Here is a 57671-nt window from a genome sequence, read left to right as displayed (position 1 = left end):
CGACTCGTCCACGTCTCTGGGACGGGGTATCCGGCGCTCTACCTGCTCGACCTCGCGTCCTACGACCAGTTGCGACTCCTGCTCGTCGCGAGTTCGGTCGGCGCGCTGGTTCTGGAGGCGGTTCGGCTGTTCGTCGGTCTCGACTGGCGCATCTTCGACGAACTCACCCGCGAGTACGAGCAGGAGAATCTGGCCGGGTACGCCCTCTACATGTTCGGGATGACCGCGGCGACGCTGGCGTTCGGTCCCCGGGTGGCGATTCCCGCCATGCTGATGCTCACCATCGCCGACCCCATCAGCGGACTGGCCGGGTCGGGCGAGTTGGGCGTGAAGGCGACCCACACCCTCCTGCTCACCTTCGGGGTCTGTCTGCTCATCACGAGTCTGTCGGGGCTTCCGCTGGTGACCGCCACGCTCGGTGCGCTGGCCGCGACGCTGGCCGACGGGATGAAACCCATCGTCGCGGGATACGTCATCGACGACAACCTCACGATTCCGGTCGGGTCGGCGGTCGTGATGTACCTCACGCTGCGGTACCTGCCGACGGTCTCGGTCTGAGACCGACCCTCCGAGACGACCGGTCGCGCACGGCCGAACCCCATTTCCGGACGAGTCACGGTAGGTACCGGTATGGACGGGGAACGGGGAGAGGAGGTGACCGGACCGACCGTGAGTTCCGACCGTCCCGAACCGCGGGAGAAATTGACCCAGATACACGAACTGGTCTTCCTGACCGGGAACCGACTGCTACTGGCGGCCGTTCTCCTCGTCGCGTTTCTGCTCGTCGTCCTCGCCATCGAACTCCGGACCAGCGCGGCCAGTCAGCACCTAGTGCCGTTGTTCTACATGTCGAGCGCCATCGTCGGCGGGAACTTCACCCTGCTCACCATCGTCATCTCCATCAACCAACTCGTCATCTCTCGACAATTGAGCGCGCCCGGCGAGTTACGAGAGCAAATCGAGGACACGACCGACTACCGCGAGGCGTCGGTCGAGTTGGTCGAGGAGCGGGTTCTACCGCCGACCCCGGCGAAGTTCCTCGACGTGCTTCTCGGCGGTGTGCAGGACTCCGTACGCGAACTGGAGGGGCATCGGTCGAAGGTCGTCAGCGACGACGCCGTCGATGCCATCGACGGGGTTCTCGAACCGCTCGAAGAGCAGATCGGGCGGGCGAAACTGGAACTCGAAGCGGAGGACACGACCACCTTCGAGGCGTTGGTCGTCAGCCTGAACACCAACTACTCCGACGACATCTACCACCTTCAGCGCTTGAAGACGGCGTACGACGACGAGTTCACGTCGGACATCGACGACTGTCTCGACGAACTGGTGACCGGTCTCAAGCAAATCGACGTGGCGCGGCAGTATCTGAAGACGGTCTACATTCAGGCGGAACTGTCTCGACTGTCGCGCAACCTCATGTACATCGGCGTCCCCGTGATTCTCGTCGCGCTAGCGCTGATGGTGCTGTTCGTCAGTACGCGACAGTCGGCCCTCACTCCGAGGCAACTGTCCATCGTCTCCCCGGTGTTCGCGACAGTCGGCGCGACTCCCCTCGCGGTGTTATTCGCGTACGTCCTTCGCCTCTCGGTCGTCTCCGAGCGCACGGCGGCCATCACGCCGTTCACGACGCCGACGCAGGAAGCGACGCCGTTCGGGGCGATAACCGAAGAGACCGAGGACTGACGGATTTCACTTTCACCCCGATAGCCGAACCCTTTAATCGGAGCACGACCAACCTGCCCACGAATGGCGACGACCGGGGACCAGCAGTACGTGGACCACGAACTCCTCGCGCCGGAGTTCATCGAGCGCCGGATGTACCAGTTGCAACTCGCGGGGTCGGCGAAGGACCGCCACACGCTGGTCTGCCTGCCGACCGGACTGGGGAAGACGACGGTGAGTCTGCTGGTCACCGCCGAGCGACTGGCCGACGTCGGGGGAAAGAGTCTGCTGCTCGCGCCGACGAAACCGCTCGTCCAGCAGCACGCCGACTTCTACCGGGAGGCCCTCGAAATTCCGGACGACGACATCGTGGTGTTCACCGGTGAGGTCCGACCCGACGAGCGCACGGAACTCTGGCAGAGCGCGCAGGTGGTCATCGCGACCCCGCAGGTCGTGGAGAACGACCTCGTCGGAAGCCGAATCGACCTGCGCGACGTGACCCACGTCACCTTCGACGAGTGTCACCGCGCGACCGGCGACTACGCCTACAACTACATCGCCGAGCGCTACCATCAGGACGCCGAGAAGCCGCTCGTGACGGGGATGAGCGCCTCGCCCGGTGGCGACGAGGAGGAGATTCTGGAGGTCTGCGAGAACCTCGGCATCGAGAACGTGGAGGTGATGACCGAGGAGGATTCCGACGTGGACGACTACACCCACGACACCGAGGTGGAGTGGGAGCGCGTCGAACTGCCCGACGAGGTGCTGGAGATTCGGGACGCGCTCAACGACGTCGTGGAAGACCGACTGGGGAAACTGAAGGAACTCGGCATCACCCGCAAGACCAGCGCCGACCTCTCGGAGACCGACATCAAGAAGATGCGGGCCGAACTCCAGCAACTCATCGACAACGACCAGTCGGAGGGGTACAAGGGGATGTCGGCGCTCGCCGAGATTCGGAAACTGCGGACCGCGGTGACCTACGTCGAGACCCAGAGCGTCGAGGCGCTCCGGCGGTACTTCGAGCGCCAGCGCAACGCCGCCAAGTCCTCGGGCGCGTCGAAGGCGAGCCAGCGGTTCGTCTCCGAACCCAAAGTGCAGGAGGCGATGCGGAGGGCCGAGGAGTACGACGGTCTCCACCCGAAGTACTCCCGTGCCCGGATGCGAATCGCCGAGACGCTCGGCATCGAGAACGGCGAGCGCGTCATCGTGTTCACGGAGTCCCGCGACACCGCGGAGGCCCTGACCGAGTTCTTGGGCGAGCACTTCGACACCCAGCGGTTCGTCGGACAGGGCGACAAGGAGGGCAGCGACGGGATGACCCAGAACGAACAACAGGAGGTGTTAGACCGGTTCAAGGCCAACGAGTTCGAGGTGCTGGTCTCGACGTCGGTCGCCGAGGAGGGACTGGACGTGCCGGAAGTGGACCTCGTGATGTTCTACGAACCGGTCCCCACCGCGATTCGGTCCATCCAGCGCAAGGGCCGGACCGGACGACAGGCCGAGGGCCGGGTCGCGGTTCTGCTCGCCGAGGACACCCGCGACGAGGCTTACTTCTGGATTTCCAAGCGCCGCGAGGACGAGATGGAAGACGAACTCCGGAAACTGAAGGGAGTCGCCGACGAGGTCGAAGAGGAGTTAGACGACTCCCAGCGCCAACTCGCCGATTTCGACAGCGGCGGGTCCAGCAGCGAGGACGGGGACTCCCGGACCGACGTGGAACCCGGTTTACAGGCGTTCGAGGCGAGCGAGGAAGACCGCGACGACGGAGCGGAAGACGACAACGCTACGGAGACCGACCGCGACGGGTCGGAGGAAACTACGGACGCCGAAGCAATCGAGGACGAGACGGAGGGCGTCGTCGCCACCGCCGAACCCGACGACGAGACGGTCGAAATCGTCGCCGACCAGCGCGAACTCGACTCCACCATCGCACGCGACCTCTCGACCCGAGAGGGAATCGAGACGCGCCTCGAAACCCTCTCGGTCGGCGACTACGTGCTGAGCGACCGCGTGGTGGTCGAGCGCAAGTCGGTCACCGACTTCCTCGACACCCTGACCGGCGGCGACCGGTCGATGTTCGAGCAGTTGGGCGACGCGACGCGCCACTACGCCCGCCCGGTTCTGGTTCTGGAGGGCGAGGGCCTCTACGAGGAGCGAAACGTCCACCCCAACGCGGTCCGCGGAGCGTTGGCGTCGTTGGCGGTCGATTTCGGCACGAGCGTTCTCCGGACGACCGGCGAGGACGACACCGCCGACCTGCTGGAGGTCATCGCCACTCGCGAGCAGGAAAAGGACGACCGCGAAGTGTCGGTCCACGGCGAGAAGGCGAGCAAGACGCTGGCCGAACAGCAGGAGTACGTCGTCTCGTCCATCGCCGACATCGGTCCCGTGACCGCCCGGTCGCTCTTGGAGGAGTTCAAGACCGTGGAAGCGGTCATGACTGCCCGGGAGGACGATTTACTGGACGTTCAAGGCGTCGGTGAAGTGACCGCCGAACGCGTCCGCGAAGTCGTCGGCAGCGAGTACGACCGGTAGTGGTACCACTCGGTCGTAAACAGTCGCGAACGATTCGGTAAAATCCGCCGTTACCTCCTCGCGTTTCGAGCGTTCCACCGTGCGAAACCGTGGCTTACTCCCGGGAGAAACGGTGTAATACCGCGTTTTCCGGCGAAACTGTATAGAACAGCCACGGCGACTTAAGCCAGCTAAGAATGTTTGTTTGGGTACCGAGTAAATGAAATACGAACAGCCTTCCACCGAGGACACGACGGGAAGTGCAGGTTCGCTCTACGGGGAGTCGGAGAGTACCGAAGAGCACGACGAGCGCGCTCTCTACGGTGAACCGTGCCACGAGATCAGTTCCGACGACGACCTCCAGCGACTGTACGGCGAACCGCAACACGAGATTCGCGACGAACCTCGTGACTTTCCGGACGTCGAACTCCTCTTCGTACGACTGCAGGTCGAGTCCGCCGCCGGACCGACCGTGCTACCGCCCCGTTCGGAGTCCTCGACCGTGAGCCCTACGGAACAATAGTTACCGGCACTGCTTCTTCCTGAACGACCGTGTGTGCGGCGCTTCCGAGTATGGCCCTGTCGATAGCGTTGCCGCCGTGATGACCCATCACGACGTGGTCGTAACTTCGCTCGTCCACGAGTTCGAGGATGTCTTTCCCCACCCGCTCGGCCGGTCGGAACGACAGGTCCACGTCGGTCGATACCTCCGGTTCGTCGATGACGCCCGCTTCGTCGAGACGCTCGCGCGCACGGTCGAGAATGTCGTCGGTCGCGTCCGTCTCGACGTCGGTGATGTGGACGACGTGCAGCGAGGCCTCGAATCGGCGGGCGAACTCGATGGCGAAGTCGAGGGCGCGGAAACTACACTCCGAACCGTCGATCGGGACGAGGATGTTCATACGTTCAAGAAGAGTTGCGACCTGTTAACGGTTCGCCCGGTCGAGCGCCGCGAGGGCTTCGGCGGCCTCTCGGGTGGCCGCGAGCAGGTCACGGGCGCGGGCCACGTCGTCGGTCGTCTCGGCCTCGTGCGCGAGCGACGAGAGCTTTCGGACGAGCGCTTCGCGGGCGGTACCGAGGTCGTCGCGGTGGGCCGACGTCGCGCCGTGCGCGTGCCGGTGCCCGGAGGCGTTCGCAGAACTGCGGTCCCGGGCTGAACGTCTCTCGTCGGCCCGACGCTGACTAACGGGATTCTCAGTCGGTGCGTCGCGGGACTGGCCGTCGCGGCGGTCGGCGTCGGTCTGTGACGGCGGGCGGCGCAGGTCCGACCGGTCGGCGTGCTGGTCGGCGACTCGCACGTCGTTGATTTCGACGTAGGGTTCGTCGTCGGCGTCGTCTGACTCGTCGGCCGTCGATCGGTCGGCAGTTTCCGCAGTGGACTGGTCTCGGTCGGCGTTCGCCTCTGCCTGCGCGGGCGTCTCTGCGGGCTGTTGGGACTGCTCGCTCGGGTCACCGTTCTGACTCTCGGCCTGCGCGCGCGCCTCGTGCTGGCAGGTCGGGCAGAACTCCTGTCCGTCGTATCGGAAGATTGGGTCGCCGCAGTTGTCGCAGTGCTTGCCCGTCATGGTCGCGCCCTGCAGGAGGAGTTCGCTCATCCGGCGCGTGTTCTCGCGGTCCTGCCCCTCGTCGCCGTACTTCTCTCGAAGTTTCTCGCGCTCGGCCTCCTTGTCGAACTCCGAGTCGTCGCTGCTCATGTCCGTCAAGAGGAACGCCAGCGTTTTCCGGTTTTCGCAACCCGCCGGGTCAGTACCGACCGGCGGGTCACAGGTCACCGACGCGTTCCCAGACGCAACGCGGTCGCACCGAGGAGCGCCGCGGCGGCGACGACCGGGCCGAAGCCCGGTGTCCCCACGCCCGTCGCGTCGGAGGGTGTGGTGGAGCCAGCGTCGGCCGTGGTCGGGGTCGTTCCAGTGGACTCAGCGGTTCCGATGGTTGCAGAGGACCCGACGGTGGAACCGATAGTGTCGGGGTCGGTCGTCGTGGTGTCGGGGTCGGCGGTCGGTGTTTCCGTCGGCGGCGTCACGGCTCGGTCGGCGTCGAACGTCGCCGACGGTTCGTCTCCAGTCGGTTCGACCCCGTCGACGGTGACGCCGAGCCAGTCGCTCACTACTCGGTCGTCGACCCGGTACGGCGAGTCGGTCGCCGGGCCGTCGAACGCTCGGTTCCCGTTGGCGTCTCGGTGTGCGACGACGAGGAGGTAGCCCGGCTCGGTTCGGGAGTCCACCACGAGGTCGTCGTCGCTCGGGGTCGCCGAGCCGACCGGTCGGAATCGGTCGGCCGAGGAGTCGTACTCGTAGGCGACGAGGAAACCGCCCTCGGGGAGCGTGAGTTGGCGAACGTTCAGGTCGGTGACTCGTTGGCGGTGTCCGTATTCGGATAGCTTCCAGTAGACGCCCGGCGACTCGCCGGTTTCTCCGGGGAACTGGTCGGGGCCGACGTGGACCGCGAACAGACCGGGAACCGAGGCGTTCGCGAGGTCCACCGTCGCGGTGAACGTGCCGTTGTCCGTGACCGTTGCGGTCGTCCGTCGCTCGAACGTCGAATCGACCCGCGACTCCACCCGGACGGGGACGCGCGAATCGGCGAGCAGGTTCGTTTCACCGGATATCGTCGCTCGGTCGTCGGCGGTCAGCCGAACGGTATCGGCTCCTGACGGTCGAACCGCGGTCTGGCGGGTAGCGATTCGGAACGAGGTGGTCAGTTCCCGCCCGGCATCTCCGAGACGGCTCTCCGGAGAGACCTCGACGTAGACGGTCTGTCCTCCGGCGTGCGTCCCTTCGAGGGTTGTCGTATCGAGCAGGACGTAGGCCGCGCCAGCGCGGTAGTCGAGTAGGACGCGAGCGCCACCCTCGGTGGCGGTCTCGCGGAACAGGATGCCACCGCACGGACCGCTGATTTCGAACGTCTCGTCGGTCTCCGGTTCCGTTTCCTCGTGAAGCGCGAGGAACCGATCGGTCGTCGTGTTTCCGGACCGGGCGGCGATTGCGCCGAGGAGGCTCGGCGCGTCGATGCGGACGAGGAGCGTCTCGCCCTCGACGGCTTCGGGGTCGTACTCGCCGGGTTCCAGTGGGGCGGTCAGTCCACTCCTGTTCGCCGCTCGAATCGCACTGGCGTTGGACGCGTCGAACAGCCGAGGGACGGCGCGACGGGCGGTGATGGACTCGAACGAAGGCTCGGTCACGGTCAACTCGCGCTCCGCGACGACGGTTCCGTTTCGAGTGGCCGTCACGGGGTACGTCCCGGGTTCTAGCGGGTCTGTCGGGGTTCCGCCAGTGACGACCACGGCGTCGGTGCCTGCGGTCCGGTACGTGCCGGGTGCGACGGTCGTCCGGTTCCCCGCGAGGTAGGTGTTGACGAGGAGTCGGACTCGTCCGTCACCATCGTCTCGGACGTCGAGTCTGGTGCTGTACCCGTCGTCGGACCCGACCCTGACCGTGACGTTCACGCCCGCTGGAACCGACAGCGGGACGGTCGCGATATCGCCGCGGGCGACGGAGCGGTCCGCGGACTCGTTCGGCGTCGGAGGCGACGTGGCGTTCTCTGGAAGTCCTTTTTCGCCGGTCGGTTCGAGGAGTTGCGGACAGGTCTTCCGGTCGGCGGTGACGCCGGACGTGGTTGCAGATTCGACATCGGTGACGGCAGTTGCCGGGAACGACGCGGCGAGGACTGCCAAGACTGCGAGGGCGACGGCCGCTCTGGAGGTGGAACCGTCTGATGACGGGGGAGAGGGCATCAGCCGAACGACGTGTCGCCGGGCGTATCAGTTTTCCGGGGGGTCGGACCAGTAACGGACCGACGACGAGCGAGCGGGACCGAACTGTCACGTCGTTCGTCGAACCAATCAAACGTCGTACGACGACCACGCGGGCGGTTTTTCGGTGTTTCCGAAGCGCTTAACCGAATAGCGGGAGGCGTTTTACGTGGTATGACGAAAATCAGCGTGGTCGGCGCGGCCGGAACCGTCGGGGCCGCGGCGGCGTACAACATCGCGCTTCGGGACATCGCGGACGAACTGGTGCTCGTAGACATCCCGGACAAGGAGGAGGACACCGTCGGGCAGGCCGCCGACGTGAACCACGGGGCCGCCTACGACTCGAACACCACGGTCCGTCAGGGCGGTTACGAGGCGACCGAAGGGTCCGACGTGGTCGTCATCACGGCCGGGATTCCGCGTCAACCCGGCCAGACCCGCATCGACCTCGCGGGCGACAACGCGCCAATCATGGAGGACATCGGTTCCTCCATCGCGGAGTACAACGACGACTTCGTCACGATTACGACCTCGAACCCGGTGGACCTGCTGAACCGCCACCTCTACGAGGTCGGCGAGCGGTCGCGCGAGAAGGTCATCGGCTTCGGCGGCCGCCTCGACTCCGCGCGATTCCGCTACGTCCTGAGCCAGCGCTTCGACGAACCCGTCCAGAACGTCGAGGCGACGATTCTGGGCGAACACGGCGACGCACAGGTCCCGGTGTTCTCGAAGGTCCGCGCCAACGGCAAGGACCCCGAGTTCAGCGACGACGAGAAGGAGGAGATTCTGGAGGAACTCAAGCAGAGCGCGATGAACGTCATCGAGAAGAAGGGCGCGACCCAGTGGGGTCCCGCCACCGGCGTCGGCCACATGGTCGAAGCCGTGGTCCGGGACACCGGCGAGGTCCTGCCCGGTTCCGTCAAACTCGAAGGCGAGTACGGCCACGACGACGTGGCGCTCGGCGTCCCCGTCAAACTCGGCGAGGGCGGCGTGCAGGAAGTCGTGGAGTGGGACCTGACCGAGTTCGAGCGCGAGCAACTCGGCGAGGCCGCGGACAAGCTCTCCGAGCAGTACGACGAAATCGCGTAGTCGGCCGAATCCGCGCCGTCAAATCGGATTTTTCTTCGGAACGTCCGCCGGGAGCCGTCGGTCCGAACCGCGCGACGTGACGACCCGACAGTTTAAACCAGAAGACGCGCCTAAGACGGAGTAATGGCTACTTTCGTCTCTCCGCGGAGGTGGACGGCGTGACCGTCGAGATCTCCGACATCCCCGACCTCCCCGAGGGGGTCCCGGAACACTTCCGCGAACAGGGCATCGAGGAGTTGTACCCGCCGCAGGGCGAGGCCGTCGAAGCGGGCGTCGCCGACGGCGAGAGCGTGGTGGCGAGCGTCCCGACCGCCAGCGGGAAGACGCTCGTCGCCGAGTTAGCGATGTTGACGAGCGTCGCCCGCGGCGGGAAGGCCCTCTACATCGTTCCGCTCCGCGCGCTGGCGAGCGAGAAGAAGGCCGAGTTCGAGGAGTTCGAGCAGTACGGCGTCGAGGTGGGCGTCTCGACCGGCAACTACGACAGCGACGGCGACTGGTTGGCCCAGAAGGACATCATCGTCGCCACCAGCGAGAAGGTGGACTCGCTGGTCCGGAACGGCGCGCAGTGGGTGGACGACCTGACCTGCGTGGTCGCCGACGAGGTCCACCTCGTGGACTCGAAGAACCGCGGCCCGACGCTCGAAGTCACCCTCGCCAAACTCCGGAAACTCAACGAGAACCTCCAGACTGTCGCGCTCTCGGCTACAGTCGGCAACGCCGACGAGATTGCCGACTGGCTCGACGCGACCCTCGTGGACTCGTCGTGGCGTCCCATCGACCTCCAGAAAGGCGTCCTCTACGGGCAGGCACTCCACCTCGACGACGGGTCGAAGAAACAGATTTCGCGAGGCAACGAGAAGGCCACCGCCGCGCTGGTCGAGGACACGCTCAGCGACGAGGGGTCAAGTCTGGTGTTCGTCAACTCCCGGCGGAACGCCGAGGCCGCCGCGCGACGGCTCGGCGACGTGACCCGGGACTACCTCACGTCGGAGGAGCGCACCGAACTCCACGACATCGCCGACGAGATTCGGGACGCCAGCGACACCCAGACCAGCGACGACCTCGCCGACGCCGTCGAGAAGGGGTCGGCGTTCCACCACGCGGGTCTCTCCAGCGAGAGCCGCGAACTCGTCGAGGACGCCTTCCGGGACCGACTCGTCAAGGTCATCTCGGCGACGCCGACGCTGGCGGCGGGGGTCAACACGCCCTCCCGCCGGGTCATCGTGAGGGACTGGCGGCGCTACGACGGCGACGTCGGCGGGATGGCCCCGCTCGACGTGCTGGAGGTCCACCAGATGTTCGGCCGGGCCGGACGCCCCGGACTGGACCCCTACGGCGAGGCGGTGCTCATCGCCAACAGCCACGACGAGTTGGACGAACTGTTCGACCGCTACGTCTGGGCCGACCCCGAACCGGTCCGGTCGAAACTCGCGGCCGAACCCGCGCTCCGGACCCACGTCCTCGCCACCGTCGCTTCCGGGTTCGCCGACACCGAAGACGAACTCGTCTCGTTCCTCGAACGCACGCTCTACGCGACTCAGACCGACGAAACCGGCCGCCTCGAAACCGTGAGCCAGAACGTCCTCGAGTATCTGGAGCGCAACGAGTTCCTCGAACGCGAGGACGGCGGCCTGCGCGCGACCGGACTGGGTCACCGCGTCTCGCAACTCTACATCGACCCGATGAGCGCCGCCGAAATCATCGACGGCCTGCGGGCGGCCGAGGGCCGCCCGACCGCGCTCGGTCTGTTCCACCTCGTCTCGCGCACCCCCGACATGTACGAACTCTACCTCCGGTCGGGCGACCGCGAGGAGTACACCGAACTCGCCTACGAGCGCGAGTCGGAGTTCCTCGGGTCGATGCCCTCGGAGTTCGAGGACAACGCCTTCGAGGACTGGCTGTCGGCGCTCAAGACCGCCCGTCTGCTCGAAGACTGGGCCTCCGAGTTGGACGAGGACGACATGGCCGAGCGCTACGGCGTCGGACCGGGCGACATCCGCGGCAAGGTCGAGACCGCCGAGTGGTTGCTCAACGCGGCCGAGCGACTCGCGGGCGAACTCGGTCTCGACTCGGGCGCGGCCATCCGGGAGGCCAAGAAGCGCGTCGAGTACGGCGTCGAGGAGGAACTGCTCGACCTCGCTGGCGTCCGCAACGTCGGGCGCAAGCGCGCTCGGCGACTCTACGACGCGGGCATCGAGTCTCGGGCCGACCTCCGTGAGGCCGACAAGTCGGTCGTCCTCGGCGCGCTCCGGGGTCGGCGAAAGACCGCCGAGACCATCTTCGAGAACGTCGGGCGCAAGGACCCCGACTTGGAGGGCGTCGAGGCCGACGGCGACGCCGAAACCGAGGTCGGCGGAACCGGCGACGACGGAAGCGGCCAGCAGAGTCTGGGTGATTTCGAATGAGCGACGCCGACGGAGCGAACCGACGATGAGAGTCGTCGCGGGACGCGCCGACATCGAGAATCTCGACGACTTCCTCGAAGATATCGGGGAGATAGCCGACGAGTTCGACTGCGCGGTTCAGGCGTTCGACGCCGACTACGTCCTCGGCCGCGACCACCTCCGGACGGCCGTCGAACGCGCCGACCGCGCGTTCGACCGCGGCGAGAACGTCGCCCGGGAGCGCGCCGTCGAGATTCTGCTCTACGCCGCGGGCCGGAGACAGATAGACCGCGCGTTCGAGATGGGCGTCTCGGAGGGCGAGTCCGACGTCGTGGTCGTCGTCCACTCGCCGGACGGCGAGGGGGAGCGCGAACGGGCGGCCGCGGAGGCGGTCGGCGACCTACTCGCGCCCGCGACCGGAGACGCAGGCGCATCCGGAACTGCGGGCGAGGGTGCGAGCGCGGGCACAGTCGCGCCAGACCGCATCGACCGCGAGGCCGTCCGGGAGTTCTTCGACGTTACCGAGACCGAACTGGACGCGACCGACGCGGAACTCGCCGATGTCGTACGCGAGCGTGTGGCCCTGCTAGACGTGGAGAAATAGCGCGAAACGAGGAACGCGCTTCTCGTCGCAGTCAGCGTCGGACGCTCGAAGTAAGCGGAGTCGAGACACTGAAAGACGTCTCTCCGGGATCTGGTCTTCGAAAAAGGCACCGGTGCGTACGGAGACGCAGCGATGCCACGTCTTACCCGTTACCCGATTCGAATTACTGTCTGGCAACACATACGTCTTCCGCCCGAAACGAGACGGGAGGATAAACCCCCCAGCCAGCAGGGTTACGGATATCACGACCCAACCTCGAGACATGGCCGACGAACCCGACGCCGAACGCGAACAGCGACACGCCCGTGAACGCCAGCGTGAACGGACCGAGCGCGTCGAGGACGTGCTGGGCGAGGCCGGGAAGATGCTCGGCGAACACAAGTATCCCGCGACGAGCGAGGAACTCGCCACCGAGTACGGCGACCAACCGCTCGACCTGCAAAATGAGACCGAGAGTCTCGGGAGCGTCTTCGACCGCCTCGTGGACGAGCGATTCGAGTCGTCCGAAGAGGCCCGGGAAGCGGTGTACAACGAGATAACGGGAGAGGCCGCCGGTCCGGAGGAGTACAACGACGAGCGCGAAATCGCAGAGTTGGACGAGAGCGTCTCCGACGAGACTTCCGACGTGAACTCGAACTGATTCCCACGCTCCCGGCCAGCGTTCCAGTCGAAACGAAGGGGTTAAATGGGAAGACGGCGGCGAGGCTGATCGAGTAGTTTAAGACGGCGGTTTCGTCCGAACCACGCTCTCCCAGATTCCGGGGGGCGAGACTTTGTTCTTGCGGTCCTGAATCGGTCGCCGGGTCGAGTAACCAGTGTTTACGGCTCGGCCGAGTGCGGCGGTTCTCCTTTCGAGTCGATTCGGCAGCGTGTCCACCGGACCAATTTCGGTAACGACCGTCGCGTCACGGTCTCGAGTCGAAACGACGACCGGTCGAACCTGTCGGGAGTGAAACGGTTGCAACAGTGTCGGGGAGTTTAACAGACGGAACGCTTCCCCGGAGGCGTGGTGGTCTATCAGTTGGAATGCGCAGACTGCGGAGAGTTGCGCGTCGGCAGGGAAACCGACGAGGGAATCCGCCCCGTCAGGGACGACTGCCCGGAGTGCGGTACCTCCGAGTTCGACGTGTTGGCCCACGACTCCGAGGACTGACCTGCGAGAAAACGACACAGTTCACCACGTCGTTCTCTTATCGAGGGCGCTCTCCGCTCGGAGGGTGAGGACGAGGCTATCGAGGATGGAAGCGATGAAAGTGGAGATTTCACGGCGATGGGTACGACCGAGGGGCGTCGTTCAGAATCGTCGTCTGTCGGGTGAAACGGCGTGAAAATCGGGAGTAGTCCCACCAGGATTCGAACCTGGGTCGAAGCCCCCAGAAGGCTTCAGGATTGGCCACTACCCCATGGGACTCTACATCTTCCGGTAGTCGCCGGGGGAATGTAAGCGTTGCGCGTTCGCCGTCGAGTGGCACTAGTTCGCACATGCCATCGAGTGCGTTCGACAGGAGTGCATAAACCAACACCTACTTGCCGACCAAGTACACACGTTCGTGTATGTACGTCGGACGATTCCTGATCGTCGGCCCCCAGATTGCGGCGTATCGCGTCTCGTCGCGGTCGTTCCCGAACCGGAAGATAATCGAGCGCGACGCCGCGTTGACCGTCGCACCGACCGAGGACGCACCCGAGACGGAGAACCCGTACATCTCGTACAACTGCGTGCGTCGCGTCGAACCCCGCTCGGCGGAGAGCGCGGACGAACGACCGCGAACGCCGACCGCTGGCGGGTCGGTAGTCGTCGGAAACGGGTCGCACGTGGACCCCATCGCCGAGAAACTCGAACTCGGCTATCCCGCACGGGACGCACTCGCCGAGAGTCTGCTCGCGCTCGACTACGAGAAAGACGACTACGACACGCCGCGAATCGCGGGAACCGTGGGCGAGGAGTCGGCGTTCGTCGGCATCGTGCGCGAGGACGCGCTGTTGGTCCGGGAGGTGACGACGCCGACGCTCGTCGCGACCTACGAGAGAGACGCGCCCGAGTCGTTCGACTTCGCGGCCGAGACCGCGGAGGAGGCGGCCGCGGAGGCCTACGAACTCGACTTCGAGCATCCGGTCTGTGCCGCGGGCGTCGCGCGGACGGACGAGGGGTTCGAGTTCGCCGTCGAGAACGGGGAGTAAATCTCGCTGACGGGAGCCGGAATTAAGTCGCGGGCCTTCGAAGCTGTCGGTATGCGAATCGGTGTTCTCTCAGACGTCCACTCGAACCGAGTCGCGTTCGAGTCGGTCCTCGACGACATGCCCGACGTGGACGGACTCGTCTGCGCCGGCGACGTCGTCGGCTACAACCCGTGGCCAGCGGAGTGTGTCGAGATGGTGCGCGAGCGGGAGATTCCGACAGTGATGGGCAATCACGACCGCGCCGTCGCCTCCGGTACCGCGTTCCGGTTCAACCAGATGGCGAAGGCTGGCGTCGAACACGCCCGCGAGCGACTTTCGGAGAACCAGCGAGACTGGTTAGCCGACCTGCCCGACGAGCGCCACGAGTTCGACGGCCGAGTCAAAATCGTCCACGGTCATCCCGACGACCCGGACCACTACACCATGCCCGAGGAGTTCTCGGCCGACCTGCTGGACGGCGAGGACGTGCTCGTGATGGGCCACACGCACGTCCAGTACGCCGAGGAGTACGCCGACGGCGTGGTGATGAACCCCGGAAGCGTGGGCCAACCCCGCGACGGCGACCCGAGAGCGGCGTACGCGGTTCTGGACCTCGACGACCTGTCGGTCGAGCAGCGTCGCGTGGAGTACGACATCGAGGCTGTCCGCCGAGAGGTCGAGGCGGTCGGACTGCCGAGCAAAATCGGGGCGCGACTCGAACGAGGTCAGTGAGTAACTCCGCGTCGGACGACGAGTTCTGAATCGGACGGCGAGCGGGTTCGACTCGGACGGTAAACGACTCGAACTCGGCCAACGAGCGACTCGAACGTAGACGACGGGACCTCGGCAATCGGGGGTCGTTCGCACACTACCTGAAAGTTTTTACGAACAGTCGGACACCCTCTCGTATGCCGATTCCTAACTTCGGTGATAAGTACGACGCCGAGGCGCTGTTCTCACCCGCGGAGGCCGTCGCCGAGCAGGACGACGGTCTCCCGGACGTCCCTCCGGCCGTGATTCTCGGGTTTCAGGACGTGCTCTACGAGGAAGTAGCGGACCGGGCCGACGACGCGGTGAACGTCGTCAGGGGCCAGTCAGTCCACCTCTTGAACGACGATGTCGGATTCATCGGGGACTTCGGTATCGGTGCCCCCGTGACCGCCATCGTCACGGAGAACCTGCTCGCAGCGGGTGCCGAAGTCGTCTGCATCCTCGGCGGCTGTGGCTGTCTCCAGCGGTCGATTCCGTCCAACGACGCCATCCTGCCGACGCGAGCGATTCGCGACGAGGGAGTCTCGTACCACTACCTTCCGCCGGACGAGGAGGTTCGGGCGACGCCCGAACTCGTGGACGCGCTGGACGCCTCGCTCTCGGACGCGGGCGTCGACACCCACCGCGGGCCGACGTGGACGACGAGCGCCTACTACCGCGAGACGGTGCCCGAAATCGAGCGATACGCCGAGGAAGGCGTCGTCTCGCTCGGGATGGAGACCGCGGCGATGTTCGCGGTGGCCGAGTACCGCGACGCCGACGCGGCCGTCGTGCACGAAATCGGCGACCACCTGACGCCCGACGAGTGGGAGTCCGGCGTCGAACGCGAGGAGAACCTCACCGAGTTCCTCGACCCGACCGTCGAGGCGCTTCGACGGTACGTGGACTCGAATTGAAGGAGCAAGCGCATACTCTCGAGACGAAGTCACCGGTTTCCGGGACACCGCCGACTCCGGCAGGGATTAGGACGTGCCCGTTCAATGCCGGACCATGCGAGTCGAGTTCGACCGCGACACCTGCACCGGGATGTTCCAGTGTACCGCCGAGTGGGACGCCTTCGACGAGAATCGCGACGACGGCAAGGCAGACTTACGCGACGCCGAGGAGGACGAGGAGGACCTGTTCGTCCGCGAGATACCCGAAGACGCCGAGTTCGACGCCAAGATGGCCGCGCGGGTCTGCCCTGTGGACGCCATCCGCGTGTACGACGACGACGGCGAGCAGATAATCCCCTGAATCCGTCCGAAGAGTTGCGGTCAGTAACTATCAGTACTTCCAGACGAAGCGGAGGGGTGACGTACTGTCACGGTGGGTGATGGCGCGCAAGGATGCTCGGTATTACAGCAGTAACGTAGTCGGTGCTACGATGGTGACACGGCGGTGCGGGAATAGTCGCACTGATGGAAGACGTATCGAACGCGAGCGTGGGTCGCTCACTCGGTCGTCGAATCCTCGACGCGCTCTTCTTCGTCGGCGTCGGGATATAGCTGTTCCTCCTAGCTGTGTGCGTCGCGGCGCACATCCCAGTAGTCGCTCATGGTTCGACCAATTCAACGCTAGCTGTCGATTACTAAAATCGTTGCGGGAATTTGAAATCCTTCGAGAGATCCGCTCACTGGTATTATCTCGGAACTTGAGCGTGTGGGAACCAACTCGCCCGTCCGAGGCCCGTCACTCGACCGCCCCGAGACTCACTCGAACGTCTTCTCCGCCCACTTCACGGCGTACTCCGCACCGTGACTGCGGTAGGCTTGCGTGTCGAGCGCCGCGAACGGCGCGGGGAGTTCGAGTTCGTGTTTGACCGCGGCGCAGGCGAACTCCGCCGCGTCCGCGAAGTCGGTCTCGTCGCGGGCCATCGACGACGGGAGTCCGTCGAGTCGAGGCTCGATGCGTTCGCCCGCGTCCTGCCACGCCGCGAACAGACGGGGGAAGCCGTCGTCCCACTCCGCGAAGACCTCCCTAGTGTGGAGTCCGACGTACGCGTCGTACAGCGCGGTCGCGATCTGGTAGACGCTGCCGCCGTCGAAGGGGAGCGCGGCGTCGAGTTCGAGGTACCGGTCCTCGAAGAACCCGAGGAAGTGTTCGGGCAGTTGCGTGCCGATCTCCACCAGCGCCTCCGCGAGAAGGAAGTCCACGAAGTCGTCGGGTGAACCTTGCACGCGAGCCTTCACGAACGCGACCGGCGGGTCGGTCTGGCGCGTCCACGCGACGCTCCCGTCACCGGGCATCCCCACCGTGAAGTCCGTGGAGGCGAACCGGCGGAGGAGTTCGGGCGTGTCCTCGGGGAGCCACTCGTTCGGGTACGCGAGCGGGTCGAGCGCGTCCACGAGCAGGCCGAGGTCCTCGGCCCGCGCGGGGTCGAGCGTCTCGAAGTCCGTCCCCGAGTCCAGCACCAGCGCGTCGGGCGCGTGGGCGTCCCGAACTGCGGCCATCTCCCCGGACAGCGACCGTTCTTCGAACATCAGGCGGCGAGCCAGAGGTTCGCGAGAAGTGCGACTGACAGAACCGCGGTGATACCGACCGTTGCGACGACGATCTTGGTTGCCTTGCTCATACCGATTCGTTCGGACGCGAGCGCTTAAAACTGTCAGGTTTAGTCCGCGAGTCCGGTCCCGACGTGCCGCGACGAATCGTCAGTCCGCACCGGTTCCGGCCCCGATGTCGGACTCGCGGGCGACCTGCTTCCACTTGCCGGTCCAGAACCGGAAGACGTTGACACCCGCCCGGAGATACATATCGCCGAGGATGGAGGCGTACACCGCCACGAGACCGAATCCGAGACCCGGCGTGAACTGCCAGCCAGCGATCTCGAACAGGGCGACCCCGGGCGCGACCGCGAGTAAGGCCACCGGAAGCTTGAACAGGTAGGTCCCGGCGAACGCCCCGTAGAAGGGCCACCGCGTGTCGCCCGCGCCGCGCAGGCCCCCGCGCATCGTCCGCGAGACGCTGAACGCCGCGACGCCCAGACCGAACACGCGAACGAAGGTGACCGTGAGGTCGACGTGACTGGTGCCGAACGCCACCGCGATCGGCCGGGCCACCGCGAACAGCGCCGCGCCGATGAGCAGTTGCGTCACGAGCGCGATTCGCAGGGTCTGCCAGCCGTACTCGGTGGCCTCGCGGTCGTTCCCCGCCCCGATGGACTGACCGACCAGCGTCGACGAGGCCGTGGAGTACCCCCACGCGGGCATCAGTGCGAGCAGCATGACCCGCCGACCGATGGCGTAGGCCGCGACCACCGGCGTCCCGAGCGTGGTGAGGACCAGCAGGAAGGGGAACCGACCGAGCGTCCGGGAGAGTCGGGTCCCCGCGAGCGGCAGGCCGACGCGGACGATTTCGGTCGCTATCGACCAGTCCCACTGCTTACCGCCGAGCGGCAGACGGACCGAATACCGTCCCGAGAGGAGCGCGCCCGTGAAGATTGTCGCCGCGAGAACGTTCGCGAGGGCAGTGCCCCACGCCGCGCCCGCGACGCCCAGTTCGGGGAACGGACCGAACCCGAAGATGAGGACCGCGTTGAGGAAGATGTTCGTCGGCAGCGTGAGCAGGCGGACGTACATCGGGGTCCGGGTGTCACCGACCCCTGCCAGCGCGCGGGCGGCTATCATGCTCCAGAACCGGAACGAGACCGAGAGCATGATGATTTTGAGGTAGATAGCGCCGAGTCGGATGGTCTCGGGGTCGTCGGTAAGCACGTCTATCATCGGTTCGGCGTACACCCACGTCGCCGCGGTGATGGGCACTGCGAGCAGGAGCGCCAACCAGAGCGACTGCTTGATGGTGAAGTTGGCCTTCTCGTGTTCGCCCGCGCCCTCGAACCGCGAGACGACGCTGATGGTCCCGCTGGTCAGCGCCAGCGAGAGACCGAAGGGGATGAAGAAGTACTGGAAGCCGAGTTCGAGCGCGGCGACCGCCTCGTCGCCGAGCGCGCGTCCGACCATGAAGAAGTCGGCGACCCGGAGCAGCGTTCGCATCCCGCCGGTGACCATCACCGGGACCGCGAGGTCGAACGCCTCCTCGCCCTTCTCTCGGTCGAGGAGGCCGAGACGGGCCAGCGCGGCCGGGAAGAGGAACGCGACGCTCTGGAGTCGTCGCTTGGCGTCGTCGAGCATTCGGATACCGAAGTTTGAGAAGCACGGGCTAAACAGTTTTGCGAAGCCCTCGCAGCGTGGTCGTTTCGGAGGTCTCGCGGCGTCGTAGTTCGGGCGAGCCTTTCAGTAGGGTGGTCTGGGGATGGGACGGGAGTCTCTGGGCGTGGTAGTCTTCGGGATGTGGGGAGTCGTTCGCTCGAGTAGGTTGTGAGGTGCCTCAGTGACAGAGAGTCAGCGCTCGGTCGCGTCCCACGCGTCCGGGACCTCGATGACGTACTTACCGTCCTCCTTCAGCGAGATGATGTACTCCTCGCGCTCGTACAGTTCCATCAGGTTGAGTTCGTACTGGCCGGGTTCGACGATGCGGATGCTCTCGAACTGGCTGTTGAGTTCCTCCCGGAGTTCTTCGAGACCGGGATTCTCGTCGTCGGGGGTATCGACGACGTTCGCTCCCGTGTCCGAATCGCCCTTCGGTACCGTGTCCGGACCGGCGTTCGCCGGTTCGTCGGGGAGTTCCGACTCGTTGACGACGTCCCGGCGAGCGTCGGCCTGCGCCGAATCCTCGGCGACGGGAGCGGCACTTCCGGTCGAGGAGGTCGAGGTCCGAGGGCCGGGGTTCCCGGAACGGTCTGTCTGAGTAGTTGCTCGGGGGTTCTGCGTCTCGGTGTCGTCCCCCGTACCGACCCAGTCACGAACCGTGGCGGCCGCCCTGTCGACGGCGCTGCCACGGTCTCCGCCCCCGGTTTCGGGTGCACCGTCGGCGTCCGAACCGACGTTTTCTGGCGTCTTCTTCGGTTGGGTCGCCTGCGACGCCGTTCTCGACCCGGTCTCACCAGTGTTCCGCTCTGCGGCCCCCGCGGGCTGAAACTGGAACTTGTTGCCGCCGCAGTCGGGACAGCCCGAGAGCATCTGCTTCGAACCGTCCTGAAACGACCGGCCGCAGTTGGTACACTGGTGAGGCATTATTTACGAGAGACGAGGGCGCTGATGAGGTTCTCGTCCTTGTGGAGCGTCTCTATCTGGTTCGCCGGACCGATGACGGTGAGCTTCTGCGTGGACTCCTTGCCCATCAATCGGTCGAGGAAGCTCTGGTCGGCGGTCTCCGAGCGCGGGTAGGTTTCGATTTCGATGCCGTTGAACTCGTCGGGACTGATTTCTGTCATCGTCACCTCGATGAGTTTGCTCTCCTCGTCGGGCGAGAGTCCCGTTTCGAGGATGACGATGTTGCCGTCGCGCACCCCGTCCAGAATCATCCGTATCTTCTCCATCGAAGCCATCTCGGCCATGCGGTCGGCACCGATGAGGTCGATCTGGACGCCGCCGTTCGGGTCGTCCTCTGTCACTTCCGGCATGGTATCACCCGAAGTACTCCGCGATTTTGGCGTACACTTCGTCCATGTTGTCGCCTTCGAGCGCGGAGAGCGGAATCGTCTCGTGTTGCGGGAAGGCGTTGCGGATGCGCTGGACGCTCGAGTCCTCGAGGTCGGTCTTGTTGGCGAGAATGAGAACCGGGAGGTCCTGACTCTCGATGATACCGATGAGCATGGTGTTGACCTGCGTGAAGGGGTCGGTGGTGCTGTCGAGCACGTAGATGACCCCGTCGACGTCCTCGCGGAGCCAGTGCATCGCCTCTGCGACGCCCTCCGTAGCCTCACGAGAACGACGCACGGCGTCGTCTTTCTCCATGTCGTGGTCGAGGAACTCCTCGTAGTCCACTTTGGTCGTCACGCCCGGCGTGTCGACGATGTCGATGGACACCGTCTTGCCGTCGCGCTCGATTTCGACGTTTTCTTTTCGACGTGCCCGGCGAGTCTCGTGCGGAATGTGACTCTCGGGACCGACCGCGTCGCCGGTCCAGTCGCGTGCGATGCGATTCGCGAGGGTCGTTTTTCCGGCATTCGGCGGGCCGTAGATACCAATACGCTTCGGCTCCTGCGCGGAGAAGAGCTTGTCCGTAACGCGGGAAATGCTGTCTTTCAGGTCCGTAAACAATCCCATCCTTTCCTCCCAGACCCCACTATCGGCGAACGGAACCGTCACGGGGCTGTTGCGCGAACAACTATATCCCACCTACTTAAACCTATGTCAGACACCACTCTGGAAGATGTCTATTCGGTAGCACTGATCGGTCGGATCGCGGTGAGTATATCGGGCGATAGCTCGAGAATCGCTGAGTCACGAACACCGATGACTCAGTAACGCCTATGTGTAAAATGTCTCAGTAACGTCCATATATAAAATCTAATACATCATTTGGGTCGGTGGTTTGATTTCACCCGACGACCGAGACAGACGGACGAAAACGATAGAGGAGACGGGAACAGAGTAGACGGGAACAGAGTAGACGAGAAGGATAGAGCAAACGAGGCAGGTAGAGAAGTCGAGGAAACAGAGGAAACGTGAGGGAGAGCAGATGAAAGACCGCAATTCGAACGAGGGAACCGGCGGAGGCGTGGTTCCAGTTGAAACGGTGGGGTATAGAGGACAGAAATCAAGCGACGTGGCGGGTGGACCCGCTTTAGACTCCGGACTGCGGCAACCAAACAGTCGAACCTGAAGTCGAAGTGGACGGGAGACGAACCGTAGTCGAGAGTCGGAAGACCGGGGCAGTTCGACGGCGGATATCGGTCGGTCGGAGGTTCACCCACCCCCACCCCTTCGTTTCAGGTGGAGTTGGCGGAGGGAGGGTCGTGGGGTCGGCGGTAGTCACGTTTCGCTGGAAAAGTCCGTTAAACAAACAGCGACCTCACTCAACTTCCAGAAGAAAGATTGGTTTGTGGGTATTGTTTTCCAGCTATTGTAATAAAGGTTTCTACTATCTAGGCAGTTTCTCTGACCACCCCTCCCCGCCTCTATGGCGTTCCACCCGAAACGAAGGGGTGGGGGAGGTGCCCGCTGATACAGAACCCTCTCTTCGCCCCTCGACATCCAACTCAGCCTTCTCCAACAGTGGCTTTCGATAACAATACACAGGCTGGCGTGAGACTCCCGACGAGAAATCCGTTCCCTCCTAAGAGATCCGTTCCCTCGTACCCGATTATCCGCGTTCGGACACCTGCTCTCGAATCGAAACGTCACCCGTCTCGAAAACTGCAGTGGCAGTCGTGGATGGTCTCTACGTGAAACGGTGGGGACGGGTGGTGATGCAGACGATACGACTCCATCACTGGTCACCCGAAACGAAGGTGTTCGACACGGGAACTACTCTCTCGTGGCTCTCCGGTCTCCCGTTGCCACTCCGTGTGCCTGGAAATTCAAGCACTTGTGGGCTCACCCTCTCGTAGCCCCGATACTCTTCCCCATCTTGCTACCTTTGCCTTCACTCCCCTCGTCTTCCGCCACCTCCTCGACGACTTCTCGTCCAACAAACCTGGCTCACTGATTACTCACTCCCTGACCGCCCACACCCAGACTTCCATTTTCTAATCCCCATTCCTCGACCCCTTACTTTCTGACTCCCCGTTCTCTGACTCCTCGCTCTCTAACCGCTACCTTTCCGGTAAGTCGCTGTGAGCGTCCGTCGCTTCCGATACTTCACGTCTGATTTTGTCCGAATCGAGCCAAAGAAGAGTTCGAATCGAGCCCAAAGAAGAAAGAGTTTAATACCCTGCTGGACCTTTGGTTCTCCTGCATCAACTGGACGCGTTCGCGACTTCTCAGATTCGGCATCCCGGTTCCTTCGGTCGGTTCTGCCGAAATCTCGCCGCGCGACGCGCGTCTTCCACCTGAAACAGAGGGGTCGAAACGTACGCATGACAGACGAAAACACGCAACCGACGGACGACGGGGTCGACGTGAGTCCCGACCGAAACTTCGACAACGTCGATCTCGACGACGTGGTCTTCGACGACGACGAGGACGACGACCAGGGACTCTTCGACGACCTGTTGTCCGGCGAACCGATATTCGAGAACAAGGAGGTCCTGCGACCGTCGTACACGCCGCACGAACTCCCCCACCGGAAGGACCAGATCAACAACATGGCGACGATTCTCGTCGCCGCGCTTCGCGGGGAGACGCCCTCGAACATCCTCATCTACGGCAAGACGGGGACTGGCAAGACCGCCAGTGCGAAGTTCGTCAGCAAGGAACTCGAAAGCACGTCCCAGAAGTACGACGTCCCCTGTAACGTCGAGTACATCAACTGCGAGGTGACCGACACGCAGTATCGCGTCCTCGCACAACTCGCCAACAAGTTCATCGAGAACAACCAGGAGTTCGTGGACGACCGCCTCGAAGAACTGACGACGCTCCGTGAGGGCGCGAGTTCCGACCCCTCTCGACTCGCCGACACCGCGTTCGAGTCCACCGAGGCCATCGACGCGCGCATAGAAGAACTAGAAGACGACCGCGAGGAGATGGAATCGGTCCCCATGACCGGATGGCCGACAGACCGGGTCTACAACACGTTCTTCGAGGCCGTCGATTACGAGGAACGAGTGGTCGTCATCATGCTGGACGAGATCGACAAACTGGTCGAGAAGTCGGGCGACGACACGCTCTACAACCTCTCGCGGATGAACTCCGAACTGGAGAACTCGCGGGTCTCCATCATCGGCATCTCGAACGACCTCAAGTTCACCGACTTCCTCGACCCACGCGTCAAATCGAGCCTCGGCGAGGAGGAGATCGTCTTCCCGCCGTACGACGCCAATCAGCTCCGGGACATCCTCCAGCACCGCGCGGAGGTCGCGTTCAAGGCCGACGCGCTCTCGGACGACGTGATTCCGCTCTGCGCCGCGTTCGCCGCGCAGGAGCACGGTGACGCCCGGCGCGCACTCGACCTGCTGCGGACCGCGGGCGAACTCGCCGAACGCGATCAGGCCGAGGGCGTCAACGAGAAGCACGTCCGGAAAGCCCAGGAGAAGATCGAACTCGACCGCGTGGTCGAAGTCGTCCGCACGCTCCCCACGCAGTCGAAACTCGTCCTCTTCTCCATCATCTCGCTGGAGAAGAACGGCGTCCACAACGTCAACACCGGCGAGGTGTACAACATCTACAAGCGCCTCTGCGAGGAAATCGACGCCGACGTGCTGACCCAGCGCCGCGTCACCGACCTCATCAGCGAACTCGACATGCTCGGCATCGTCAACGCCGTGGTCGTCAGCAAGGGCCGGTACGGGCGGACCAAGGAGATCAGCCTCTCGGTACCCATCGACGAGACCGAGGCCGTGCTGATGTCCGACTCGCGTCTCGGCGACATCGAAAGCGTCCAACCGTTCGTACAGGCCCGGTTCGACAACTAGAGCCAGTTGTTCTGAAGAAGGCAGTTACTTGGAGAGGGGTCCGGTTCTCAGTGGAGCAGTGATAGTACGCAGCAGTGTGATAGTACGCAGTAGTTCGTGAGCTACGCGGCTCCGACGGAACGGTCGGTCGCGATATCGCCGGTCGGAGAGAGCGGTTCTCCGCTGGACGGTAGGGTCGCCGCTGGGGTGAACGACGTCATCGTCGAGGAGAGGGTCGCCGTACCGGGCGAGAGGTACGCCGCCCCAGAGAACTGAAGTCTGACCCATCCGAGCCACGGGACGCGAACCTCCGCAGTGCCCCGAACCCAACTCGGCTTGACCGGGTCGCTCAGTCGCATCCCGTTCGACTGGTCGTAGGAGGGGTTGGCGTCACCCTTCGTGATGAATCCCGAGTTCGGTGCCGGGCAGTTGGTCAACTGCTCGCAGTTCTCTGCACTGATGTACTCCTTGTTCGCCTCGTCGTACCAGTTCTCCCCCTTCTCGACCCAGAATCTGGCGCGGTGGATGATCGGCGTCTGGTAGTCCTTCCCGTCGGGTTGATAGACGATGACGTCGCCGTAGCTCCCGAACTTCTTGTATCCGGCGTCTTTTCCGGCCTGATACGGGACGACTCCGGTGCCTTGCTGGGCGGCCGCGGGCGCGAGACGACCCTCCTCCATGATGAACACGAGGTCGCCTTTCTGCATGTGCGGTTCCATGCTCCCGCTCTCGATGGCGACCATCGGGGGCCAGACTCCGCTGACGGCGAACAGGAGGAGACCGATGGCGAGGACGATACTCGCACTGCTCAACATCTCGCGCACGAATACGACCACCTGATTCTCGCTGCTGCGGAACCGGTGGACGAGAGCGAGCGGACCCGACTCCTCCTCGGTCGGTTCGCCGCCGTCCGTCGCAGGCCCCTCAGAAGATGGACCGTCTCGGGGAGAACTCATTCGACCCCACCTTGCCGTTCCGAGGTTGTCAATTTTCCGGGTGCAGGCCGAACCCCGGTCGGGCGTCGGCCGAACGATGCGCTTTTGACGACCCCCCGAAATGTGAAACACGTGCCGTTGGAGACCCCGGCCCGTATCGTCAGTGAACTCACCAGTCGCGGCTACAACGCCGACCGCGAGGCGGTGACGCTCCTCGCGCGGGCCGCCGACCCGGACAGCGCGCTCGACGCGGCCGTCGAACGCGCTCCCGAAGACGCTCTGAAACTCTCCTCGGACCACGTCGAGAGCGTCCTCGCAGACCTCGAACCGGGACGGAAAGCCTCCGCTTCGACTGGATACGATAACGGGAACGAGTCGGGGAAGGAATCGACCTCTGCAGAAGAAACGAAGGGGGACGACGATGTCGGCGAAGCCGTCGCCGACGTCTCTCGGCCCGACGAGTCGATTCGGGACCCGGACCTCGACGCCCGGTCGGTCGAAATCACGGGTAACGTGACCGGTGAGAGTACCGGAACGGGCGAGTACGACGATTTCGTCTCCGTGTTCCAGGACCGGTTCAAGCGCCTCTCGAAGCAGTTGCGTTCGCGCGTCAACGCTCGCCCGACCTCGGTCGTCGGCGAGATGCCCGGTGGCGGCGAGACAGCTATCGTCGGGATGATAAGTGACATTCGCTCGACCGCCAGCGGTCACTGGCTAATCGAGTTGGAAGACACGAGCGGGACCTACCCTTGTCTCGTCATGAAGGATCGCGAGTTCGCAGACACGGTAGACGAACTCCTCCTCGACGAGATAATCGCGGTCGAAGGGACGCTCTCGGACGACAACGGCGACGGAGACGGTATCCTGTTCGTGGACTCGCTGTACTTCCCCGACGTGCCCCGCACGTACCAGCCCTCGACCGCCGACCGTCACGTTCAGGCCGCGCTCATCAGCGACGTTCACGTCGGTAGTCAGGAGTTCATGGGGGACGCGTGGTCGCGCTTCGCCGACTGGCTACACACGCCCGAGGCCGAGAACGTCGAGTACCTGCTCATCGCGGGCGACATGGTGGAGGGGGTCGGCGTCTATCCGAATCAGGACGAGGAACTCGACATCGTGGACCTCTACGAGCAGTACGAGCAGTTCTCGGAGTACCTCAAGGAGGTACCCGGTGACCTCGAAATCGTAATGATTCCCGGCAACCACGACGCCGTCCGACTCGCCGAACCGCAACCCGGTTTCGACGAGGAGTTACGCGACATCATGTCGGTCCACGACGCGCGAATCTCGGGCAACCCCTCGACCGTCACGCTCGAAGGCGTCGATATCCTGATGTATCACGGCGTCTCGCTCGACGAAGTTATCGCCGAACTGCCCGACGAGAAGGCCAGTTACGACGAACCGCACAAGGCGATGTACCAACTCCTGAAGAAGCGCCACGTCGCGCCTCAGTTCGGCGGGAAGACTCGCCTCGCCCCCGAAGAGAAGGACTATCTCGTGATGAACTCGGTTCCGGACGTGTTCCACACCGGCCACGTCCACAAACTCGGATGGGGGAAGTACCACAACGTCCTCGCGGTCAACTCCGGGTGCTGGCAGGCCCAGACCGACTTCCAGAAGTCCGTGAACATCGACCCCGACTCCGGATTCGCGCCCATCCTCGACCTCGACACGCTCGACATGACCGTCCGGCAGTTCAGCTGACCGATATCTCCGAAGGACAGCATTTTAGGTTCCACCTGAAACGAAGGGGTTAGCGGGTTGACTCGCCCTATCGACGGACGCGTCGGCGTCGCTCTCTATCGGAGGGGGTTGGCTGTTGGACGTGAGTACGTCGGACGCGGTTGTCCGTCGGATGTGGAAGCACCTGCCGGACGTCGGGGTGTCTCCGGACGAATACGCCGGCGCTCAACGACGCGTAGAATTCGCGTTCACCGAGTGGTCGAGACGATACTCCAGCGTCCGACCGCCCTCGAACCGCGGACCGGTCCCCGCCCGCTGGAACCCGGCGGCTTCGACTACTTCCCTCGTCTCCGCCTCGTCCTCGGGCACCAGCGCCTCGACGGCCATATCCTCCTTCCGGGCGAACCGGACCGGTTCCTCCAGCAGTCGCTCGCGCGCCTCCCGGGTTCCCCGGAGGTACGTCACCCGGACCGTCCCGGGCATCGCGTCGAATCCGACGAAGCCCACTATCTCGGCCTCTTCGTCGTCTCCCCCGCTTTCGGTATCTGCGCTCTGGTCGTCAGCGTCGGCTTCCGCGACCCGGACCGTCCGGTCGTGGACCACGTTGCGCATCACCTCGGCGGGGGCGTCGGCGAGTTCGCCCAGTACCTCCCCGTCGTCTTCGACTGCGTCGCGCACGTTCATTGTTCACGTATCGACCGCGGACTAAGTTAAAGCCCGCGGGGAGTTCGTGTTGACGAGTAGACGTATCATTCGAGTCGGAGTGAACAGGCCTTTTTCGCCTGCATCTCTTTGTCAAGAGTATGCATGGCATGGACGACTCCGCCCCCGAGGCGACCGATGCCGCCGACCCCGATTCGGAAGTCGCCGACGCCGCACTGAACTCCTCGACACCCCCCGAGTCCGACCGCTGTGACTACTGCCGTCTCCCGATTCCGACCGACCCGGTGACGCTCGAACGAGAGGGTACCGTCTACGAGTTCTGCACCGAGGCCTGCCGGGACGCGATGGCCGAGAGCGACCGCACGTGCACGGAGTACCACGGATTCCGACGCGTCCGAACCGGCGTCTCGGGACTGGACAGGTTCCTCCCGCAGGGGTTCCCCCGGAACTCGTTCGTCCTGCTCTCGAACGACGAGGGAGCGCGCGACGACGCCCTCCGGGCCGAACTCGTCTGGCGGGCCTTGGAACGGGGCGAACCCGCCACCGTCGTCACGTTCACCGAACCGCCCGTCTCGGTCGTCGAGGGATTCCTCTCGCTCGACTGGAACGTCCTGCCGTATCTGGAGTCGGGCCAACTTCACGTCGTGGACTGTTTCACCTACCGGATGGACGACCGCGACCGCGAGCGCATGTTCGAGCGCATGGACGAGTGGAACCGCCACATCTACAGCGTCACGGAGTCGGTGACTCAGACCGTCCGAGACCCCAGCGACGTGACCGAACTCCACAACAAACTCGACAACTGCCTCGAAGCGCTGTCGATGAGCGACCGCGGAATCGTCGTCGTGGACTCGCTGACCGAGTTCGGGACCCTCGTCCAACCCGTGCAGGCGTACAACTTCGTGAAGGACGTTCGGGCCGACGTCTGCAAGGGACGGTTCGTCCCCGTCTTCGCGGGCGGGACGTTCACCGGCGAGGAGGAGAGTTTCCCCCACGACCTCGGCTACGCCGTCGATGGTATCGTGGACATGCAGGTGACCGGTTCCATCGTGAAGGACACGCTCATCAAGCGCATCCGCATCCGGAAGATGAACGGCGTCCTCGCGATTCCCGAGTGGGTCGCCTACGAGTTCACCGCCGGGAAGGGACTGGTCACGTTCGACCCGATAGCCGAGATGGACGAGACCGACGAGCGCGCGGAGGAGGGCGACACCGCCGGCGACGAACGGAGACGAGCGGAGGAGGAGTCCGACGCCGAGAACCCGGAGGTCGCCGAGACCGGCGGCGAGTAGACGCGATACCGGCGGCGCGTGGATGTGAGGCCAGCAGCGAGTGGACGAGAGATTGGTAGCGAATAGACACGAAATTCGGGGGTGGCAAGCTTCTCAGACATGGAAGCAGTTATCTGCGTGCCAGAGTTAGCCTCTCGCATGCATCAGCGTCCCGCACGGGGGTCCTCGGATTCACAGGTGATAGTATGCGAGTAGTAGCCAAGTTCGGCGGAACGAGTCTCGGGAGCGGCGACCGCATCAACCGGGCCGCCGACTCGGTGGCCGACGCCGTGGCGCAGGGCCACGAAATCGCGGTGGTCGCCAGCGCGATGGGCAACACGACAGACGACCTCCTCGACGAGATAGAGTTCGAGACCGACGAGTCCGACAGGGCCGAAATCGTCAGCATGGGCGAGCGGACCAGCGTCCGGATGCTGAAGGCCGCCCTCGCGGCCCGCGGCGTCGAGGCCGTCTTCGTGGAACCCGGCAGCGAGCGCTGGCCGGTGTTCACCGACGAACACGGCGAACTCGACGCCGAACGGACCAGACAGGCCGCCGCGGAACTCGCCGCGGAACTCGACGGCGTGGTCCCGGTCGTCACCGGATTCCTCGCGGAGGACCCCGAGGGCAACGTGACGACGCTCGGCCGGGGCGGTTCGGACACCACCGCCGTCATGCTCGGCAACTACATGGACGCCGACGAGGTGGTTATCGTGACCGACGTCGAGGGCGTCATGACCGGCGACCCGCACGTGGTGGAGGGTGCGCGGAACGTCGGCGAAATCTCGGTGGACGAACTCCGCAACCTCTCGTTCCGCGGCGCGGAGGTCGTCGCCCCGAGCGCGCTCTCCTACAAGGACGAGAACCTGAGCGTCCGGGTCGTCCACTACCAGCACGGCGACCTGCTCGCGGGGGGCACCGACATCATCGGCGAGTTCGAGAGCCTCATCGACATGCGCGAGGAACGACTCGCTTGCCTCACGGTCGCGGGTCGGGCCATCCGGAACCGTCCCGGCATCCTGCAGGAACTCTCGACGGCGCTCGGCGACAGCGACATCAACGTCGACGCGGTGGCGAGCGGGATGGACTCGGTCACGTTCTACGTGGACGAGACGGTGGCCGAGCGCGCAGAGAACATCCTCCACCGCGAAGTCATCGAGGAGCAGTCGCTGTCGAGCGTCACCGTGGACGACGACGTGGCCGTCGTCCGGGTGATGGGCGGCGAACTCCCGAACCAACCGGGCGTCATCCGGAACCTCGTCAACCCCATCGCGGACGCCCACATCAACATCCACGACCTCATCACCAGCGCGACGAGCGTCGCCGTCTTCGTGGACTGGTCGGACCGCGAGGAGACGCTGGACATCATCCAGAACGAGTTCTGACCGCTCTGCTCCGCCGGAACGCCGCCACGGCGATTCCGCACTCTCGGGCCTATTTCTCGCCGATGGAACGGACTGAGCCAGCGCCTCGGAAGGGGTCGTCTCACTCCCAATCGATTCGACCCCGCTTGCCGTCGCGCTCCAGAGTGAACGGTCCGGCGGCTAAGGTCCGATGGGCGATCGTCGCCGACCGAAGGACGTAGGCCGTGAACAGGGTGAAGGGTGCGATACCGACGACGTACGCGAGACCGATGAACACCACTATCGACGGAATGCCGAGCGGCGAAACGTTCGGAATCAGTTGCGCTCGGAGGGCGAGCAGCACGTACGAGATACTGACGATAGTCGGGAACGCCACCAGCAGGAGATACCGCGAGAGGTTGGCCATCTCTCGCTTGAAGTACAGCGTCTTGAAGTACTCCCGCCCGGTCGTGAACTGCTTCAGTATCTCGTCGATATCGTCGAGCACCTGTAACTGCTCGTCGGAGAGGTCCGCCCGATGTTCGGCGCGCAACCGCTGAGCGGCGTACACCTGCCAAGAGTAGTCGTAGTCGAGTCCGGCCATGAGTACCTCGGACGTCCCGAACTGCCCCGTCTCGAGACGTTCCTCTATTTCACCGACTTGTCGGGCGACGTCGTCGCTGAACGTCTCGACCTGACGCTCTAGCATCGAGTCCTGCCCCTGTACCGTGGTTTGTAGGTCCTCGGCGTGGTCTCTGACGGCGCGAACGATCGCCAGCAGGAACTCGGCTGGCTTCGACGGACTCACGTCCGAGTCGGTGTAGTCCTGTATCCCGCGCCGGAACGAGAACGACTCCTCGATCTCTTCTTCCTGATCCCCGAGAGAGGTTATCTCCTGTGACAGCACCACCGAGTTGATCGAAACGGCGATAGACACGAGCAGGATGGTGCCGCTGAGTAGCGTGAACAACAGCGTCTGCACGATCTCGGTCTCGGTCATGAGTTCGGTCATCTGTGCCGTCCAGCCGACGCCCAAGCCGACGAACCCCAACAGAACGAGGAACAACGCGACGACGCTGACGAGAATCCGATTTCCGCCGAGGAGCAGCCACCGCTTGAGCCAGTTCTCGTCGGGTTGGACCAGATTCCCCCTGACGGACTCCACCTGCTCGTCGATCGCCTCCTCCGCACCGTCGATAGTCTCTCTCCCTCCCATGCGTCCGTGTGGACGCCGAATCAAATCACCGCTTCGGGCGTTCGTCTGGGACCCAGTTACCGATTCTCGGGTGCAGCTCCGATTCCGCCGCCGTCTGCACTCTCCGCAACGCTTTTCAGATGACGTATGCTACCACGGGATATGCCACTCGAATCCCGGCCCGGCGGCGTCGCCGAACGATTACGGTCTCGTACGGGGTTCGACTTCTTCTTCGCGGTCTGAGCGAGCGGCGGATCTCTCGACGGACGAAACCGCGTTCGCCGAGACGAAACCGCTCGGACCGTGACGGACGGACGAACGTCTGCGGTTCAGAAACGATAAACAGTGGCGTGGGAATATACCAAGCAAAGACAGCTGAGACGATGAAATTACCCGAATCACAGGTCGCGGTGCTACAAGCCGCGAGCGCGAACGACGCACGGAGTATCGAGCAACTGGCCGCCGAAACCGACCTGAAACCCGAGACGGTGACGGGCGCGGCCTTCGAACTGGAGTCGGCGGGACTCGTGACGGTCGAGGAGTCCACCGACCAGACGGTGACGCCGACCGAGGAGGCGCGCGAGTACCTCCGAGACGGCCTCCCCGAGGTCGGACTCTACGAGGCCGCGCTGGACGCGGGGGCCGACGCGGACCCCGCCCAGATGGGTCAGGTCATCGGTCAGTCCGGACTCGAAGGGCCGCAGGTGGACATCGCGCTCTCGAACTACGCCCGGAAGGGGTACGGCACCATCGAGAGCGGCGACATCACGGCCGACCCGGACGCCGACCCCGAGAGCGACGCCGAGTACGCCGCACTCGCCGCGCTCGACGCGGGCGAGTCGGTCGAGGACGAGAACGTGTTGGAGCAGTTGGAAAGCCGCGGACTCGTCGCTATCTCCGAATCGACAGTGCGCTCGGTGACGCTGACCGACGAGGGCGTGACCGCGATGATGGAGGGCGTCGAGACGGCCGAGACGGTCGGACAACTGACCCCGGAGATGCTCACGTCCGGCGAGTGGCGCGACGTGGAGTTCGCCGAGTACAACGTCGAGGCCGACGCCGAGCGCATCGACGGCGGGAAGACCCACATCCTGCGCCAGACCGCGAACCGAGTGAAGGACACGCTGGTCGGGATGGGCTTCGAGGAGATGGAAGGTCCTCACGCCGACGCGGACTTCTGGATAAACGACGCGCTGTTCATGCCTCAGGACCACCCCGCGCGGACCCACTGGGACCGATTCGCCCTCTCGAACCCGACCGAAATCGACGACCTGCCCGAGGACCTCGTCGGGCGCGTCGAGGACGCCCACCACAACGGCGTCGGCGAGGACGGCGAGGGGTATCACTCGCCGTGGTCCGAGGACTTCGCGCGCGCCATCGCGCTGCGCGGACACACCACTTCGCTGTCGATGCGGTACCTCTCGGGCCACGAAGTCGGCGAACTGGAACCGCCCCAGCGGTTCTTCAGCGTCGAGAAGGTGTACCGTAACGACACCCTCGACCCGACTCACCTGCTGGAGTTCTTCCAGATAGAGGGCTGGGTGATGGCCGAGGACCTGTCGGTCCGCGACCTGATGGGGACCTTCGAGGAATTCTACGAGCAGTTCGGTATCACCGACCTGGAGTACAAGCCCCACTACAACCCCTACACGGAGCCGAGCTTCGAACTGTTCGGCGAACACCCGACCACGGGCGAACTGGTCGAGGTCGGTAACAGCGGGATGTTCCGCGAGGAGGTCCTCCGACCGCTGGGCGTCGATTGCGACGTGATGGCGTGGGGACTGTCGCTCGAACGCCTGCTGATGCTGATGTACGGTTTCGAGGACATCCGCGACATCCACGGGACGCTCGCCGACCTCGAACTGCTCCGCGAGACGGAGGTGCTACACTGATGCCTGTCGTAGACGTGAATCCCGACGAACTCCGGGACCTGACCGGCCGCGACGAGAAGAGCGACGACGAACTCATCGACGACATGTTCGCTCTCGGACTGGAGTTCGAGGGCCGGACCGAGGAGGGCGACCTCCAACTCGAGTTCGCACCCGACCGACTCGACCGCCTCTCGGTCGAAGGCGTCGCGCGCTCGCTCCGCTACCAGTACGGCGACGACCGGGGCGTCTACGTCCCCGGGACGAACGACGCCGACTGGACCATCGAGGTGGACGAGAGCGTCCCCGACGAGCGACCCTACGTCACGGGCGCGGTGATTCGGGACGTGGACCTCGACGACGAGGCGCTCGACTCGCTCATCCAGTTGCAGGAGAAACTCCACGCGACGATGGGCCGCAAGCGCGCGAAGGGCGCTATCGGTATCCACGACCTGACGATGCTGAAGGGTCGCGCGGCGTCCGCGGAGGGCCAGACGGAGGTCGGCAACTCCATCACCTACCGCGGCATCGACCCGGACGGCGACACCTTCGTCCCCCTCGACTCGGACGCGGAGATGACGCCCGGGGAGGTCCTGCGCTCGCACCCGACCGGCGAGACGTACGCCGACCTCGTCGCGGAGTACGACCGTTACCCTGCCATCTACGACGACATCGGTCTGTTCTCGTTCCCGCCGGTCATCAACGGTCGCCGGACCGAGGTCTCGACCGACTCCCGGGACCTGTTCGTGGAACTGACGGGCACCGACCAGTGGACCATCGACCACATGTGCAACATCATCTGCTACGCGCTCGACGCCCGGGGCGCGAAGGTCGAGGAGGTCGAGGTCGAGTACCCCGATCGGACGCTCGTCCGGCCCGAGTTCGAGGTTCGTCACAAGACCGTCACTCACGAGCGCATCGAGAGCATGCTCGGCACCGACCTGAGCGCCGAGCGCGTGCTGGACCTGCTCGAACGCTCCGGTCTCGACGCCGCGACCGAGGAGGTCGGTGACGACGAACTCGCGTACGAGGTCGAAGTGCCGCCCTACCGGGTGGACGTACTCCACCCCCTCGACATCGTGGACGACGTGGGCAGAGCGTACGGGTTCAACGACCTCGAACCGCGCTACCCCGACGTGGGGACGGTCGGCGGCCGCCACGACCGCTCGAAACTCGAAGACGCCGCCCGAGAACTGCTGGTCGGACTCGGCTTCGAGGACCTGCTGAACTTCCACATGATAAGCGAGGCGGAGAACTTCGACCGGATGGGACTCCCGCGGCCGGGCGAAGACGGCGACGCGCCGGACGCGGACGTTCTCGGCGCGGACGAACCCGCGACCATCCTCGAACCGTACAGCGAGGACTACACCATGCTCCGGACGTGGGCACTCCCCTCGCTGTTGATGGTCCTCGAAAACAACACTCACCGCGGCTACCCGCAGGACCTCGCGGAGGTCGGTCTCGCGGCACGCGTGGACGAGAGCGAGAACACCGGCGTCGCGGAGCGACGCACCGTCGCCGGGGTACTCGCGCGCCACGACGCCTCCTACGAGGACGCGAAGGCCCGCCTGCAAGCGGTCGCGCGCAACTTCGACGTAGAACTGGAGACGCCCGCCACCGACCATCCGACGTTCATCGACGGGCGAGTCGCCGAAGTCGTCGTCGACGGGGAGGCGGTCGGCGTCATCGGGGAGATTCACCCGGAAGTGCTGGTCGAACACGACCTCGAACTGCCGGTCGCTGGCTTCGAGTTCCGACTCGACGCGCTCGAATAGTCCTCCTTCTCTCTCGTCAGTCCAAGTCCGCGCCCACCGCATCTTCCACCGAGTCGAACCCGTCGCGTTCCAGTAGGTCGAGAAGACCCTCGTTGATGTCGCGCGCGATGCCGGGACCGCGGTAGACGAGACCGGTGTACAACTGAACTACGTGCGCGCCCGCGCGTATCTTCCGATAGGCGTCCTCGGCCGTGAACACGCCGCCGACGCCGACGACCGGGACGTCCACGCGTTCGGCGACGAACCGGACCATCTCCGTGGCTCGCGGTTCGATGGGCTTGCCCGACAGGCCGCCTTCCTCGGCGCGGTTGTGGCTCCGGAGGGTATCGGGGCGGTCGGTCGTGGTGTTCGTCGCGATGACGCCGTCGAGACCGAGTTCGTTCACGAGGTCCAGCGCGTCCTCGACCGCGGGGTCCGGGAGGTCGGGCGAGAGTTTGACGAGCAGCGGACTCGCGCCCGCGTCCTGTAGCGTCGTGAGGATGGCCTCCATCGAATCACGGTTCTGGAGGTCCCGGAAGCCCTCGGAGTTGGGGCAGGAGACGTTGACCACGAAGAAATCTCCTCCTTCGGCGACCCGCTCGTAGGTGTAGCGGTAGTCTTCGGGCGCGTCGGCGGTGGTAACGTGTTCGGTTTTGGCGAGGTTGACGCCGACCGGAACGGACGCGTCCGCGGCCGTGACCGCGAGTCGCTCGCCCACTGCGTCCGCACCGTGGTTGTTCAGTCCCATGCGGTTGACGATGCCCTCGTCCTCGCGCAGGCGGAACATCCTCGGACGCTGGTTACCAGACTGGGCCTCGGCCGTGACGCCCCCGACTTCGACGTGGCCGAACCCGAGACTCGCCAGTAAGGAGGGCACCTGTGCGTTCTTGTCGAACCCCGCGGCGACGCCGACCGGGTTGGAGAACTCTTGGCCGAACGCGTCGATTCGCAGGCGATCGTCGTCCACGAGGTACCGATTCCGGAGCGCGTCCGTTATCGGCGTGCCCTGTACGGCCCGCATCCCGGCGTGGACTACGTCGTGGGCCGTCTCGGCGGGAAGTCCGAAGAGGAGTGGCTTCACCAACTGGTACGCGTTCATCGTCCGTTTACCCTGACTCCGGTGGCAAAAAGCTCTCGTTCCGGCTCAGAATTCGTGTTCGACCTCGTCTTTGTCAGCCTTCTGGATGATGATCTTGTCTTCCCTGACGCGCACGAACACCTCGTCGCCGATGTCCATGCCAGCGACAGCGAGTTCGTCCTCGTGCAGATTGATGTGGACGTTGTGATACTCGCCGTCCTCGCCTTTTGCGCCACTGGGGCTGAGCTTCTTTTTCCGTACCATCGCGGTATTGTACGCGTACGTTCGCCCCAGATTATACTTAAGTGTTTTCTACCAACCTACCCCGTTTCCGTTCGAATCCACGTCTGTATTCCAATACGTTACCGGTGACGCGTCCCTCGTCGGTTCGCAAATCTGTCTCAAACCGCCTGACGGCAGGAATATACCATATAAGTCTTTCGACGGGAACGGCTCATATCGGCGATATATTTATAATGGGTCCTGTGCTGGATTGGCATGGAGGAAAAACCATGGTACGTGAAGACGGTAAACGAAACTTCGCTCTTCGAGAATCGGACGGTGACGAGAGTAGTGTCTTCTCAGGGAACACTCCTCGACAGGCTGCACTGAAAGCTGCGCGACGCCTCGACCCGGCGTCGTCCGAAGATGCCGCCGACCGCACCGAACTACGACTCCGAGAGAAGGGTACCGACAAGGTCCACATCTACGATGGCTGGGCGTGGAACGAGACGGCGCCCGACGACAAGCCCGACTGGATGCCAAACGAGATAACCGAAGCTAACGTCTCGAAGCAGGGCATCGAACACCTCGATGAATAGCGCGGTCGGTAACGACTTCTCATCCGTATTTGCTACCCCCGACTAGTCGTACTTCTCCACACGCGCACACGGACGAGAATGGGGTGGATTCTTGACCACGTACTCCGTAGCTTCGCCTGCGCGGGCTACACCCGCCGAGACGATGCGCACGATGCGCAGGATGACCGGCTCGTTCTCCTCCCGCGCAACATCTGATATACCGTCAACGTCGAGTTCTCGTCTCGTCGAATCACACGACGGATGCCACGTCATCGCACCCCGTTGGCGTTCTGGTTCGACGGCCTTAAGTGTAACCCGGCCATTCGTTTGAATGCGAACGAGGTCCGGTGGTTTGGGCCTCCGAGAGGTGGCGAGAATCGGCGTCTTTATACGACGTCTCGGCCGCCTCTCGTACGACGCCCCGATCCGGTGCCCTTAACTGTATGTGGCGACTCGGATTGGATGTCCTCGCCGTCCCCCGATTCGGGACGGCGACCACACATCCGATCCGGTGCCCTTAAGTGTACAAGGCCACTCGGATTGGACGTGACCGAGCCTTCGGGGGTCTTCCCACCGAAGGCCGACCACGGTTCGACGCCCTTAAATGATACGGGCGCCTCGAACCAACTGCAGCAAAAGACACAGTGCGATTCGCGAGGCGTTCAACTCGTCTCGCAGTCTCGGACCGACCGAGGTTCGATGGGTTTATGGCCCATCGCAGCCAACGTTCAGGTCCGAAGGAAATGAGGATTCCACCCCTGCGGTCCGCCGTACACGATGGGATCTGATGTTAGCCCTGGCAGTTCGGTGACACCCGACCAACGATTCGGTCCGGGGTCGTCGAACTGACGGACCTAGAAGATAGACACGATAGATGTGTCTCCGCCAGAAACCCACCGAGCCATCACGCGCTCGGCAACCATTCCGGTTGATCCTGCCGGAGGCCATTGCTATCGGAATCCGATTTAGCCATGCAGTTGCACGGGTCAGACCCGTAGCAGATAGCTCAGTAACACGTGGCCAAACTACCCTATAGACCAGTATAACCTCGGGAAACTGAGGCTAATGCTGGATACGGCTCTCAGACTGGAGTGTCGAGAGCCACAAACGCTCCGGCGCTATAGGATGTGGCTGCGGCCGATTAGGTAGACGGTGGGGTAACGGCCCACCGTGCCGATAATCGGTACAGGTTGTGAGAGCAAGAGCCTGGAGACGGAATCTGAGACAAGATTCCGGGCCCTACGGGGCGCAGCAGGCGCGAAAACTTTACACTGCACGACAGTGCGATAAGGGGATTCCGAGTGCGAGGGCATATAGTCCTCGCTTTTGTACACCGTAGGGAGGTGTACGAATAAGGACTGGGCAAGACCGGTGCCAGCCGCCGCGGTAATACCGGCAGTCCAAGTGATGGCCGCTATTATTGGGCCTAAAGCGTCCGTAGCCAGCCAGACAGGTCCGTCGGGAAATCCACGCGCTCAACGCGTGGGCGTCCGGCGGAAACCAGCTGGCTTGGGGCCGGAAGACTCGAGGGGTACGTCCGGGGTAGGAGTGAAATCCCGTAATCCTGGACGGACCACCGGTGGCGAAAGCGCCTCGAGAAGACGGACCCGACGGTGAGGGACGAAAGCTAGGGTCACGAACCGGATTAGATACCCGGGTAGTCCTAGCTGTAAACGATGCTCGCTAAGTATGGCACACACTACGAGTGTGTGCTGTGCTGTAGTGAAGACGAGAAGCGAGCCGCCTGGGAAGTACGTCCGCAAGGATGAAACTTAAAGGAATTGGCGGGGGAGCACTACAACCGGAGGAGCCTGCGGTTTAATTGGACTCAACGCCGGACATCTCACCAGCTCCGACAGCAGGAGTGACGGTCAGTGTGATGAGCTTACCTGACCTGCTGAGAGGAGGTGCATGGCCGCCGTCAGCTCGTACCGTGAGGCATCCTGTTAAGTCAGGCAACGAGCGAGACCCGCATCCCTAATTGCCAGCAGCACCCTCGTGGTGGCTGGGTACATTACGGAGACTGCCACTGCTAAAGTGGAGGAAGGAACGGGCAACGGTAGGTCAGCATGCCCCGAATGAGCTGGGCTACACGCGGGCTACAATGGCCAGGACAACGGGTTCCAACCCCGAAAGAGGACGGTAATCTCTTAAACCTGGTCGTAGTTCGGATTGAGGGCTGAAACTCGCCCTCATGAAGCTGGATTCGGTAGTAATCGCGCTTCAGAAGAGCGCGGTGAATACGTCCCTGCTCCTTGCACACACCGCCCGTCAAAGCACCCGAGTGAGGTCCGGATGAGGCCCGGTTCCCGGGTCGAATCTGGGCTTCGCAAGGGGGCTTAAGTCGTAACAAGGTAGCCGTAGGGGAATCTGCGGCTGGATCACCTCCTAACACACGGGACCAAGTCGACACGACTTGGCCCACACCGTTCGTCCTCACACGACGAACACTGACGAGGGTTCCTCGACGACCTCGACCACTTCGGTGGTCGGGCACCTTAGAACTGCCAGGGCTAACGATTACACCCTCCCCTGCCGGGGAGGTGGGCCCATAGCTCAGTGGTAGAGTGCCTCCTTTGCAAGGAGGATGCCCTGGGTTCAAATCCCAGTGGGTCCATGTCGTGGGGCGAATCGAACCGTGTCCCTTAAGTGGGAGACGGCGCAACGATTCAATCCACACTAACCGATGCACTACACCGTGAAAGCGCGTGTAGGAAGGGTTCGACGTACGCTCCTGATACTACCAGGACGTGACGATGACAACCGTATGTACGTGCAATCCAGGCGTCCACTGGATCCGAGTTGAACCGGGTCACAGTGCGATTCCAACAGCGTGGCTACTGTGCCAGCTGGTGGATGGCTCGGCTCGAGCGCCGATGAAGGACGTGCCAAGCTGCGATAAGCCTGAGGGAGCCGCACGGAGGCTAAGAACTCAGGATTTCCGAATGGGAATCCCCACCGCAATTGCTTCGCGCAATGGGGAACGTCGAGAATTGAAACATCTTAGTATCGACAGGAAGAGAAACCGCAAGAGATGTCGTCAGTAACCGCGAGTGAACGCGACACAGTCCAAACCGAAGCCCTCACGGGCAATGTGGTGTTCGGACTGACTCTCAGCGCTCGAACGATCATGTGAAGTCTCCTGAAACGGAGCGCGACACAGGGTGAAAGCCCCGTAACATGACCAAGTAAAGCGTGCGTCAGTTCCAGAGTATCGGGGGTTGGATATCCCTCGTGAATATCGCGGGCATCGACCGCGAAGACTAAACACGTCTCGAGACCGATAGCGAACAAGTAGCGTGAGCGAACGCTGAAAAGCATCCCACAAAGGGAGATGCAATAGAGCCTGAAATCAGTTGGCGATAGAGCGACAGAGCACACAAGGTCCTCTAACAAACGACACAGATGCGAATCTGCAGTAGGACTTAGAGGAAGCCGGTGTTCTGTCGTACGTTTTGAAAAACGAACCAGGGAGTGCATTTGATTGGCAAGCCTAACCCGTGCATCGGGGAAGGCACAGCGAAAGCGACATGGCCGCAGCCCTTACGGGCGAGGGCCGCCGTCTTCAAGGGCGGGGAGTCAATCGGATGCGACCCGAAACCAGATGATCTATGCGTGGACAAGGCGAAGCGTGCCGAAAGGCACGTGGAGGCCTGTTAGAGTTGGTGTCCTACAATACCCTCTCGTGATCTACGTATAGGGGTGAAAGGCCCATCGAATCTGGCAACAGCTGGTTCCGACCGAAACATGTCGAAGCATGACCTCTGCCGAGGTCGTCCGTGAGGTAGAGCGACCGATTAGGGGCGCCGACTTCGAGAGAAGTCGGCCCCCTTGTCAAACTCCAAACTTACGGACACCATCGACGCAGGGAATCCGGTGTGCGGGGTAAGCCTGTGCACCGTGAGGGAGACAACCCAGCCGGGTTAAGGTCCCAAAGTGTAGACTAAGTGCGATCGAAGGTGGTCTCAAGCCCTAGACAGCCGGGAGGTGAGCTTAGAAGCAGCTACCCTCTAAGAAAAGCGTAACAGCTTACCGGCCGAGGTTTGAGGCGCCCAAAATGATCGGGGCTCAAGTCTACCACCGAGACCTGGCCGCACCCGTAACACGGTGATCGAGTAGGTCGGCATTCCGTTCGGATGGAAGCATGGATGAGAATTCACGTGGACCGAATGGGAACGAAAATCCTGGTCATAGTAGCAGCGTTAGTCGGGTTAGACCCCCGACGGCCTTACGAGCAAGGGTTCCTCGGCAATGCTGAACAGCCGAGGGTTAGCCGGTCCTAAGTCTCACCGCAACTCGAATGAGACAAAAGGGAAACAGGTTAATATTCCTGTGCCGCTATGCAACAAAACCGACGCCTTGGGAACCATCAAGCCGGGCACTCGCCCGGTCAAATCTGGGAACTTCGTGGAAGCCGTAATGGCACGAAGCGAACGAAGCCAGAGATAGCGCAAGTTGATGTTACCTGGGCCCGTGAAAAGGGAGCATAGCGTCCGTACCGAGATCCGACACAGGTGCTCTGGCGGTGAAAGCCAAGGCCTGTCGGGAGCAACCGACGTTAGGGAATTCGGCAAGTTAGTCCCGTAAGTTCGCGATAAGGGATGCCTGCCCCGGATAGGGGCAGGTCGCAGTGACTCGGACGCTCCGACTGTCTAGTAACAACATAGGTGACCGCAAATCCGCAAGGACTCGTACGGTCACTGAATCCTGCCCAGTGCGGGTATCTGAACACCCAGTACAATGGGGCGAAGGACCCGTTAACGGCGGGGGTAACTATGACCCTCTTAAGGTAGCGTAGTACCTTGCCGCTTCAGTAGCGGCTTGCATGAATGGATCAACGAGAGCGTCACTGTCCCAACGTTGGGCCCGGTGAACTGTACGTTCCAGTGCGGAGTCTGGAGACCCCCAAGGGGAAGCGAAGACCCTATAGAGCTTTACTGCAGGCTGTCGCTGAGACACGGTCGCTAATGTGCAGCATAGGTAGGAGCCATTACACAGGTACCCGCGCCAGCGGGCCACCGAGGCAGCATTGAAATACTACCCGTTAGTGACTGTGACTCTCACTCCGGGAGGAGGACACCGGTAGCCGGGCAGTTTGACTGGGGCGGTACACGCTCGAAAAGATATCGAGCGTGCCCCAAGATTTCCTCATCCGTGTCGGAAACGCGGAATAGAGCGCAAGAGCAAAAGGAAGTCTGACAGTGTCCTGCACAACAAGGGACGCTGACGCGAAAGCGTGGTCTAGCGAACCTATCAGCCTGCTTGATGCGGGCGATAGATGACAGAAAAGCTACCTTAGGGATAACAGAGTCGTCACTCGCAAGAGCACATATCGACCGAGTGGCTTGCTACCTCGATGTCGGTTCCCTCCATCCTGCCCGTGCAGAAGCGGGCAAGGGTGAGGTTGTTCGCCTATTAAAGGAGGTCGTGAGCTGGGTTTAGACCGTCGTGAGACAGGTCGGCTGCTATCTATTGGGGGTGTTACGGTATCTGACGGGAACGATCGTATAGTACGAGAGGAACTACGATTGGTCACCACTGGTGTACCGGTCGTCCGAAAGGGCGCGTGCCGGGCAGCCACGTGACACGGGGTAAGAGCTGAACGCATCTAAGCTCGAAACCCACCTGGAAAAGAGATACCACCGAGACCACTCGTAGAAGACGAGTTCGATAGACTCGGGATGTACGCGCCGAGGCAACGAGGCGTTCAGTCCGCGAGCACTAACAGGTCAATGCCACACACTCATACCGCACTGCGCCCGTTCAACACGGGTCCAGGCGCAAACTGGATTGCACGAAATCATACGGTTGATCGTTGAGTCGATCGAACCACCGACGTTGGACACACTGTTCGCGGTTCGATTCCGCGAGTCGGCGTTAAGGCGGCCATAGCGGCGGGGAACCACCCGTACCCATCCCGAACACGGTAGTTAAGCCCGCCTGCGTTCCGGCAAGTACTGGAGTGCGCGAGCCTCTGGAAACCCCGGTTCGCCGCCACCCACTCATACCACACCCGCTTCAGGCACCGCGCCCAAAGCGGGTTTCTTCATTTCGAACCAACGGTCCGTTTCGGACGGTTAGTCGTAGCTTTCCAGATCGCACCGCCCGACCTTGTTTGCGCGTCCCACCGTCTCGCGTTCACGTATATTCGATTCGAGAACAGTACTCGACGGTCACCGTCGAGCGGCGGTGCCAGCACAACCCTCTTGGCTCGTCATCCCGACCTCCAGACGATGACAGTCGCACGCACGGTCGAACTCGAAGGCCACATCATCGACTCGGGGATGATGCAGCAGTGCTTCGGCGTGGTGATGGACCTCGGCGGGAACTTCGACGTGGACGTCTTCGAGGTGGGCAAGCACAAAGACGAGGAGTCGTACTGTCGGATGACCGTGAAGGCCGACGACGAGGAGAGCCTCCGCGAGATTCTTCACGAGTTGCACCAGAACGGTGCGCACCTGCCGGACCCGCCGAACGCGACGCTGAAGCCAGCCCCGCAGGATCAGGTGGTTCCCCAAGGGTTCTACTCGACGACGAATCACCCCACGCAGGTCCGCTACGAGGGCGAGTGGCTCCCGGTAGAGAATATCGAGATGGACTGCGTGGTCGTCGTGGACCCGGACGCCGACGGCGGTCCGCGAGCGTACACGAAAGTGTTGAACGCCGTCGAAGAGGGCGACCTGATAGTCACCGACGAGGCGGGCGTCCGGGTGGACCCGCCCGAGCGGCCCCGCGGGTCGGGGAGTCCGTTCGGGTTCATGCAGGGCGGCGTCTCGGCCGAGCGGCCCTCGGAGTCGCTCATCCGGAAGATAGCGGAGGCGATCGAGGAGACGAAAGCCGAGGGCGGGTCGGTGTTGGCCGTCGCCGGACCCGCGCTCGTCCACTCGGGCGCGGGCGACGCCTTGGCGCGACTCGTCCGCGAGGGGTACGTCGATATGCTCTCGGCGGGCAACGGGTTCGCGGTTCACGACCTCGAACGCGGCCAGTACGGAACCTCGCTCGGCATGGACGTAGAGACGCTGGAGAACCCGCGGAAGGGCCACAAGCACCACATCTACACAATCAGCGAAATCGTCCGCGCCGGTGGCATCGAGGAGGCGGTCGAACAGGGACTCGTCGAAGACGGCGTGATGTACGAGTGCGTGGACAACGACGTGCCCTACGTCCTCGCGGGGTCGATACGGGACGACGGTCCGCTCCCCGACACTATCACCGACGCCGTCGAGGCCCAGAACGCCATCCGCGAGCAGGCCCGCGAGGCCGACCTCGTGCTGATGCTCGCGACGCTCCTCCACTCGGTCGCCGTCGGAAACTGCTTGTCCTCGACGACGCGCGTCGTCTGCGTGGACATCAACCCCGCGACGGTCACGCAACTCCTCGACCGGGGGAGCGCGCAGGCCATCGGCATGGTGACGGACGTCGGCACGTTCGTCCCGGCGCTCGCCGACGAGGTCGTCGGCGACCCGTGATCCAGCGGGACGTCACCCGAACCTCGACTCCCAACTGTTCGACAGCACTTCGCGGTATCGTTCGGCGAGCGTCGCGCCCAACCGTCGCTCGACCCGCGTGAACCCGAGAATCTGAAGCGCCTTCGCGTACGCCGCCAACCCCGCCGCGGTCCCGACGAACGCGGCGAGCAGGCCCGGAACTGCGACTCTGACGCCGAGCGCGACCAGCGCGAGCGGTACCGCCGCGACCAACGGTTTCGCGTGGAGGCGAGTGAACGGCTGAAGCCCTTCGAGGTAGTACAACACCGCGACCTCCAGTCCGTTGTTCACGGTCAGCATCAGGACGTAACTGACTACCAGTCCCGGGAGTCCGAATCGCGTCGTCAGCGGAATCGCTGTCACGGCCAGAAACGCGGTGATACCCACGTTCACCACGAGGAGCGCCCGCTGGTGGTCGGTCATCGTCAGCAAGATACCGACGCTCCCGGCGGCGCACGCGGCGTACTGCGCGAGGACGAACCCCGGCACGAGGGCGGCGTACTCCACGTACGCCGGACCGAACAGTCCCATCACCGTCTCCCGGTACACCACGACCGGAATCGAGAGCGCGGTGACCCCGACGAGGACGAGTCGGCTGGTGACGTGGTAGAGACGCTTCAGCGCCTCGCGGTGGTCTTCTTCGTTGAGCGCGGCCGCCACCGGCGGGATGAACTGGTTGATGCCCATCAGCGGCAACCGGACGACCGTCCCGAGCAGAACGCCAACTGCGAACACGCCGCCGGCCACGCTCGACAGGAAGACCGCGATGAGGGGGTAGAATCCGAGCCGCTGGGTCGTCGTGGCGAACCCGCCGACGAACAGCGGGAGAGTGAACCGCAGGTACTTCCGGCGGAGTCGGCCCGCGTCTGCCCCGCGAATCCGGGGCCTGAACCCGCGGCTACGGGCTAGCCAGAGTGCGGCGACGACGCCGACAGACCCCATGGCGAGGAGGACGCCCGCGGCGGCCAGCGCGAGGTCGTGGAAGGCGTACGTCGCCACCGCTCCGGCGAGCAGTTGCGCGGTCGGGAAGCCGATGCGCATCGTGAGGTTGAGCGGCCCGACCGCCTCGATGCCCCGCAGAATCTCGGTGACGGTGAACAGCCACACCCCCGCGGGCAGTCCGACCGCGAAGATGCGCAGGAACGACTCGAACTGCCCGCTTTCGTCGGCCAACTCGGTCACGAGCGGCGCGGCCGCGAACAGCGCGCCCCCGAACGCGGTGGCGACGCCGACCAACAGCAGACTCGCGAACGTGGTGAGGGCGTCGCGCTCGGCGTCCGACTCGGCGTTGGGGAGGAACCTGCTCAGTCCGCTCCGGAACCCCATCGTGAGTCGGAGGAGGAATCGCTGGAGTCGCCGGGCCAGCGCGAACGCGCCGTAGGTACTCGCGGCGAACGCGTTCGTCAGAACCGCGGTGAACGCCAGCGTCAGTCCTCGCTGGAGCAGGATGGCCGGGACCGAAACCGTCGCGCCGTGGGCGACTCGCTCCAAGGCGTCTTCGAGGCGCGCGTCTACCGAGTCGGAACGGTCCTCCACGGCGTCCGGGTCGGCCGCGCCCTCGAACTGGTCCAGATCGGTGGCCACGAGGGGCACTTGCTCCAAGGGTGGAATAAGTCCGCCGGTGTCGGTTCAGTCGTCGGTCTCACCGCTCTTCTCGGCGTCCCGAATCGCGCGCCACACCGTCTCGTCGGTCAGCGGCATGTCGAGGTGTCGGACCCCGAGCGGCGCGAGCGCGTCCGTGACCGCGTTCACCAGCGCGGGCGGCGCGCCGATGGTGCCGGCCTCGCCGATTCCCTTCACGCCGAGGTCGTTCCGCGGCGACGGCGAGACGGTCGCGCGCGTCTCCATCTCGGGGACGTGGAACGCTCGCGGCACGCCGTACTCCTGCATCGAATCGGTCACCAGCGTCCCGTCGTCGTCGTAGACGGTCCGCTCGTATCGGGCCTGTCCGATGCCCTGCGCGACCCCGCCGTGAATCTGGCCCTCGACGATGGTCGGGTTGATGCGTTCGCCGCAGTCGTCGGCCGCGACGTAGCGCAGAATCTCGATGTCGCCCGTCTCGGGGTCCACCGCCACGACCGCGACGTGGGTCCCGTGGGGGTAGGTCGTCCCCTCGGCCTCGTAGAAGGTCGTCGCCTCCAGTCCGGGCGAGATGCTGTCGGGGAGTCTCGGCCCGTAGGCCGCCTCGGCGACCGCAGAGAACTCGCAGGTTCGGTCCGAGTCGCCCCTCTCGCCCTCGAACCCGGAGTCGCCGCGGACCCGGAACGTCCCGTCCGCCAGCGTGACCGCCTCCGGGTCGGCGTCGAGCAAGTGGGCCGCGATTCTGGTAGCCTTCCCCCTGACCTCTCGGGCGCTCTCGACGACGGCGTTGCCGCCGGTGATAGTGCTTCGACTCCCGAACGTGCCGGTCCCCTGCGGAATCTCGTCGGTGTCGCCCTCGCCGACCGCGACGTCGTCGTAGGGCACGCCGAGTTCGTCGGCCACGATTTGGGCGTAGGTGGTCTCGTGGCCTTGACCGTGGGAGTGAGTTCCGGCGTACACCCGGACGCCGCCTTCGGGGTCCACCCGGACGACGCCGCTCTCGAAGCCGAACCCGGCCGACTCGACGAGACACGCCACGCCGACCCCGACGTAGCACCCCTCGTCGTCGCGCTCGGTGGCCCGGCGGTCCGCGTAGTCCACCGCGTCGAGGGCCTCGTCCATCGTCGCCTCGTAGTCGCCGCTGTCGTAGTTCGCGCCGACCGGCGTCTCGTGGGGCAGGTCGTCGGGCGCGAGTTGGTTCCGTCGCCGGAGTTCGACGGGGTCCACGCCGAGTTCGCGGGCCGCGACGTCCACCAGTCGTTCGGCGACGTAGATGGCCTCGGGCCGCCCGGCCCCCCGATAGGAGTGAACCGGTGCGGTGTTGGTGAACGCGACGGTGGTCTCACAGTAGACCGCCGGAACGTCGTACTGGCTGGCGAGCAGCGTGCCGTAGTTGCCCGCCATCGCCGGACCGACGCTCAGTCCGTACCCGCCGGTGTTCGCGCAGGTCTCGACCCGAATCCCCCGAATCTCGCCGTCGTCGTCCACCGCTATCTCGGCGCTGGTCCGGTGGTCGCGTCCGTGGTTGCCCGCGAGGTAGTTGCCCCGCCGGGTCGCGGTCCACTTGACCGGGCGACCGAGTTCCATCGCGGCCCACCCGGTCACGGCCTCTCCGGGGTACGGCGTGTTCTTGTGACCGAACCCGCCGCCGACGCGGGGCACCGACACTCGGATGTCGCTCTCGGGCAGGCCGAGCGAGTGCGAGAGCTTCCGGCGCTGGCTGTGGGGACCCTGCGCGGTCAACTCGACGGTCAACCGCTCGTCGGCCGCCGACCACCGCGCGAGCGCGGCCCGCGGTTCCATCGCGGTCGGCATCAGCCGGTTGTTCTCGAGGTCGAGCGACGCGACGCGGTCGGCGTCGGCGAACGCCTCGTCGGTCGCCGCCTCGTCGCCCAGTTCGGTCGTGACGGCCACGTTGTCCGGCGCGGCCTCGAAGATGGTCGGGGCGTCCTCGCGGGTGGCCGCCACCGGGTCCACCACCGCGTCGAGCGGGTCGTACTCGACCTCGACCGCGCGCGCCGCGTCGGCCGCGGCGTAGCGGTCCTCGGCCACGACCGCGGCTATCGGCTGGCCCTGATACCGGACCCGCTCGCGGGCCAGCACCGGATGACCCGGCGGGTCGCAGTCCAGCGGTCCCGCGGTGATGGGGAGGACGCCGGGCGCGTCGGAGGCCGCCACGTCGTCCCACGTGAACACCGCGACGACCCCCTCGCGGTCGGCGACCGCCTCGGTGTCGATACCCTCGACTCGGGCGTGACCGCGCTCGCTCCGGACGAACGCGAGGTGAGCCATCCCCGGCGCGCGCAGGTCGTCGGTGAACTCGGCGTCCCCGCGCAGGAGCGCGGCGTCCTCTCGCCGAGAGACGCCCTGCCCGACGAGTTTCCCGTCGTCGCGCTCACCGGACCGCTCGGCGTCACCCCGGTCGGTCTCGTCCGGTCCCGACTGCTCTGGCGTGCTGGCCGCGTCACTCATCGCACGTCACCTCCGAGTCGGCGCACCCCGCGGGACGAGGAGCGCGCCGGTCGGTCGCCCGGTCGAACGCCGCGGCCAGCGCGCGCTCGGCGTACGACCCGAGCAGGTGGAGTCGGAACTCTCCGGAGGCGGCCACGTCGGAGCGCGCATCGGCCGGGTCGAGGGTCTCGCCTGCGCGCTCGGCCGCGGCGGCGAGCGCGTCGCTGTCGGCGTCCTCACCGACCAGTTCTCCCTCGGCAGTCCCTGCGATTGCGTCCTCGACCGCGGTCAGTCGCACCGGCGCGTCTGCCACGCCGCTGGCCGCGAGGCGGGGGTCGGTCACGGTCCCGTCTCGAACCGCGAGCGAGGCCGCGACGCCGACTAGCGCGTACCCCGTGGCCGGGTGGGTCTTCTTCGCGTACGCACCGCCGGTACGACCGTCGTCGTCCGGGTTCTCCGCCCCTGATACGCGAATCTCGGTCAGGAGTTCCCGGTCGCCGAGCGCGGTGTCGCCGTCGCCCGCGAAGAACTCGTCGGCCGGAATCTCGCGCTCGCCGTCTCGCCCGCGGACGACGAGCGTCGCGTCCGCGGCGACCGCCGCCGCCGGGAGGTCGGCCGACGGGTCGGCCTCCGCGAGGTTCCCGCCGACCGTCCCACGATTTCGCACCTGCACGTCGCCGACCTCCCCCGCTGCCTCGGCCAGAACCGGGGCGTGGGTCGCCGCCGCGTCCGACGACGCGAGCGCGGCGTGGGTCGTGAGCGCGCCGACGCGGAGACCGCCGTCCGGCGCGGCGTCGATACCCCGGAGACCGTCGATGTCGCCGATGTCGATGGCGACGCCGGGGGCCGCCGCGCCGGTCTTGAGGTCCGGGAGCAGACCGTGGCCCCCGGCGAGGACGACCGGGTCCGCGTCGGCGTGGTTCTCTAGCAGGTCGAACGCTTCCTCGACCCCGTTGGCTCGGTAGTAGTCGAACTCCGGTGGGAACATCAGTCGTCGCCTCCCTCCGGGTTCTCGGCGGGCGCTTCGACCGCATCCGGTTTCCGGAGGTCTTCGGCGGCCGACTCGACAGCGTCCACGATGTTCTGGTAGCCCGTACACCGACAGATGTTGCCCTTCAGCGCGGCCCGAATCTCGTCGCGGTCGGGGTCGGAGTCGGTTTCCAGCAGGTCGGTCGCGGTCATCACCATCCCGGGCGTGCAGTACCCGCACTGGAGACCGTGTTCCTCGTGGAAGGCGGCCTGAACAGGGTGGAGGTCGTCGCCCTCCGCCAGTCCACCGACCGTCGTGACCTCTGCCCCGTCGGCCTGCACGGCGAGGACGGTGCAGGACTTGACGGCCTCGCCGTCGAGGTGGACGGTGCAGGCACCGCACTTGCCGGACTCGCACCCGACGTTCGGGCCGGTGTACCCGAGTCGGTCTCGGAGCGCGTGGACCAGCAGGGTCCGGGCCTCGACGGTCAACTCCTCGTCGGTGCCGTCGACCGTCAGGGAGATGTCGTGGGTCGTCATGGCGCGCCGTCGGTCGCAGGGTCAGTCGGTCCGCCCGCGGTTCCGGTGGAGTCGATGCTCATGGCGTGAGTTGCCGGACAAACGCACTAATACTTTTGCTGAACACAGTTAGTGTACTGGAACCATCACGTGACCGGTGCTAGAACGGTCACCTGACGAGCCTAACTGACCGGTTCGTCTTCTCGTGGCTACGAAAATCGCACTCGTAGCCGTCCTGCAGGCTCCCCGGCCGTCCGATACGCACGGACTACTTCACGCACCGACGGTGTATTTCACATATTAACCTTCCGTTAGATTATGGCCCGGGCATTGGTTTGTCGTGTCACACCATGAACTGTGATAGACGCACGCTCATCCAGTCGGCAGGGAGCGCGATCGGCGCGGCGACCGTCCTCGGCGGCGTCGGCACCGCCGCGGCCGCCGGGTCGTACACGAACCACACCTACAGCGGGTTCGACTACTGGAAGTACGTCCCCGACGGCGTCGGGGCGGGCGACCCGCTGGTGGTGATGCTCCACGGGTGTTCCCAGACCGCCGACCAGTTCCGCGAGGAGACCCGGATGAACGCGGTCGCGGACAGCGAGGGGTTCGCGGTGGTCTACCCCGACCAGTACAACGCCCGAAACGGCGCGCTGTGCTGGAACTGGTTCTACGACGCCAACACCACCCGGGGCGACGGTGAGGCCGCGGTCATCGCCGGGATGACCCGGGAGACCATCGACGCCGAGGGACTGGACTCCGAACGCGTCTACGTCGCGGGGCTGTCCGCGGGCGCGGCGATGGTCCCGAACCTGCTGGCGGAGTACGCCGACCTCTACGCGGCGGGCGGCGTCCACTCCGGTCTGGAGTACGACGCCGCCGACACCGCCTACGGCGGGACGACCGCCATGACCTACGGGGGACCGGACCCGCAGGACCGAGGCACCGACGCCTACGAGGCCATGGAAGAGTACGGCGTCACGAGCACCGACCCGACTATCGTCTTCCACGGGACCGACGACACCACGGTGTATCCGGTCAACGGTCATCAGGCGGCCGAGCAGGCCACCCAGACCAACGACCTCGCGCTCGACGACGCGGACGACGACGGCACCGATTACGCCGCCGACGCGGTGAGCGAGGGGTCGGCGGAGAGCTACGGATACACTACCTACGAATACCGCGACGAGACCGGCGACGCCGTCGTGGAGAAGTGGATGGTCGAAGGCATGGACCACGCGTGGTCGGGCGGCGCGTCCGGCGGGGAGTTCACCGCGCCGGGCGGTCCCGACGCCAGTCGACTCGTCTGGGAGTTCTTCGAGGGACGGACGAACGGCGAGTGACCGAACCGACGACGGTCGGACGAGGAGCATCGACGTCCCGCCGGAAGGAAACCGTTTTTCGCCCGCACTCCGAAACCCAGTCCATGAACGTTCAAGAGTTGGCGGACCTCGGTCCCGACGACCGGCAGGCGCTGTTCGACCGCGACGCTGGCATCGAGGGCGTCCGCGACGACGTGCGCGACATCGTTTCGCGGGTCCGGACTGAGGGCGACGTGGCCGTCCGGGAGTTCTGCGAGGAGTTCGACGGCGTCTCGGTCGGCAACCTCGACGTCACCGACGAAGTTGAGCGCGCCTACGAGGAGATAGACGACGAGACCCGAGAGGCCATCGAGACCGCGGCGGACAACGTCCGGGAGTTCCACGAGGCCCAACTCCCCGAGGACTGGCGACGCGAGTTCTCCGACGGCCGGGAACTCGGGCGTCGGTTCCGGCCCATCGAGCGCGTCGGGGTGTACGTCCCCGGCGGGGCCGCGGCCTACCCCTCCAGCGCGCTGATGGGCGTGATTCCGGCGAAGGTCGCGGGCGTCGAACAGGTCGCGGTGGCGACCCCGCCCGCCGAGGAGATGAACCCGGCGACGCTCGCGGCCGTCCACGCCGCTGGCGCAGACCGGGTGTTCAACGTCGGCGGCGCGCAGGCGGTCGCCGCGCTCGCGTACGGCACCGAGCAGATAGACCGCGTGCAGAAGATAGTCGGTCCCGGAAACAAGTGGGTCACCGCGGCGAAGGCCGAGGTGCAGGGCGACGTGGCCATCGACTTCCTCGCAGGACCGAGCGAACTCCTCGTCGTGGCCGACGAGACGGCGACCCCCGAGTTCGTCGCGGCGGACCTCGTAGCGCAGGCCGAACACGACCCCGAGGCGTCGGTCGTGGCGGTGACCCACCACGACGAGACGGCGGCGGCAATCGCCGAGGAAGTCGAGAGACAGGTCGCGGACCGCGAACGCGCCGAGGTCGCGCGCGAGGCCCTCGAAAGCGACGAGAGCGGCGTCCTGCTCGCGCGTTCGCCCAGCGAGGCCGTCCTGTTCGCCGAGGAGTACGCCGCCGAGCACCTCTCCATTCAGGCCGACGACGACGAGGAGATTCTGGACCGCATCGACAGCGCGGGCAGCGTCTTCCTCGGTCCCTACACCCCCGTCGCGGCGGGCGACTACGCCAGCGGCACGAACCACGTCCTGCCGACCAACGGCGTGGCGAAGATAGCGGGCGGCCTGTCGGTCGACACCTTCCTGCGTTCGACCACGGTTCAGCGACTCGACCGAGCGGCGCTCGGCGACCTGTCGGAGACGATTACGACGCTCGCGGAAGCCGAGGGTCTGGAGGCCCACGCCGAGAGCGTCAGGAAGCGTTTCGAGGACTGAGACCGTCCGCGTCGCCTACTCGCCTTCCGGAGTGTCGGCGCGTTCCGTGGCGTCCTCGTTCTCCTCGCCGTCTCCGCCGTCCGCTCTCTCGGCCTCCTTCTCGCGGACGACGACCGTGGAGATTCGAGCGCCGTCCACCTCGGCCACCTCGAGGTAGTAGCCGTCGGTCTCGACTCGGTCGCCGACCTCCGGCGCGCGCCCGAGTCGGTCCAGTACGAGTCCGCCGACGGTGTCGAAGTCAGCCACCTCGAAGTCGGCGTTGAGCGTCTGGTTGAGCTCCGTGACCGCGAGACCGCCGTCCACGGTGTAGGCCCCGTCGCTTCGGGTGTCGATGGACGGTTCGCGGTGGTCCACGTCGAACTCGTCGCGGATGTCGCCGACGACTACCTCCACGAGGTCCTCGACGGTCACGATGCCCTCGAACGACCCCCACTCGTCGATGACCGCGGCCATCTGGCTCTGCTCGTCTTGGAACTCGGTGAGGAGGTCGTTGACCCGGCCGGTCTCCGGGACGACGGGCAGGTCCCGCGCGAGGTCCCCGGCGGTCACGAACTCGCCGGTCTCGTCGTCGGACTCGCCCGCCCGAAGCACGTCCTTCACGTCCACGAATCCGACGGCTTGGTCGCTGTCCCCGGCGTCCACGACCGGATAGCGCGTGTGCCCCGATTCGATTATCAGTTCGCGGAGGTCCGACAGCGGGAGGTCCGACGGGACGCTCACCACGTCCGGGCGCGGGACCATGACCTCGCGGACCGAGACGTCGTCGAGGTCGAACACCCGCTCTATCATGTCGACCTCCTCTTTGTCGATGTGACCCTGATTGCCCGAGCGCGTCAACACCATCAGCAGTTCCTCCTCTTCGAGGCTCTCCTCGGTCTCGGACACCGGCGGGACGCCGAGCATTCGGGTGAAGGCGTTGGCCGTGCCGTTGAACACGATGATGCCCGGGACGAACAGGTAGTAGAAGAACTTCATCGGCGGCGCGGCCAAGAGCGAGACCCGCTCGGCCCGCGCGATGGCGATGGTCTTGGGCGCGAGTTCGCCGAAGACGACGTGGAGGAACGTGATGAGACCGAACCCCACGGCGAAGGAGACGAGGTGGACGAGATTCGTCGGCAGGAACGGTCCGATAACCGGTTCGAGAACCGCCGCCACGGCCGGTTCGCCGATCCACCCGAGACCCAGCGACGCGATGGTGATACCGAGCTGGGTCACCGCGAGGTAGTCGTCGAGGTTGTCGATGGCCGCCTGCAACGTGGTCGCGCCCGGTTTGCCCTCCTCGACGAGCGACTCGACGGTGGTAGACCGGATGCGGACGAACGCGAACTCCGTGGCCACGAAGAAGCCGTTCAGTACCACCAGAAAGAGCGCGAGCAGAATTCGCGCGGTCGAGAAGACGAGGTCTACCATTCGGTCCTCCGCGCCGGTCCGGTCCCCAGCGTCGGTACAGTCCTCCGCGTCGGTCCGGGGCGAGAGCGTCGCCCGCCGGACGAGTCGCCGCGCGCAGTACCACCGGGAACTGGTTCGACGGTCTCGTGTCGCATCATGCTCTCACGTAGCGTTCTCGACGTGATAAGAATGGCTCATCGGCGGTTCGACGCCGCCCGAACTCCCCGACCCGAGACGTGACGGTTCGAGAGAACGGGACTCCCCGAGAGAAGGACAGTGCAGGGCGGTTCTACGTCCGGAAGCTCTCTCCGCACCCGCACTCGCTGACGACGTTCGGGTTGTCCACGTGGAAGCCCGCGCCCTGCAGGCCGTCCTCGTAGTCCACGACGCTCCCCTCGATGTAGTTCATGCTCGCGGGGTCCACGAACACCCGCAGACCGTGGTGCTCGTAGACGGTGTCGTCGTCCTCGGGTTCCTCGTCGAAGCGCATCCCGTACGAGAGACCCGCACAGCCGCCCTGCTGGACGAACAGTCGGAGACCGGCGATTCCGGTGTCCAACTCCTCGCCCTCCAACAGCGCGAGGGCCTGTTCGGCGGCTCCCTCCGTCACCTCTATCTCCGTCGCGGAGTCGCCGTCGGGTGCGGTGTCGGTACTCATATGCACCTAGATTGGGTTCCGGGGGTGTTAATCTTGACGCTGATTCACGAACGTCTTCGGCCGAGCGTTTATCCGAGGCGGGGCGGCGCTGACCGCCCCGACGCTCCTGAGTGCTGTAGTCACCCCGCCGCTCCGTGTGGTCACTTCAACCCGCCGACCGGCCCGAACCACGAGGAGGGCGGGAGACCGCGTTAGCTTCGCGGTTCCTCCAACTCGAAGGCGACCGTGACCTCCGCCTGATACTGGCGGTCGGGCGCGTTGGCGACTTCGACGCCGAGTTCGTCTACCTCGACCCACTTGACGTTCTCCAGCGTCTCCTCGGCGCGTTCGATGGCGTCGTCCGCTGCGGCGTCGAAGCTCTCGTCGCTCGTTCCGATGAGCGTTATCTTCTTGAAAACCATGTCTGTGTTCACCGTATCCTTGGTAGCAGGCACCGCGGCACAGATGCCCGCTGTGGTTATCCACGGAGAACCCGAAATAGATTGGGGTGAACAGTTCCGTGCGTCGGCACTCTCGTAGGCGAGTGAACGAACGGTCTCGACGAGATGGGTGGTCGAGTCATCTCGGCGATAGCCCCACACTCGACGCGCGTGAATCTCTGTCCGGTCGGACGTGATTTTTATCCGCGACTCGAAGGAAATCTTGAAATACTGACTTGCCGCCCAGTGTGGTGGTGTCTAACATGCAACCTAGCCGACGCGCTCTGCTGAAGAGCGCCTCGACGGTGGGGCTGGCCGGAATCGGGGTGACGGGCACTGCTGGCGCACAGGACGCGGAAGAAGACGAGAACGAGGACGGGGACGACAGGGAACTCACTATCTGTTCGACCACCGAGACGACGTTCAATTTCGTGGTCGAAGTGAGCGGCGAGATACGGCGGGGCGGCGAGTTCCGGACCGACGAGTACGACGAAGTCGGTCCCGACTACGTCGAGGGGCAGGTGTGGAAGGAGAAGTGTGACAGTTACCGCTTCACTGGAGAGATAGAGAGACTCGACAGGCAGGGTCCCGGCGAGGCGGAGGTGTTCGTGGACGGCGAACCGTTTAGAGGTCCCTCGCAAGGAGACGACGACGAGAGCGAGGGAGACACGGGCGGAGAGGACACCGGACGACTCCCGAAGGAGGTCGTCGTCTCGAGTCCCGACACCGACGAGTTCCTGACCTACCGGTTCAGGGTGACCGGAGACCTCGAAAAGTTAGAACCGAACGAGGACAGCAGCGACGCGGTCGACGACGTGATAGACCTCGGCGATGAGGGGACGAGAGTCGAGGGGGGCGTCGGCAGCGGCGACGACCGATTCGCGTTCTCGGGGCAACTCGTCCGGGAGGACGTTCCGCCGGGGGTCGAACTCACCGTCAGCGAGCGGTGACCGCGACGCGTCCGACTCGGACGCCTCGAACCGAGTCCGACGGACTCACTCCGCACCCGGCGACTCGTCGTTCAGGCGGTCGGTGAGCGCGCCCACCACGTCCGAGAGGTAGGCCGCGCCCCAGACCGCGACGACCACGCCGCCGACCGTGTCGAACAGGAGGTCTTTCATCGTGTCTTCGAGACCGAACTGAGTCAGTATCTTGTCGCTCCCAAGAACGGTCGCGAGGCCGCCCACGCCGAACTCGATGACCTCCCAGACGACGCCGAACGCCACGACGAACAGGAGGATGAACACGAACGTGAACCGCGGCGGGAAGTAGATGTCGTCGGTGTGCTCGTCGAGTGCCCGGGTCGTCGCGTAGCCGATGGCCGCGACCAGCGACGACGAGAGGACGTGGGTCACGTGGTCCCACCACCAGAGCGTGGGGTCGCGGTACGGGCCGATAGTCCCCAGCGCGTGGAGGAACACCGCGGTCGTAATCCACAGCGTGAGTCCGGCGTCCATCGGGATGTCGTAGTCGCGCTCCAACATCGCCGGGAGGAACGTGACCGCCAGCGCGATGGCCGAGTTGACCACGACGCCGACGTTCCCGCGGTAGAGTCCGAGGAGGAGGATACCGACGAGTCCCACTTCCATCGCGCGGGTCACCAGTTCCTGTCGTCGCTCGGATATCCCGAGTCGTTCGCGGACTCTCATCGGGACTCACCCAGTCCGTCGGGAAGTCGCGCACTGACCCGTGCGAACCGCCGGAAGTACCACTCGAAGACCACGCCCGCCATCCCGCCGATGACGGTGGCGGCCACGAAGTCCCACATGAGCCGATGTTCGGACCGGAGGAACGCCGTGCCGAGATAGAGGTCCGAGAGCCACTGGACGACCGCCCAGATGCCCGCGGCCGCTATCGTCGCGACGACCACGAACAGGACTGCGAACCAGTGGTTCATCTCGACGGGCGTGAAGAGGTGTAACTCGACCGCGACGATGAGCGCCAGCGCCGCGACCGAGAGGTACGTCGTCACCCGAGAGGTGTACGACAGGGTCGCCACCGCCCGGCCGAGTATCGGGAGCGCGGCGAGGGCCAACACCTCCCACGGGAGCATGACTGTCCAGTCGCGGTGGCCGACCGCGGGGACCAGTGCCAGCGCCGCGACGAACGCGGCGAACCCGGCCCACAGCAAGTTTCCGTCGAGTATCTCTTCGGTCGCGACGAGCGCGAGGAACGCGACGAGCGCCCACCCCAGTCCGGCGTTCACGCGCTCGTTACCCACGAGGTCGAGCGTCCCCCCACTGCGTGCCATACTCGTGGCGTAGACAACAGGGGATAAGAAAGGTTGGGGTGTCGGAACGGAGAGCGTTCACAGGACCGGCGACAGCACGTAAACCAGCGTGTAGGTCAGCACGGCGACGCTGACGGCCGCGAGGCCGGTCACGACCCACGTCACGGTCTCGTCCCACTCCGCGGACAGGACCGACCGCGAGGGGAGCAGATTCGGCGCGACGCCGACCGCGCCCACCGCCAGCACCGAGAAGACGAAGTGGTACGACACCTCCATCGTCGGCGCGGGGAGCGCCACCGCGGCGATGGCGTAGGCGACGCCGAACGCCGCGCGCGTGTCCACGTGCGAGAGGACCCGCCTGTCGGTGGCGTGGAGGTAGACCCGCGCCGCGAGCCATATCGTCGCCAACTCCACGCCGAA

48 protein-coding genes, 2 tRNA genes and 3 rRNA genes (2 of these 53 running past the window's edge) are annotated in these 57671 nt (G+C 64.7%); 28 read left to right on the top strand and 25 right to left on the bottom strand.

Going from position 1 to position 57671, the window contains the following annotated elements:
• From NGM06_RS15735 to NGM06_RS15720, 4 genes are all read left to right on the top strand, one after another.
• Positions 1–558: the 3' portion of a diacylglycerol/polyprenol kinase family protein gene (locus tag NGM06_RS15735; RefSeq protein ID WP_254267870.1), read on the top strand. Its footprint begins 27 nt before the window's first position; the window shows 558 of its 585 coding nt (coding positions 28–585); its start codon lies beyond the left edge, outside the window; the stop codon is at positions 556–558.
• Positions 559–630: 72 nt separating this feature from the next.
• On the top strand, positions 631–1686 hold the full coding sequence (locus NGM06_RS15730; protein ID WP_254267869.1) for a DUF7972 family membrane protein: 1056 nt from the start codon (positions 631–633) through the stop codon (positions 1684–1686).
• 63 nt (positions 1687–1749) lie between these two features.
• Entirely contained in the window at positions 1750–4203 is a 2454-nt protein-coding gene (locus tag NGM06_RS15725) for a DEAD/DEAH box helicase (RefSeq protein WP_254267868.1), read from the top strand.
• Between the two features lie 199 nt (positions 4204–4402).
• Positions 4403–4705 carry a hypothetical protein gene (locus NGM06_RS15720; RefSeq protein WP_254267867.1) on the top strand — a complete coding sequence of 101 codons (303 nt, stop codon included), beginning with the start codon at positions 4403–4405 and terminating at the stop codon, positions 4703–4705.
• Here the strand turns inward: NGM06_RS15720 and NGM06_RS15715 are convergent.
• The 3 genes from NGM06_RS15715 to NGM06_RS15705 form a co-directional block, all read right to left on the bottom strand.
• Positions 4692–5084 (bottom strand): universal stress protein, encoded by a 393-nt coding sequence (locus tag NGM06_RS15715; protein ID WP_254267866.1) that lies wholly within the window; start codon positions 5082–5084, stop codon positions 4692–4694. The two genes, NGM06_RS15720 and NGM06_RS15715, sit on opposite strands and share 14 nt — an antisense overlap.
• 24 nt (positions 5085–5108) lie before the next feature.
• Positions 5109–5876 carry an Sjogren's syndrome/scleroderma autoantigen 1 family protein gene (locus tag NGM06_RS15710; RefSeq protein WP_254267865.1) on the bottom strand — a complete coding sequence of 256 codons (768 nt, stop codon included), beginning with the start codon at positions 5874–5876 and terminating at the stop codon, positions 5109–5111.
• Positions 5877–5950: 74 nt separating this feature from the next.
• Positions 5951–7915, bottom strand: a complete 1965-nt coding sequence (locus tag NGM06_RS15705; protein WP_254267864.1) for a BGTF surface domain-containing protein — start codon at positions 7913–7915, stop codon at positions 5951–5953.
• 192 nt (positions 7916–8107) lie between these two features.
• Here NGM06_RS15705 and mdh point away from each other — a divergent pair, with 192 nt between their 5' ends.
• The 5 genes from mdh (at position 8108) to NGM06_RS24170 (ending at position 13163) form a co-directional block, all read left to right on the top strand.
• The gene (mdh, locus tag NGM06_RS15700; RefSeq protein WP_254267863.1) at positions 8108–9022 is read left to right on the top strand and encodes a malate dehydrogenase; all 915 of its coding nucleotides are present in this window, start codon (positions 8108–8110) and stop codon (positions 9020–9022) included.
• A gap of 158 nt (positions 9023–9180) precedes the next feature.
• Positions 9181–11427, top strand: a complete 2247-nt coding sequence (locus NGM06_RS15695; protein WP_254267862.1) for an ATP-dependent DNA helicase — start codon at positions 9181–9183, stop codon at positions 11425–11427.
• A gap of 25 nt (positions 11428–11452) precedes the next feature.
• Positions 11453–12010, top strand: coding sequence for a KEOPS complex subunit Cgi121 (cgi121, locus tag NGM06_RS15690; RefSeq protein WP_254267861.1), 558 nt, complete (start codon positions 11453–11455; stop codon positions 12008–12010).
• A 262-nt stretch (positions 12011–12272) separates the two neighbouring features.
• Entirely contained in the window at positions 12273–12650 is a 378-nt protein-coding gene (locus NGM06_RS15685) for a DUF5789 family protein (protein WP_254267860.1), read from the top strand.
• 381 nt (positions 12651–13031) lie between these two features.
• Positions 13032–13163: a hypothetical protein gene (locus NGM06_RS24170; RefSeq protein ID WP_256567938.1), complete on the top strand. Its 132-nt coding sequence runs from the start codon at positions 13032–13034 to the stop codon at positions 13161–13163.
• 185 nt (positions 13164–13348) lie between these two features.
• On the opposite strand, the gene NGM06_RS15680 is transcribed toward NGM06_RS24170, so the two are convergent.
• A tRNA-Gln gene (locus tag NGM06_RS15680) sits at positions 13349–13421 on the bottom strand.
• A gap of 143 nt (positions 13422–13564) precedes the next feature.
• On the opposite strand from NGM06_RS15680, the gene NGM06_RS15675 reads away from it, so the two are divergent.
• The 4 genes from NGM06_RS15675 (at position 13565) to NGM06_RS15660 (ending at position 16177) form a co-directional block, all read left to right on the top strand.
• Positions 13565–14191: an IMP cyclohydrolase gene (locus NGM06_RS15675; protein ID WP_254267859.1), complete on the top strand. Its 627-nt coding sequence runs from the start codon at positions 13565–13567 to the stop codon at positions 14189–14191.
• A 51-nt stretch (positions 14192–14242) separates the two neighbouring features.
• Positions 14243–14902 carry a metallophosphoesterase family protein gene (locus NGM06_RS15670; protein ID WP_254267858.1) on the top strand — a complete coding sequence of 220 codons (660 nt, stop codon included), beginning with the start codon at positions 14243–14245 and terminating at the stop codon, positions 14900–14902.
• A gap of 176 nt (positions 14903–15078) precedes the next feature.
• Entirely contained in the window at positions 15079–15837 is a 759-nt protein-coding gene (locus NGM06_RS15665) for a nucleoside phosphorylase (RefSeq protein WP_254267857.1), read from the top strand.
• Between the two features lie 94 nt (positions 15838–15931).
• Positions 15932–16177 carry a ferredoxin gene (locus tag NGM06_RS15660; RefSeq protein ID WP_254267856.1) on the top strand — a complete coding sequence of 82 codons (246 nt, stop codon included), beginning with the start codon at positions 15932–15934 and terminating at the stop codon, positions 16175–16177.
• Between the two features lie 455 nt (positions 16178–16632).
• Here the strand turns inward: NGM06_RS15660 and NGM06_RS15655 are convergent, their stop codons facing one another.
• From NGM06_RS15655 to NGM06_RS15635, 6 genes are all read right to left on the bottom strand, one after another.
• A complete protein-coding gene (locus NGM06_RS15655) occupies positions 16633–17403 on the bottom strand; it encodes a DUF7089 family protein (RefSeq protein WP_254267855.1) in 771 nt (256 codons plus the stop codon).
• Positions 17403–17495, bottom strand: a complete 93-nt coding sequence (locus NGM06_RS24470) for a hypothetical protein (RefSeq protein WP_435177539.1) — start codon at positions 17493–17495, stop codon at positions 17403–17405. Before NGM06_RS24470 ends, NGM06_RS15655 begins: the two co-directional genes overlap by 1 nt.
• 79 nt (positions 17496–17574) lie before the next feature.
• Positions 17575–19053, bottom strand: a complete 1479-nt coding sequence (locus NGM06_RS15650; RefSeq protein WP_254267854.1) for an MATE family efflux transporter — start codon at positions 19051–19053, stop codon at positions 17575–17577.
• 210 nt (positions 19054–19263) lie between these two features.
• Entirely contained in the window at positions 19264–19995 is a 732-nt protein-coding gene (locus tag NGM06_RS15645) for an OapC/ArvC family zinc-ribbon domain-containing protein (protein WP_254267853.1), read from the bottom strand.
• Positions 19995–20384, bottom strand: coding sequence for a DUF2073 domain-containing protein (locus NGM06_RS15640; protein WP_163524028.1), 390 nt, complete (start codon positions 20382–20384; stop codon positions 19995–19997). Before NGM06_RS15640 ends, NGM06_RS15645 begins: the two co-directional genes overlap by 1 nt.
• A 4-nt stretch (positions 20385–20388) precedes the next feature.
• Positions 20389–21030 (bottom strand): Era-like GTP-binding protein, encoded by a 642-nt coding sequence (locus tag NGM06_RS15635; RefSeq protein WP_163524029.1) that lies wholly within the window; start codon positions 21028–21030, stop codon positions 20389–20391.
• A 1754-nt stretch (positions 21031–22784) separates the two neighbouring features.
• Here NGM06_RS15635 and NGM06_RS15630 point away from each other — a divergent pair.
• The gene (locus NGM06_RS15630; protein WP_254267852.1) at positions 22785–24278 is read left to right on the top strand and encodes a Cdc6/Cdc18 family protein; all 1494 of its coding nucleotides are present in this window, start codon (positions 22785–22787) and stop codon (positions 24276–24278) included.
• A 101-nt stretch (positions 24279–24379) separates the two neighbouring features.
• Here NGM06_RS15630 and NGM06_RS15625 read toward each other — a convergent pair whose 3' ends face one another.
• Positions 24380–25213 carry a S24/S26 family peptidase gene (locus NGM06_RS15625; RefSeq protein ID WP_254267851.1) on the bottom strand — a complete coding sequence of 278 codons (834 nt, stop codon included), beginning with the start codon at positions 25211–25213 and terminating at the stop codon, positions 24380–24382.
• 111 nt (positions 25214–25324) lie between these two features.
• On the opposite strand from NGM06_RS15625, the gene NGM06_RS15620 reads away from it, so the two are divergent.
• Positions 25325–26896 (top strand): DNA-directed DNA polymerase II small subunit, encoded by a 1572-nt coding sequence (locus NGM06_RS15620; protein ID WP_254267850.1) that lies wholly within the window; start codon positions 25325–25327, stop codon positions 26894–26896.
• Positions 26897–27100: 204 nt separating this feature from the next.
• On the opposite strand, the gene NGM06_RS15615 is transcribed toward NGM06_RS15620, so the two are convergent.
• Entirely contained in the window at positions 27101–27559 is a 459-nt protein-coding gene (locus NGM06_RS15615) for a hypothetical protein (RefSeq protein WP_254267849.1), read from the bottom strand.
• A gap of 128 nt (positions 27560–27687) precedes the next feature.
• Between NGM06_RS15615 and NGM06_RS15610 the strand changes: the two genes are divergently transcribed.
• Together NGM06_RS15610 and NGM06_RS15605 are read left to right on the top strand one after the other, a co-directional pair.
• Complete coding sequence (locus NGM06_RS15610; RefSeq protein WP_254267848.1) at positions 27688–28830, top strand: ATPase domain-containing protein; 1143 nt, start codon at positions 27688–27690, stop codon at positions 28828–28830.
• 185 nt (positions 28831–29015) lie between these two features.
• Positions 29016–30194, top strand: a complete 1179-nt coding sequence (locus NGM06_RS15605; protein WP_254267847.1) for an aspartate kinase — start codon at positions 29016–29018, stop codon at positions 30192–30194.
• A gap of 100 nt (positions 30195–30294) precedes the next feature.
• On the opposite strand, the gene NGM06_RS15600 is transcribed toward NGM06_RS15605, so the two are convergent.
• Entirely contained in the window at positions 30295–31368 is a 1074-nt protein-coding gene (locus NGM06_RS15600) for a DUF7972 family membrane protein (RefSeq protein ID WP_254267846.1), read from the bottom strand.
• Positions 31369–31730: 362 nt separating this feature from the next.
• Here NGM06_RS15600 and pheS point away from each other — a divergent pair, with 362 nt between their 5' ends.
• The gene (pheS, locus tag NGM06_RS15595) at positions 31731–33239 is read left to right on the top strand and encodes a phenylalanine--tRNA ligase subunit alpha (RefSeq protein WP_254267845.1); all 1509 of its coding nucleotides are present in this window, start codon (positions 31731–31733) and stop codon (positions 33237–33239) included.
• Positions 33239–34990, top strand: a complete 1752-nt coding sequence (gene pheT, locus NGM06_RS15590) for a phenylalanine--tRNA ligase subunit beta (protein ID WP_254267844.1) — start codon at positions 33239–33241, stop codon at positions 34988–34990. The genes pheS and pheT overlap by 1 nt, the downstream gene beginning before the upstream one ends.
• Before the next feature lie 16 nt (positions 34991–35006).
• On the opposite strand, the gene NGM06_RS15585 is transcribed toward pheT, so the two are convergent.
• Positions 35007–36068, bottom strand: a complete 1062-nt coding sequence (locus NGM06_RS15585; RefSeq protein WP_254267843.1) for a quinone-dependent dihydroorotate dehydrogenase — start codon at positions 36066–36068, stop codon at positions 35007–35009.
• A 45-nt stretch (positions 36069–36113) separates the two neighbouring features.
• On the bottom strand, positions 36114–36311 hold the full coding sequence (locus NGM06_RS15580; protein WP_115798291.1) for a hypothetical protein: 198 nt from the start codon (positions 36309–36311) through the stop codon (positions 36114–36116).
• 248 nt (positions 36312–36559) lie between these two features.
• Between NGM06_RS15580 and NGM06_RS15575 the strand changes: the two genes are divergently transcribed.
• The 6 genes from NGM06_RS15575 to NGM06_RS15550 all read left to right on the top strand — a co-directional run bounded on the left by NGM06_RS15575 (position 36560) and on the right by NGM06_RS15550 (position 44316).
• On the top strand, positions 36560–36868 hold the full coding sequence (locus NGM06_RS15575; protein WP_163524040.1) for a non-histone chromosomal MC1 family protein: 309 nt from the start codon (positions 36560–36562) through the stop codon (positions 36866–36868).
• Positions 36869–37768: 900 nt separating this feature from the next.
• Positions 37769–39237 (top strand): 16S ribosomal RNA (locus NGM06_RS15570).
• 155 nt (positions 39238–39392) lie between these two features.
• A tRNA-Ala gene (locus NGM06_RS15565) sits at positions 39393–39464 on the top strand.
• 211 nt (positions 39465–39675) lie between these two features.
• Positions 39676–42591 (top strand): 23S ribosomal RNA (locus NGM06_RS15560).
• A 134-nt stretch (positions 42592–42725) separates the two neighbouring features.
• Positions 42726–42847 (top strand): 5S ribosomal RNA (gene rrf, locus NGM06_RS15555).
• The 16S, 23S and 5S rRNA genes sit together here with 1 tRNA gene alongside, the layout of an rRNA operon.
• 233 nt (positions 42848–43080) lie before the next feature.
• Entirely contained in the window at positions 43081–44316 is a 1236-nt protein-coding gene (locus tag NGM06_RS15550; RefSeq protein WP_254267842.1) for an ornithine cyclodeaminase, nickel-pincer nucleotide-dependent, read from the top strand.
• A 12-nt stretch (positions 44317–44328) separates the two neighbouring features.
• On the opposite strand, the gene NGM06_RS15545 is transcribed toward NGM06_RS15550, so the two are convergent.
• The 4 genes from NGM06_RS15545 to NGM06_RS15530 are packed head-to-tail and all read right to left on the bottom strand — an operon-like array spanning position 44329 to position 49875.
• Entirely contained in the window at positions 44329–45918 is a 1590-nt protein-coding gene (locus NGM06_RS15545) for a lipopolysaccharide biosynthesis protein (protein ID WP_254267841.1), read from the bottom strand.
• 45 nt (positions 45919–45963) lie between these two features.
• Positions 45964–48387: a xanthine dehydrogenase family protein molybdopterin-binding subunit gene (locus tag NGM06_RS15540; protein ID WP_254267840.1), complete on the bottom strand. Its 2424-nt coding sequence runs from the start codon at positions 48385–48387 to the stop codon at positions 45964–45966.
• The gene (locus tag NGM06_RS15535; protein WP_254267839.1) at positions 48380–49354 is read right to left on the bottom strand and encodes an FAD binding domain-containing protein; all 975 of its coding nucleotides are present in this window, start codon (positions 49352–49354) and stop codon (positions 48380–48382) included. The genes NGM06_RS15540 and NGM06_RS15535 overlap by 8 nt, the downstream gene beginning before the upstream one ends.
• A complete protein-coding gene (locus tag NGM06_RS15530) occupies positions 49354–49875 on the bottom strand; it encodes a (2Fe-2S)-binding protein (protein WP_254267838.1) in 522 nt (173 codons plus the stop codon). The genes NGM06_RS15535 and NGM06_RS15530 overlap by 1 nt, the downstream gene beginning before the upstream one ends.
• A gap of 329 nt (positions 49876–50204) precedes the next feature.
• Here NGM06_RS15530 and NGM06_RS15525 point away from each other — a divergent pair, with 329 nt between their 5' ends.
• Positions 50205–51197, top strand: coding sequence for an extracellular catalytic domain type 1 short-chain-length polyhydroxyalkanoate depolymerase (locus NGM06_RS15525; protein ID WP_254267837.1), 993 nt, complete (start codon positions 50205–50207; stop codon positions 51195–51197).
• Positions 51198–51280: 83 nt separating this feature from the next.
• On the top strand, positions 51281–52555 hold the full coding sequence (gene hisD, locus NGM06_RS15520) for a histidinol dehydrogenase (protein WP_254267836.1): 1275 nt from the start codon (positions 51281–51283) through the stop codon (positions 52553–52555).
• Between the two features lie 15 nt (positions 52556–52570).
• On the opposite strand, the gene NGM06_RS15515 is transcribed toward hisD, so the two are convergent.
• The 3 genes from NGM06_RS15515 to NGM06_RS15505 form a co-directional block, all read right to left on the bottom strand.
• Positions 52571–53965 carry a hemolysin family protein gene (locus tag NGM06_RS15515; protein ID WP_254267835.1) on the bottom strand — a complete coding sequence of 465 codons (1395 nt, stop codon included), beginning with the start codon at positions 53963–53965 and terminating at the stop codon, positions 52571–52573.
• Positions 53966–54233: 268 nt separating this feature from the next.
• Positions 54234–54602 (bottom strand): HesB/IscA family protein, encoded by a 369-nt coding sequence (locus NGM06_RS15510; RefSeq protein ID WP_254267834.1) that lies wholly within the window; start codon positions 54600–54602, stop codon positions 54234–54236.
• A gap of 191 nt (positions 54603–54793) precedes the next feature.
• Positions 54794–55003, bottom strand: coding sequence for a dodecin (locus NGM06_RS15505; RefSeq protein WP_254267833.1), 210 nt, complete (start codon positions 55001–55003; stop codon positions 54794–54796).
• A gap of 281 nt (positions 55004–55284) precedes the next feature.
• Here NGM06_RS15505 and NGM06_RS15500 point away from each other — a divergent pair, with 281 nt between their 5' ends.
• Complete coding sequence (locus tag NGM06_RS15500) at positions 55285–55971, top strand: hypothetical protein (protein WP_254267832.1); 687 nt, start codon at positions 55285–55287, stop codon at positions 55969–55971.
• Positions 55972–56016: 45 nt separating this feature from the next.
• On the opposite strand, the gene NGM06_RS15495 is transcribed toward NGM06_RS15500, so the two are convergent.
• The 3 genes in view from NGM06_RS15495 to NGM06_RS15485 are tightly spaced (at most 57 nt apart) and all read right to left on the bottom strand, a layout consistent with a single transcriptional unit that may run on beyond the window.
• Entirely contained in the window at positions 56017–56670 is a 654-nt protein-coding gene (locus tag NGM06_RS15495) for a DUF2238 domain-containing protein (protein ID WP_254267831.1), read from the bottom strand.
• The gene (locus NGM06_RS15490; RefSeq protein WP_254267830.1) at positions 56667–57272 is read right to left on the bottom strand and encodes a hypothetical protein; all 606 of its coding nucleotides are present in this window, start codon (positions 57270–57272) and stop codon (positions 56667–56669) included. The genes NGM06_RS15495 and NGM06_RS15490 overlap by 4 nt, the downstream gene beginning before the upstream one ends.
• Before the next feature lie 57 nt (positions 57273–57329).
• A protein-coding gene (locus NGM06_RS15485; protein WP_254267829.1) for a metal-dependent hydrolase crosses the window boundary here: on the bottom strand, positions 57330–57671 show its 3' end. Its footprint extends 651 nt past the window's final position; only the last 342 of its 993 coding nucleotides appear in the window; the start codon falls outside the window, past its right edge; it ends in the stop codon at positions 57330–57332.

Source organism: Halorussus aquaticus, from assembly GCF_024218795.1.
GTDB lineage: Archaea > Halobacteriota > Halobacteria > Halobacteriales > Haladaptataceae > Halorussus > Halorussus aquaticus.
This window is presented reverse-complemented; position numbering and strand designations above follow the sequence as displayed.

Excerpts from the sequence above, each read along its gene's own strand:
- NGM06_RS15730 (WP_254267869.1), top strand. The coding sequence starts at position 631 with ATGGACGGGGAACGGGGAGAGGAGGTGACCGGACCGACCGTGAGTTCC.
- NGM06_RS15725 (WP_254267868.1), top strand. The coding sequence starts at position 1,750 with ATGGCGACGACCGGGGACCAGCAGTACGTGGACCACGAACTCCTCGCG.
- NGM06_RS15720 (WP_254267867.1), top strand. The coding sequence starts at position 4,403 with ATGAAATACGAACAGCCTTCCACCGAGGACACGACGGGAAGTGCAGGT.
- NGM06_RS15715 (WP_254267866.1), bottom strand. The coding sequence starts at position 5,084 with ATGAACATCCTCGTCCCGATCGACGGTTCGGAGTGTAGTTTCCGCGCC.
- NGM06_RS15710 (WP_254267865.1), bottom strand. The coding sequence starts at position 5,876 with ATGAGCAGCGACGACTCGGAGTTCGACAAGGAGGCCGAGCGCGAGAAA.
- NGM06_RS15705 (WP_254267864.1), bottom strand. The coding sequence starts at position 7,915 with ATGCCCTCTCCCCCGTCATCAGACGGTTCCACCTCCAGAGCGGCCGTC.
- mdh (WP_254267863.1), top strand. The coding sequence starts at position 8,108 with ATGACGAAAATCAGCGTGGTCGGCGCGGCCGGAACCGTCGGGGCCGCG.
- cgi121 (WP_254267861.1), top strand. The coding sequence starts at position 11,453 with ATGAGAGTCGTCGCGGGACGCGCCGACATCGAGAATCTCGACGACTTC.
- NGM06_RS15685 (WP_254267860.1), top strand. The coding sequence starts at position 12,273 with ATGGCCGACGAACCCGACGCCGAACGCGAACAGCGACACGCCCGTGAA.
- NGM06_RS15675 (WP_254267859.1), top strand. The coding sequence starts at position 13,565 with ATGTACGTCGGACGATTCCTGATCGTCGGCCCCCAGATTGCGGCGTAT.
- NGM06_RS15670 (WP_254267858.1), top strand. The coding sequence starts at position 14,243 with ATGCGAATCGGTGTTCTCTCAGACGTCCACTCGAACCGAGTCGCGTTC.
- NGM06_RS15665 (WP_254267857.1), top strand. The coding sequence starts at position 15,079 with ATGCCGATTCCTAACTTCGGTGATAAGTACGACGCCGAGGCGCTGTTC.
- NGM06_RS15660 (WP_254267856.1), top strand. The coding sequence starts at position 15,932 with ATGCGAGTCGAGTTCGACCGCGACACCTGCACCGGGATGTTCCAGTGT.
- NGM06_RS15655 (WP_254267855.1), bottom strand. The coding sequence starts at position 17,403 with ATGTTCGAAGAACGGTCGCTGTCCGGGGAGATGGCCGCAGTTCGGGAC.
- NGM06_RS24470 (WP_435177539.1), bottom strand. The coding sequence starts at position 17,495 with ATGAGCAAGGCAACCAAGATCGTCGTCGCAACGGTCGGTATCACCGCG.
- NGM06_RS15650 (WP_254267854.1), bottom strand. The coding sequence starts at position 19,053 with ATGCTCGACGACGCCAAGCGACGACTCCAGAGCGTCGCGTTCCTCTTC.
- NGM06_RS15645 (WP_254267853.1), bottom strand. The coding sequence starts at position 19,995 with ATGCCTCACCAGTGTACCAACTGCGGCCGGTCGTTTCAGGACGGTTCG.
- NGM06_RS15640 (WP_163524028.1), bottom strand. The coding sequence starts at position 20,384 with ATGCCGGAAGTGACAGAGGACGACCCGAACGGCGGCGTCCAGATCGAC.
- NGM06_RS15635 (WP_163524029.1), bottom strand. The coding sequence starts at position 21,030 with ATGGGATTGTTTACGGACCTGAAAGACAGCATTTCCCGCGTTACGGAC.
- NGM06_RS15630 (WP_254267852.1), top strand. The coding sequence starts at position 22,785 with ATGACAGACGAAAACACGCAACCGACGGACGACGGGGTCGACGTGAGT.
- NGM06_RS15625 (WP_254267851.1), bottom strand. The coding sequence starts at position 25,213 with ATGAGTTCTCCCCGAGACGGTCCATCTTCTGAGGGGCCTGCGACGGAC.
- NGM06_RS15615 (WP_254267849.1), bottom strand. The coding sequence starts at position 27,559 with ATGAACGTGCGCGACGCAGTCGAAGACGACGGGGAGGTACTGGGCGAA.
- NGM06_RS15610 (WP_254267848.1), top strand. The coding sequence starts at position 27,688 with ATGGACGACTCCGCCCCCGAGGCGACCGATGCCGCCGACCCCGATTCG.
- NGM06_RS15605 (WP_254267847.1), top strand. The coding sequence starts at position 29,016 with ATGCGAGTAGTAGCCAAGTTCGGCGGAACGAGTCTCGGGAGCGGCGAC.
- NGM06_RS15600 (WP_254267846.1), bottom strand. The coding sequence starts at position 31,368 with ATGGGAGGGAGAGAGACTATCGACGGTGCGGAGGAGGCGATCGACGAG.
- pheS (WP_254267845.1), top strand. The coding sequence starts at position 31,731 with ATGAAATTACCCGAATCACAGGTCGCGGTGCTACAAGCCGCGAGCGCG.
- pheT (WP_254267844.1), top strand. The coding sequence starts at position 33,239 with ATGCCTGTCGTAGACGTGAATCCCGACGAACTCCGGGACCTGACCGGC.
- NGM06_RS15585 (WP_254267843.1), bottom strand. The coding sequence starts at position 36,068 with ATGAACGCGTACCAGTTGGTGAAGCCACTCCTCTTCGGACTTCCCGCC.
- NGM06_RS15580 (WP_115798291.1), bottom strand. The coding sequence starts at position 36,311 with ATGGTACGGAAAAAGAAGCTCAGCCCCAGTGGCGCAAAAGGCGAGGAC.
- NGM06_RS15575 (WP_163524040.1), top strand. The coding sequence starts at position 36,560 with ATGGTACGTGAAGACGGTAAACGAAACTTCGCTCTTCGAGAATCGGAC.
- NGM06_RS15550 (WP_254267842.1), top strand. The coding sequence starts at position 43,081 with ATGACAGTCGCACGCACGGTCGAACTCGAAGGCCACATCATCGACTCG.
- NGM06_RS15540 (WP_254267840.1), bottom strand. The coding sequence starts at position 48,387 with ATGAGTGACGCGGCCAGCACGCCAGAGCAGTCGGGACCGGACGAGACC.
- NGM06_RS15535 (WP_254267839.1), bottom strand. The coding sequence starts at position 49,354 with ATGTTCCCACCGGAGTTCGACTACTACCGAGCCAACGGGGTCGAGGAA.
- NGM06_RS15530 (WP_254267838.1), bottom strand. The coding sequence starts at position 49,875 with ATGACGACCCACGACATCTCCCTGACGGTCGACGGCACCGACGAGGAG.
- NGM06_RS15525 (WP_254267837.1), top strand. The coding sequence starts at position 50,205 with ATGAACTGTGATAGACGCACGCTCATCCAGTCGGCAGGGAGCGCGATC.
- hisD (WP_254267836.1), top strand. The coding sequence starts at position 51,281 with ATGAACGTTCAAGAGTTGGCGGACCTCGGTCCCGACGACCGGCAGGCG.
- NGM06_RS15515 (WP_254267835.1), bottom strand. The coding sequence starts at position 53,965 with ATGGTAGACCTCGTCTTCTCGACCGCGCGAATTCTGCTCGCGCTCTTT.
- NGM06_RS15510 (WP_254267834.1), bottom strand. The coding sequence starts at position 54,602 with ATGAGTACCGACACCGCACCCGACGGCGACTCCGCGACGGAGATAGAG.
- NGM06_RS15505 (WP_254267833.1), bottom strand. The coding sequence starts at position 55,003 with ATGGTTTTCAAGAAGATAACGCTCATCGGAACGAGCGACGAGAGCTTC.
- NGM06_RS15500 (WP_254267832.1), top strand. The coding sequence starts at position 55,285 with ATGCAACCTAGCCGACGCGCTCTGCTGAAGAGCGCCTCGACGGTGGGG.
- NGM06_RS15495 (WP_254267831.1), bottom strand. The coding sequence starts at position 56,670 with ATGAGAGTCCGCGAACGACTCGGGATATCCGAGCGACGACAGGAACTG.
- NGM06_RS15490 (WP_254267830.1), bottom strand. The coding sequence starts at position 57,272 with ATGGCACGCAGTGGGGGGACGCTCGACCTCGTGGGTAACGAGCGCGTG.